At 72.8% G+C, this 43,456-nt stretch carries 34 protein-coding genes and 1 pseudogene (1 of these 35 cut by a window edge); 13 read left to right on the top strand and 22 right to left on the bottom strand.

The window, feature by feature from the left end; genetic code table 11:
* Positions 1 to 63: 63 nt before the first annotated feature.
* Together ACFWW8_RS21095 and ACFWW8_RS21090 are read right to left on the bottom strand one after the other, a co-directional pair.
* Complete coding sequence (locus ACFWW8_RS21095) at positions 64 to 2,706, bottom strand: ATP-dependent DNA helicase (RefSeq protein WP_386530461.1); 2,643 nt, start codon at positions 2,704 to 2,706, stop codon at positions 64 to 66.
* Between the two features lie 82 nt (positions 2,707 to 2,788).
* A complete protein-coding gene (locus tag ACFWW8_RS21090; protein ID WP_386530460.1) occupies positions 2,789 to 3,106 on the bottom strand; it encodes an ArsR/SmtB family transcription factor in 318 nt (105 codons plus the stop codon).
* 129 nt (positions 3,107 to 3,235) lie between these two features.
* Here ACFWW8_RS21090 and ACFWW8_RS21085 point away from each other — a divergent pair, with 129 nt between their 5' ends.
* Together ACFWW8_RS21085 and ACFWW8_RS21080 are read left to right on the top strand one after the other, a co-directional pair.
* On the top strand, positions 3,236 to 4,141 hold the full coding sequence (locus ACFWW8_RS21085; protein WP_386530459.1) for an alpha/beta fold hydrolase: 906 nt from the start codon (positions 3,236 to 3,238) through the stop codon (positions 4,139 to 4,141).
* Positions 4,142 to 4,328: 187 nt separating this feature from the next.
* Complete coding sequence (locus ACFWW8_RS21080; RefSeq protein WP_386530458.1) at positions 4,329 to 5,399, top strand: NlpC/P60 family protein; 1,071 nt, start codon at positions 4,329 to 4,331, stop codon at positions 5,397 to 5,399.
* A gap of 27 nt (positions 5,400 to 5,426) precedes the next feature.
* Here ACFWW8_RS21080 and ACFWW8_RS21075 read toward each other — a convergent pair whose 3' ends face one another.
* From ACFWW8_RS21075 to ACFWW8_RS21065, 3 genes are all read right to left on the bottom strand, one after another.
* A complete protein-coding gene (locus ACFWW8_RS21075) occupies positions 5,427 to 6,539 on the bottom strand; it encodes an alpha/beta hydrolase (protein WP_386530457.1) in 1,113 nt (370 codons plus the stop codon).
* Between the two features lie 116 nt (positions 6,540 to 6,655).
* Entirely contained in the window at positions 6,656 to 7,348 is a 693-nt protein-coding gene (locus tag ACFWW8_RS21070; RefSeq protein ID WP_386530456.1) for a LuxR C-terminal-related transcriptional regulator, read from the bottom strand.
* An 11-nt stretch (positions 7,349 to 7,359) separates the two neighbouring features.
* Complete coding sequence (locus tag ACFWW8_RS21065; RefSeq protein WP_386530455.1) at positions 7,360 to 8,661, bottom strand: PspC domain-containing protein; 1,302 nt, start codon at positions 8,659 to 8,661, stop codon at positions 7,360 to 7,362.
* 131 nt (positions 8,662 to 8,792) lie between these two features.
* Here ACFWW8_RS21065 and ACFWW8_RS21060 point away from each other — a divergent pair, with 131 nt between their 5' ends.
* Together ACFWW8_RS21060 and ACFWW8_RS21055 are read left to right on the top strand one after the other, a co-directional pair.
* Positions 8,793 to 10,097: a PspC domain-containing protein gene (locus tag ACFWW8_RS21060; RefSeq protein ID WP_386530454.1), complete on the top strand. Its 1,305-nt coding sequence runs from the start codon at positions 8,793 to 8,795 to the stop codon at positions 10,095 to 10,097.
* Positions 10,084 to 10,308, top strand: a complete 225-nt coding sequence (locus tag ACFWW8_RS21055; protein WP_386530453.1) for a hypothetical protein — start codon at positions 10,084 to 10,086, stop codon at positions 10,306 to 10,308. Before ACFWW8_RS21060 ends, ACFWW8_RS21055 begins: the two co-directional genes overlap by 14 nt.
* Here the strand turns inward: ACFWW8_RS21055 and ACFWW8_RS21050 are convergent.
* The 4 genes from ACFWW8_RS21050 to guaA all read right to left on the bottom strand — a co-directional run bounded on the left by ACFWW8_RS21050 (position 10,254) and on the right by guaA (position 14,740).
* Positions 10,254 to 10,766 carry a DoxX family protein gene (locus tag ACFWW8_RS21050; protein ID WP_386530452.1) on the bottom strand — a complete coding sequence of 171 codons (513 nt, stop codon included), beginning with the start codon at positions 10,764 to 10,766 and terminating at the stop codon, positions 10,254 to 10,256. The two genes, ACFWW8_RS21055 and ACFWW8_RS21050, sit on opposite strands and share 55 nt — an antisense overlap.
* Before the next feature lie 18 nt (positions 10,767 to 10,784).
* Positions 10,785 to 12,041 (bottom strand): hypothetical protein, encoded by a 1,257-nt coding sequence (locus ACFWW8_RS21045; protein WP_386530451.1) that lies wholly within the window; start codon positions 12,039 to 12,041, stop codon positions 10,785 to 10,787.
* A 102-nt stretch (positions 12,042 to 12,143) separates the two neighbouring features.
* A complete protein-coding gene (locus ACFWW8_RS21040; protein ID WP_386530450.1) occupies positions 12,144 to 12,995 on the bottom strand; it encodes a class II aldolase/adducin family protein in 852 nt (283 codons plus the stop codon).
* A 158-nt stretch (positions 12,996 to 13,153) separates the two neighbouring features.
* Positions 13,154 to 14,740 (bottom strand): glutamine-hydrolyzing GMP synthase, encoded by a 1,587-nt coding sequence (gene guaA / locus ACFWW8_RS21035; RefSeq protein ID WP_386530449.1) that lies wholly within the window; start codon positions 14,738 to 14,740, stop codon positions 13,154 to 13,156.
* Between the two features lie 296 nt (positions 14,741 to 15,036).
* On the opposite strand from guaA, the pseudogene ACFWW8_RS21030 reads away from it, so the two are divergent.
* A pseudogene (locus ACFWW8_RS21030) lies at positions 15,037 to 15,318 on the top strand (chorismate mutase); the annotation flags it as partial.
* Positions 15,319 to 15,979: 661 nt separating this feature from the next.
* On the opposite strand, the gene ACFWW8_RS21025 reads toward ACFWW8_RS21030, so the two are convergent.
* The 6 genes from ACFWW8_RS21025 to ACFWW8_RS21000 all read right to left on the bottom strand — a co-directional run bounded on the left by ACFWW8_RS21025 (position 15,980) and on the right by ACFWW8_RS21000 (position 28,940).
* Positions 15,980 to 17,779 carry a GMC oxidoreductase gene (locus ACFWW8_RS21025; protein WP_386530448.1) on the bottom strand — a complete coding sequence of 600 codons (1,800 nt, stop codon included), beginning with the start codon at positions 17,777 to 17,779 and terminating at the stop codon, positions 15,980 to 15,982.
* Between the two features lie 10 nt (positions 17,780 to 17,789).
* Positions 17,790 to 19,421: a succinic semialdehyde dehydrogenase gene (locus tag ACFWW8_RS21020; RefSeq protein WP_386530447.1), complete on the bottom strand. Its 1,632-nt coding sequence runs from the start codon at positions 19,419 to 19,421 to the stop codon at positions 17,790 to 17,792.
* 123 nt (positions 19,422 to 19,544) lie between these two features.
* Positions 19,545 to 21,221 carry a serine/threonine-protein kinase gene (locus ACFWW8_RS21015; protein WP_386530446.1) on the bottom strand — a complete coding sequence of 559 codons (1,677 nt, stop codon included), beginning with the start codon at positions 21,219 to 21,221 and terminating at the stop codon, positions 19,545 to 19,547.
* A gap of 125 nt (positions 21,222 to 21,346) precedes the next feature.
* Entirely contained in the window at positions 21,347 to 24,229 is a 2,883-nt protein-coding gene (locus tag ACFWW8_RS21010) for a protein kinase (protein ID WP_386530445.1), read from the bottom strand.
* Positions 24,230 to 24,306: 77 nt separating this feature from the next.
* Positions 24,307 to 27,057 (bottom strand): protein kinase, encoded by a 2,751-nt coding sequence (locus tag ACFWW8_RS21005; protein ID WP_386530444.1) that lies wholly within the window; start codon positions 27,055 to 27,057, stop codon positions 24,307 to 24,309.
* Positions 27,058 to 27,233: 176 nt separating this feature from the next.
* The gene (locus ACFWW8_RS21000; RefSeq protein ID WP_386530443.1) at positions 27,234 to 28,940 is read right to left on the bottom strand and encodes a glycerol-3-phosphate dehydrogenase/oxidase; all 1,707 of its coding nucleotides are present in this window, start codon (positions 28,938 to 28,940) and stop codon (positions 27,234 to 27,236) included.
* A gap of 257 nt (positions 28,941 to 29,197) precedes the next feature.
* Here ACFWW8_RS21000 and ACFWW8_RS20995 point away from each other — a divergent pair, with 257 nt between their 5' ends.
* Positions 29,198 to 30,427 carry a nucleotide sugar dehydrogenase gene (locus tag ACFWW8_RS20995; protein WP_386530442.1) on the top strand — a complete coding sequence of 410 codons (1,230 nt, stop codon included), beginning with the start codon at positions 29,198 to 29,200 and terminating at the stop codon, positions 30,425 to 30,427.
* Between the two features lie 115 nt (positions 30,428 to 30,542).
* Positions 30,543 to 31,016: a hypothetical protein gene (locus ACFWW8_RS20990; RefSeq protein ID WP_386530441.1), complete on the top strand. Its 474-nt coding sequence runs from the start codon at positions 30,543 to 30,545 to the stop codon at positions 31,014 to 31,016.
* Between the two features lie 76 nt (positions 31,017 to 31,092).
* Here ACFWW8_RS20990 and ACFWW8_RS20985 read toward each other — a convergent pair whose 3' ends face one another.
* The 4 genes from ACFWW8_RS20985 to ACFWW8_RS20970 all read right to left on the bottom strand — a co-directional run bounded on the left by ACFWW8_RS20985 (position 31,093) and on the right by ACFWW8_RS20970 (position 35,559).
* A complete protein-coding gene (locus ACFWW8_RS20985) occupies positions 31,093 to 32,217 on the bottom strand; it encodes a GuaB3 family IMP dehydrogenase-related protein (protein WP_386530440.1) in 1,125 nt (374 codons plus the stop codon).
* 165 nt (positions 32,218 to 32,382) lie between these two features.
* On the bottom strand, positions 32,383 to 33,888 hold the full coding sequence (gene guaB, locus ACFWW8_RS20980) for an IMP dehydrogenase (protein ID WP_386530439.1): 1,506 nt from the start codon (positions 33,886 to 33,888) through the stop codon (positions 32,383 to 32,385).
* Positions 33,889 to 34,005: 117 nt separating this feature from the next.
* Positions 34,006 to 34,635: a sigma-70 family RNA polymerase sigma factor gene (locus ACFWW8_RS20975; protein ID WP_267723152.1), complete on the bottom strand. Its 630-nt coding sequence runs from the start codon at positions 34,633 to 34,635 to the stop codon at positions 34,006 to 34,008.
* A 312-nt stretch (positions 34,636 to 34,947) separates the two neighbouring features.
* Complete coding sequence (locus ACFWW8_RS20970) at positions 34,948 to 35,559, bottom strand: response regulator transcription factor (RefSeq protein WP_003948568.1); 612 nt, start codon at positions 35,557 to 35,559, stop codon at positions 34,948 to 34,950.
* Between the two features lie 380 nt (positions 35,560 to 35,939).
* On the opposite strand from ACFWW8_RS20970, the gene ACFWW8_RS20965 reads away from it, so the two are divergent.
* Entirely contained in the window at positions 35,940 to 36,269 is a 330-nt protein-coding gene (locus ACFWW8_RS20965; protein ID WP_267839842.1) for a WhiB family transcriptional regulator, read from the top strand.
* Between the two features lie 112 nt (positions 36,270 to 36,381).
* On the opposite strand, the gene ACFWW8_RS20960 is transcribed toward ACFWW8_RS20965, so the two are convergent.
* Positions 36,382 to 37,281: a LysR family transcriptional regulator gene (locus tag ACFWW8_RS20960; protein WP_386530438.1), complete on the bottom strand. Its 900-nt coding sequence runs from the start codon at positions 37,279 to 37,281 to the stop codon at positions 36,382 to 36,384.
* Positions 37,282 to 37,369: 88 nt separating this feature from the next.
* On the opposite strand from ACFWW8_RS20960, the gene ACFWW8_RS20955 reads away from it, so the two are divergent.
* From ACFWW8_RS20955 to ACFWW8_RS20945, 3 genes are all read left to right on the top strand, one after another.
* A complete protein-coding gene (locus ACFWW8_RS20955) occupies positions 37,370 to 38,059 on the top strand; it encodes an MOSC domain-containing protein (RefSeq protein WP_386530468.1) in 690 nt (229 codons plus the stop codon).
* A 9-nt stretch (positions 38,060 to 38,068) separates the two neighbouring features.
* Entirely contained in the window at positions 38,069 to 38,842 is a 774-nt protein-coding gene (locus tag ACFWW8_RS20950) for an SDR family NAD(P)-dependent oxidoreductase (RefSeq protein WP_386530437.1), read from the top strand.
* Positions 38,843 to 38,944: 102 nt separating this feature from the next.
* A complete protein-coding gene (locus tag ACFWW8_RS20945) occupies positions 38,945 to 39,643 on the top strand; it encodes an ester cyclase (RefSeq protein ID WP_386530436.1) in 699 nt (232 codons plus the stop codon).
* A 111-nt stretch (positions 39,644 to 39,754) separates the two neighbouring features.
* Here ACFWW8_RS20945 and groL read toward each other — a convergent pair whose 3' ends face one another.
* Positions 39,755 to 41,383: a chaperonin GroEL gene (gene groL, locus ACFWW8_RS20940; RefSeq protein WP_386530435.1), complete on the bottom strand. Its 1,629-nt coding sequence runs from the start codon at positions 41,381 to 41,383 to the stop codon at positions 39,755 to 39,757.
* A 136-nt stretch (positions 41,384 to 41,519) separates the two neighbouring features.
* Positions 41,520 to 41,828, bottom strand: a complete 309-nt coding sequence (gene groES / locus ACFWW8_RS20935; protein ID WP_030230757.1) for a co-chaperone GroES — start codon at positions 41,826 to 41,828, stop codon at positions 41,520 to 41,522.
* A gap of 392 nt (positions 41,829 to 42,220) precedes the next feature.
* Between groES and ACFWW8_RS20930 the strand changes: the two genes are divergently transcribed.
* Both ACFWW8_RS20930 and ACFWW8_RS20925 read left to right on the top strand, forming a co-directional pair.
* Entirely contained in the window at positions 42,221 to 42,457 is a 237-nt protein-coding gene (locus ACFWW8_RS20930) for a hypothetical protein (protein WP_386530434.1), read from the top strand.
* Positions 42,445 to 43,456, top strand: partial view of an FtsW/RodA/SpoVE family cell cycle protein gene (locus ACFWW8_RS20925; protein WP_386530433.1) — the 5' portion only. Its footprint extends 416 nt past the window's final position; the window shows 1,012 of its 1,428 coding nt (coding positions 1-1,012); the start codon lies at positions 42,445 to 42,447; its stop codon lies off the right edge, out of view. Before ACFWW8_RS20930 ends, ACFWW8_RS20925 begins: the two co-directional genes overlap by 13 nt.

Below are 43,456 nucleotides of genomic sequence, written 5' to 3'. Positions count from 1 at the left end.
CTCCGGCAACTCCACCGGCCCCCACCTCCACTTCGAGGTACGGCCCGGCGGCGGGTCCGTGCCCTACAGCTTCTGCACCGGTGCGTAACGCAGCAGCAGCCGCTTCGGCTTGTCGTCCCCGAAGTCGATGGTGGCCTGCGCGTCCGCGCCCGCTCCCTTGACCTCCATGACGGTGCCGAGCCCGAACTGGTCGTGCGTGACCCGGTCCCCGACCACCAGCGCGACGACCGGCTTGTCCGTCGCCCGGCGCGTGGCGAAGCCGGAGGGGCCCGACTTCGTGCGCGACGAGGACAGGAACGACTCGGGGGAGGTCCCGAACGTGGCCTTGCCGCCGCCGGAGCCCGAACCGTAGCCCGATCCCGACCCGTAGCCGGAACTGCGCATCGGACCGGCCGGCTTCTGCGCGGCGCCGGTGCGCTTCCACGTCAGGTACTCGGCCGGGATCTCCTCCAGGAACCGCGACGGCGGGTTGTACGAGGGAGTCCCCCACGCGCTGCGCATCGAGGAACGCGTCAGGTACAGCCGCTCCCGGGCGCGCGTGATCCCGACGTACGCGAGGCGGCGCTCCTCCTCCAGTTCCTTGGTCTGGCCGAGCGCGCGCATGTGCGGGAAGACCCCGTCCTCCATGCCGGTCAGGAAGACCACCGGGAACTCCAGGCCCTTGGCGGTGTGCAGGGTCATCAGTGTGATGACGCCCGAGCCGTCCGTCTCCTCGTCCGGGATCTGGTCGGAGTCGGCGACGAGCGCGACCTGCTCCAGGAACTGGGCGAGGGTCCCGGGCCCGGCGTCCGCGGCCGCCGCATCGCCCGCCGCGTCCGCGTCGACAACGTCCGCGTCCGCGTCCGCGTCGACAACGTCGGCACCCGCACCGGCACCGCCCGCGTCAGCGGAGGCCCCGTCCGCCGCGGCCTCGGCCTCGGCCGCCGCGGCCTCGCGCGCCTGCTCGAACTCCAGCGCCACCGCCGCCAGCTCCTGCAGGTTCTCGATCCGCGTCTCGTCCTGCGGGTCGGTCGACGCCTGGAGCTCGGCCAGGTACCCCGTACGCTCCAGCACCGCCTCCAGCACCACCGCCGGGCCCGCGCCGGAGTCGACGATCGTCCGGAGCTCCTCCATCATCACGTTGAAACGCTTCACCGCGTTCGTCGAGCGCGCCGCCATGCCGAAGGCCTCGTCCACGCGCCGCAGCGCCTGCGGGAAGGTGATCTTCTCCCGCATCGCGAGCGCGTCGATCATCGCCTCGGCACGGTCGCCGATGCCGCGCTTGGGCACGTTCAGGATCCGGCGCAGCGGGACGTTGTCCTCGGGGTTCGCGAGGACGCGCAGGTACGCGAGGACGTCGCGCACCTCCTTGCGCTCGTAGAAGCGCACGCCGCCGACGACCTTGTAGGGCAGCCCGACCCGGATGAAGATCTCCTCGAACACGCGCGACTGCGCGTTCGTCCGGTAGAAGATCGCGACGTCGCCGGCCTTGGCGTCGCCCGCGTCCGTCAGCCGGTCGATCTCGTCCGCGACGAACTGCGCCTCGTCGTGCTCGGTGTCCGCGACGTAGCCGGTGATCACCGCGCCGGTGCCGGCCTCGGTCCACAGGTTCTTGGCGCGGCGGTTCTCGTTGCGCTCGATGACCGCGTTGGCCGCGGAGAGGATCGTCTGCGTGGAACGGTAGTTCTGCTCCAGCAGGATCGTCGTCGCGTCCTGGTAGTCCTCCTCGAACTGGAGGATGTTGCGGATGGTCGCGCCGCGGAAGGCGTAGATCGACTGGTCGGCGTCACCCACCACGCAGAGCTCGGCGGGCGGCAGGTCCGGGTAGCCGGTGCCGACCAGCTCGCGCACCAGCGTGTACTGGGCGTGGTTCGTGTCCTGGTACTCGTCGACGAGGACGTGCCGGAAGCGTCGCCGGTAGTGCTCGGCGACGTCCGGGAAGGCCTGGAGCAGGTGGACGGTGGTCATGATGATGTCGTCGAAGTCCAGCGCGTTGGCCTCACGCAGCCGCCCCTGGTACATCGCGTACGCCTGGGCCAGGGTCTTCTCGAAACCGTCTGCGGCCTGGTCGGCGAAGGCTTCCTCGTCGATCAGCTCGTTCTTCAGGTTGGAGACCTTGGCGTTGAAGGCCTTCGGCGGGAACTTCTTCGGGTCCAGGTCCAGGTCGCGGCAGACGAGCGCCATCAGCCGCTTGGAGTCGGCCGCGTCGTAGATCGAGAACGAGGACGTGAAGCCGAGGCGCTTGGACTCGCGGCGCAGGATGCGCACGCACGCGCTGTGGAAGGTGGACACCCACATGGCGTTGGCGCGGGGGCCGACGAGGCCCTCGACGCGCTCCTTCATCTCGCCGGCGGCCTTGTTGGTGAAGGTGATCGCCAGGATCTGCCCGGGGTGGACGTGTCGCGCCGACAGCAGGTGCCCGATGCGGTGGGTCAGCACCCGGGTCTTGCCGGAGCCCGCGCCGGCCACGATGAGCAGCGGGGAGCCCGCGTGCACGACGGCGGCCCTCTGCTCGGTGTTGAGGCCCTCGAGGAGCGTCGCCGGGTCGATGACGGGCCTGGGGGCGCCGTCCCGGTAGTACGCGTCCCCGGTCAGGGGCATGTCGAACCGGCCCCCGAAGAGGTCGTCCGCGCCCGCTTCCGGGGCGGCGTGCTCCTCTGGTGGCGGGGGGACCTCGTCGGAGGGGGTGAAGTCCGCCAGGAAACTGTCGTCAAAGAGGCTGCTCATCGCCCTCCGAGTCTAGGGGGCGGGACCGACAGCCGGTCCCGGGCCCGGGAAATCGCGGAATCCGGCCCGGGGTCGCCGCCCGCTACGCCCCTTCGTCCTTGAGGACGAGCTCCAGCAGCCCGGGGAACCGGGACTCCAGGTCGTCGCGGCGCAGCACGAGGAAGAGCTTGCGGCCGCGGGGCCGCTGGCAGATGACCCCGCTCTCGCGCAGCGCCTTGAGGTGGTGGGTGACGCTCGACCTGGGCAGGTCCGGCACGACCTCACCGCAGAAGGCCTCCTCGCCGGAGGCCAGCCTGCGGACGATCTCCAGCCGGACGGGGTGGCCGAGCGCCGCCAGCACGTCGACCAGTGCGATGCGGTCGGCGACGGGGTGGGCCGGTTCGGCGGCGGTGACAGCCATGGACCCACTGTACGGAGATCTCGTACGGATCGGCCACCACCCCTGTCGGACTGTTCGAAAATCTCGTACAGTCGCTCCGTCGTACGAAAACTTCGTACGGTCGATCCATCGAGGACACCAGGACGCCCCATGCCCGCGCACTCCCCCCTTCCGCTCGACGACGCCTCCCTCGCCGCCTCCCTCGACGGCGGGTTCACCAGCCACCTCGCCGAGGTCAACGGCACCCGCCTGCACTTCGTGGACAGCGGCCCCGAGAGCGCCGGAGAACCCCTCGTCCTCCTGGGTGGCTGGCCCCAGACGTGGTGGCAGTGGCACAAGGTGATGCCGGCCCTGGCCCGCCGCCACCGGGTGATCGCGGTGGACCTGCGCGGCATGGGCGGCTCCGACAAGCCCGTCGGCGGGTACGACAAGAAGACGATGGCCGCGGACGTCCACGCCCTCCTCGACCACCTGTCCATCGCGTCGGCGCACCTCGCCGGGCACGACATCGGCGCGATGGTCGCCTACGCCCACGCCGCCAACCACCCCGCGGCGACCCGCCGCGTCGCCCTCCTCGACGTGGCCCACCCGGACGAGGACTGGGCCCGGATGACCCTGCTCCCCCAGCCCGGGGTCATCCACCTGTGGTGGTTCGCCCTCAACCAGGTGCACGGCCTGCCCGAGCAGCTCCTCGCCGGCCGCTACCACCACCTCCTGGACTGGCTGTTCGCCCACGGCGCCGCCGACCCGGCAGCGATCGACGCGCGTTCCCGCGCGGTGTACGCCCGCGCGTACGACTCCCCGGACGCGATCCGGGCCGGAAACGACTGGTACCGGACCTTCGGGCAGGACATCGCCGACCTCGCCTCGTACGCCCCGGTGACCGGCCCGCTGCTCGCCCTCGGCGGCGAGCACAGCAACTACGAGCTGCTCACCCGCGCCGTCCCGGCGCTCGGCACCGATACCCGGGTCGTCCGCGTCGACGGCAGCGGCCACTACCTCCCGGAGGAGCAGCCGGAGGCCGTCGTCGCCGAGCTGACGCGATTCTTCGGCTGATCACACCGGGCGGACCGGCCGCGGTCAATATCCTCACCGCCGCCCTCCGGCGCCGATCCGCTCCGGTCCGGAGCGGCCGCATCCGGTCGCATCAGGCCACTTGTGCTCACCCGTCATCCGCCCGTTACCTCCGGGTCTAGCGTCCTCCTCCAGCAAGCACCCGACAGAGGAAGGACGTGAGGCCCGCGTGGCCAGTCACCGAAAGCCCAGGCAGCGCCCGTTCTCCGGCGGCACCGTACGGACCGCCGCCACCCTCGCCCTCGCGGGCGCTGCCACCGCCACCGCGTTCGAAGGCACCTCCCAGGCCGATCCCCGGCCCACCCCCGCCCAGGTCGAGGCGGAGGTGAACCGTCTCTACGAGGAGGCCGAGGCCGCCACCGAGCGGTACAACGGGGCGAAGGAGCAGGCCGACGAGGCCGAGCGCGCGCTGACCGGCCTGCGCGACGAGACCGCCCGCAGGACGGACCGGCTCAACACCGCCCGCGGCGCGCTCGGCACCCTGGCCGCCACCCAGTACCGCGGCGGCTCCCTGGGCACCGCCGTACGGCTCGCGTTGTCCGCCGACCCGAAGGAGTACCTGGCCCAGGCCGCCTTCATCGCCCGCGCCGGCGACCGCAACGCCGCCGGGATCACCGCCGTGCGCCGCGGGCTGGACGAGGTCGGGAAACTGCGGACCCAGGCCGCCGGGCGGGCCTCGGACCTGCGCACCAAGCGGGACGAACTCGCCGGGCACAAGGCCGAGATCGAGGCGAAGCTCGCCGCCGCCCGGCAGCAGCTGGCCAAGCTCACCGCCGAGGAGCGCGCGGCCTACGAGGCGCGCACGGCCGCCGCCCCCGCCCCCGCAGCCGCCGCTCCCGCAGCCGCGGCCGCCGCGCCCGCGCGGCGCGCCGCCCCGGCGCCGGGCGACGGTTCGCGCGCCGCCCGCGCCGTGGCCTTCGCGTACGGGGCGATCGGCAAGCCGTACGTCTGGGGCGCGACGGGCCCGGGGTCCTTCGACTGCTCGGGGCTGACCCAGGCGGCCTGGAAGTCGGCCGGGGTCGCGCTCCCCCGCACCACGTACACCCAGATCAACGCCGGCCGCCGCGTCTCCCGCGACCAGCTGGCCCCCGGCGACCTGGTGTTCTTCTACTCCGGCATCACGCACGTCGGCATGTACATCGGCAACGGTCAGATGATCCACGCGCCGCGGCCGGGCTCGACGGTCCGGGTCGCCCCGCTCGACTCGATGCCCTGGGCCGGCGCCTCGCGCCCCGCCTAGCCCCGCCCGGCGCTGTGCCCGTCCCCGTTACGGCGCCTTGACCTGCGTGGTCAGCCAGCCGAAGGTCTGCGGCAGCTGCTTGGACCAGGATTCGAGGTTGTGGCCGCCGGTCACCTTCTCCGCGTGCACCACGGTCGGGCTCTTCGCGGCGCCCTTGAGGTCCATGCCGGACAGGTAGCCGTCGTGCTGGGCCCCGGACATCCACAGGGAGACCGCGGGCGGCGCCGGCGCCGCCTTGAGCAGGTTCAGCAGGTTGTGGGTGCGGCGCAATTCCGGGTCCTGGGCGACCAGCGAGGACGGCTCCTGGCCCGGGTCGTTGTACCCGGACAGCGAGACGGCGGCGGCGTAGCGGTCGGGGTGGGCGATGGCCAGTTTGGCGGCGCAGTACGCGCCGGCCGAGTACCCGGCCACGCCCCAGGTGCGCGCCTCGTCGGAGGCCCGGAAGTTGTCGATGACCATCTTGCGGACGTCGACGCTGAACCAGCTGTCCGCGTTGACCTTGCCGGGGAGGTTGGCGCAGCCGGTGTCGCCGTTGCCGAGCAGCATGGCGCGCGGCGAGACGAGGATGAACGGCTGCACCGTGCCGTTCCTCATCAGCGGCTCCAGCACCTCGTGCGCCTTGAGTCCCTGGAACCAGGACTTGCCCGTCCCCGGGATGCCGGGGATCAGCTCGACCACCGGGAACTTCCTGCCCTTGTAGGCCGGGTCGTCGTACTGCGGCGGCAGCCACACCAGGACGTCGCCCTTGACCCCGGAGACCTTCCCGTCGAGCTCGGTCTTCTGGACCCGGCCGCCGAGGCCGTCCACCGGCTGGAACTGCTGGCGGACCTTCGGCGCCTGCTGCACCTCCTGCGCCTTCTTCCCGCCGAGCCCGTCCGGGCCGAGGTCGGGGGCGGCGGTGACGTAGGACCCGGTGCCGAGCAGGTCGCCCCACGAGGTGTAGAAGTTCATGTCCCGGTTGATGCCCACGAACACCAGCGCGACGGCGGTGGCCTGCGCGAAGACGAGCATCGTGCCGCGGGCGGCGACGCGCACGGCGGCGGGGCCGCGCACCCGGCTCCACACGGCCAGCGGCAGGACGACGGCGATCACGGTCAGCGCGACCGCCGCCGCGAAGAGGGGGGTCCCCGTCAGGCTCATCACGCCATCGAAGAGGGCGGCGCAGCGCCTTGCGGTTGCCCTCTCCCCCTGCGGCGTGGATCACATGCCCGGCCCGGACCACAGGCCCGGACCACCAGCCCGGACCGCCCCGCGGATCAGACCAGCCGGCGGGCCGTGGCCCAGCGGGTCAGCTCGTGCCGGTTGGACAGCTGGAGCTTCCTGAGCACCGCCGAGACGTGCGACTCGACCGTCTTCACCGAGATGAAGAGCTGCTTGGCGATCTCCTTGTACGCGTACCCGCGCGCGATCAGCCGCAGCACCTCGCGCTCCCGCTGCGTGAGCCGGTCCAGGTCCTCGTCCACCGGAGGCGCGTCCGTCGAGGCGAACGCGTCGAGCACGAAGCCCGCCAGCCGCGGCGAGAACACCGCGTCGCCCTCCTGCACGCGGAAGACCGAGTCCACCAGGTCGGTGCCGGTGATGGTCTTGGTGACGTAGCCGCGCGCGCCGCCCCGGATGACCCCGATGACGTCCTCGGCGGCGTCCGACACCGACAGCGCGAGGAAGCGCACCGGGTTCTCGACGGCGCCCATCAGCGGGGCGCAGCGCCGCAGTACCTCGACGCCCCCGCCGCCGGGCAGGTGCACGTCGAGCAGGACCACCTCGGGCCGGGTGGCGGTGATGACGGTGACGGCCTGGTCGACGTCGGCCGCCTCGCCGACGACCTCGACGCCGGTGCGGTCGGTCTCGCCGATCTCGGCCTGCACGCCGGTGCGGAACATCCGGTGGTCGTCGACGAGGACCACCCGGACCCGCCTGGTCGGTGCCGTGCCTGTGTTCTCGTCGGACATGCTGCCTCCGGTCATCCTGCGTTCGCCGCCCTCTCCATCTCCAGCTCGACCTCGGTGCCGCCGTCGGGAGCGGACCGCAGCCGAGCGGTCCCGCCGTTGCGCTGCATCCGGCCGATGATCGATTCTCGTACGCCCATGCGGTCGTCCGGTACCGCGTCGATGTCGAAGCCGGGCCCGCGGTCCCGTACGGACACGAACACCGTCTGCCCCTCCACCTCGGCGTAGACCTGCACCGGCCCGCCCTCGCCACCGTACTTGGCGGCGTTGACCATCGCCTCGCGCGCGGCCTGGACCTGCGCCGCCAGCCTCTCGTCCAGCGGGCAGTCGCCGACGACGACGACCTCGATGGGCACCCCGTGGTGGTCCTCCACCTCGGCGGCGGTCTTCTTCACGGCCTCCGCCAGCGTCGCCGGCTCCTCGGCCTCGTCCTTCCCGGTGCCCCCGGGCTTGTACAGCCAGTTCCGCAGCTCGCGCTCCTGGGCCCGGGCCAGGCGGCGCACCTCGCCGGCGTCCTCCGCGCCCCGCTGGATCAGCGTGAGGGTGTGCAGCACCGAGTCGTGGACGTGGGCGGCGACCTCGGCCCGCTCCTGGGCGCGGATGCGCATCAGCCGCTCCTCGGAGAGGTCCTGCGTCATCCGGATCAGCCAGGGTCCGGCGAGCAGGGCGACGCCGACGAGGACGGCGAGGGTGGCGGTGAGGACGTTGCCCAGCTGGGCGGCCGATCCCCGTACGACGATGAAGACGGTGAGGCCCACGCCGACGAGGACGACGCCGGCGAGCGCCCGGGCGGTCTGGAGCAGGCGGGCGTGCCGTCCGGCGGCGGCGTTCCAGTGGGCGCGGCGGGCGTTGTCGGCCTGGCGCCACACCAGGACCACGCCGGCGCCGACCAGCAGCGTCGGCCACACGTACCGGCCGGACTCGCCGCCGAGCTGGACCTTGGAGATGAAGATGCCCGCGCCGATGAACAGGGCGACCAGCGCGGTGATCTGGCCCCGGTCGGGCTTGCGCAGCCGGCGGGTGCCGTCGGCGCAGGTCTCCCACAGGGAGCCGTTCGCGGTCCGGCCGCCGACGCCGAGCGGTACGAACACCCAGAACGCGGCGTACAGCAGGACGCCGAGGCCGTCTCCGAACATGAAGAGGGCGAGGAACGCCAGCCGGACCCAGATCACGGGCAGTCCGAGGTGCCCGGCGAGCCCGCGCGCGACCCCGCCGAGCATCCGGCCGTCGGCGCTGCGGTAGAGCTTGCGCTGCGGTGCGGGCTCGGGCGGGGATTCCGATGCGTGCGGGGTGCGGGGTGCGGCGGCTGCGGGCATGTCACTGATGGTCACACGCGTGGAGGGGGCCGGGCATCAGGGCATCCCCCCAGTTCCGTCGGGGGGATATCAGGGTTGCGCCAGGGTCGGGCCGGGTGCCGCGGGACGCCGCGGCCCGTCACCATGGACGCATGACCGAAGTACACGACGCCCCGTCGGCGGCCCCCGGGTCCGCGCCGCCCCCGGCGGACCGGCCGCTCCTGCGCCGCGCCAGGCGCGACAAGGTCCTCGCGGGCGTGTGCGGGGGGCTGGGCCGGCACTTCGACCTGGACCCGGTGGTCTTCCGGATCTTCCTCGGCGTCCTCGCGGTCACCGGCGGCGTCGGCCTGATCTTCTACGGATTCGCCTGGCTGCTGCTCCCGCTGGAGGGCGAGGAGGAGAGCGAGGCGAAGAAGCTGCTGACCGGCCGGGTCGAGGGCGCCACCATGGCGGCGGTGTTCGCCGCCATGGTGGGCTGCGCGCTGTTCCTGTCGATGCTGGACAACGGCGAGATGGCGGTCTTCTCGATCCTGGTCATCCTGGTGCTGGGCGTCGCCTCGTACTGGTCGCAGCGGCGCCGGGTCGCCGCTCCCGAGACGGAGGCACCGGCCTCGCACCGGCCGGCCCACTCACCGGCCCCGCCGGAGACGAAGGCGCCGCCCGCCCCCGGCGGCCCGTCGTGGTGGCGGGACCCGCTGGTCAAGGACGGCACCACCGGCCCGGTCGGCGGGACCGGGTACCTGTGGGGGCCCGACGACGAGGTCGTCGACGCCCGGACCGGCGCCCCGGCGGCGCCGGCCGCGCGCTGCGTCCCGGTCCGCCCGCGCGGCGGCATCGGGGGCCGGGTGTTCGTGCTGGCCGTGCTGACCGGGGCCGGGGCCGCGTCCTCCGTATGGGAGGGCGGCACGATGACCCACGCCCTGCAGATCGCTCTGGCCTCTGCCCTGGCCGTGTTCGGCCTCGGGCTCGCGGTCAGCTCGTTCAAGGGGCGTACGGGCTTCGGCACCGTCCTCCTCGCCCTCGTCACCGCCGGGCTGCTGGCGGGCGCGTCGGCGCTGCCCGCCGAGATCGGCACGGACTGGCGCCGGGTCGACTGGCGGCCGGCCGCGGTGGCCGACGTACGGCCCTCGTACGAGGCGGGCACGGGGCTCGCCACGCTGGACCTGAGCCGCCTGGACGTGCCGAAGGGCACCACCGTGGCGGTCCGCGCCTCCCTGGACGCGGGCCGGCTGAAGGTGATCGTGCCGCGGGAGGTGACGGCCGTGGCGGACGTGTCGGTCCGGTTCGGCGACATCCACCTGCCGGGTGAGACCAGCCGGGACTTCCGTGTCCGACGCGGCGGCGAGACCCGGGGGGCGACGCTGCCCCCCTCCCCCGGCACCGAGGCCGGCGGGACGATCGAGCTGCACCTGGACACGGGTGTGGGACAGGTGGAGGTGGCCCGTGCGGCGTCATGAATTCCAGCCGGGGCGGCTCTTGGCGGGGCTCGTCCTGATCGCCGCGGGCGTGCTCCACCTGCTCGACGCGACCGGACGGGCCGATCTGCCGTGGTTCCTGGTGATCCCGATGGCCGCGGGCGGCCTGTCGGTGGCCGCCCTGGTCGGGATGGTGACCTACGCCGTGCGCAGGGACCGCCGTGAGCGGATCAGCGCGTCGAGCGACCAGTAGGGCGCTCCGGCGATGATCAGCGGGGTCCAGGCCATCAGGTAGACCAGGTCGTTGCCGTAGTAGTACGGGGACACCGCCCAGGAGACGGTGAGCCAGAGGCTGAGCGAGATCAGCGCTCCGCCGAGGGCCGCGATCCGCGTCAGCAGGCCGGCCAGGATCCCGAGGCCGACCAGGAGCTCCCCGAGGGCGATGACCGTCCCGAAGGCCACCGGGGACTCCAGCGCCATGTCCACCATGGCCGGGATCGCGGAGCTGTCGCGCACGCCGCGCATCTGGTCGCCGATGGAACCGTCGCCGGTGGCGGCGAGGAAGGCGGAATCGGTCAGCTTGTCCAGGCCGGCGTAGACGAAGGTCACGCCGAGGAAGATCCGCAGGGGCAGCAGCGCGTACCGGGCCGCGCGCTCCTTCAGCGGGGAGGGTTCCGACGGGGCGACGTCAAGTACATCGGTTCGATTCACGCGACATGTGTACCCCGATCACTCGGCCACGTCGATGGTGCAGCGGTTGGATTCCACTCCTGCGGCGGTCACCACCTGGACGTCCACGCGCCCCGGTTCCACTTCCGCCGGTACCGGCACCGTCAGCACGGCGTCCGTGGGGTTGGTGAACCCGCCCGCCACCGGGACCAGCGGCACGTGCACGTGCACCGCCCCGATCCGTACGACCAGCCGGGCCAGCATCTCCGGGGTCTGCGCCCCGGGCGGCACGAAGCCCACCCCGCGGATCTCGATGTCGTCGCCGGGGCGGACGGCGGCGTCCAGGTCCCCGGGCTCCCGTCTGCGCACCACCGACAGGACGAGCGGGCGGCTGCCCTCCGCGTACTTGGCCGCCAGGTAGACCGCGGCCGACAGGGCCACCAGCAGGGCCAGCGCCCACGGCATCCGGGGCAGCCGGTCCGGGAAGCGGGCCAGCGACACCGTCGCGTGGACCAGTACCACCGCCGAGACCAGGACGTACTGCGCGTCGGGGAAGGAGCCGCGCCCGGCGTCGTCGGTGAGCAGGTCCACCCCGCGCGGCCGGTCCGCGGGCAGCTTCTGCAGCCGCTGGCCCATGATGCGTACGGAGACCACCCGGCGGACCAGGACGGCCACCAGCGAGGTCAGCGCGACGACCGCCAGCAGCGGCAGCGCGCCCTCCAGGGCGAACCCCGCGTACAGGGCCTGCCGCTCGGGGCCGGGCACCGACGCCGCCAGCCGCAGCGCGGGCAGCAGCGTGGCGAACGCGGCCAGCACCACCCAGGCGCTCGGCACGGCCTTGGAGGTGGAGAGCCGGTTGTCCTCGCCGACGAGCGGCGCCAGCAGCCCGCCGCGCACGGACTGGGCGCGCGCCGCGAGCGTGAGCAGCCCGGCCAGCAGCAGGGCCGCCAGCAGCCCGGCGGTGCGCGCGGTGGACCATCCGGTGCCGAGCGCGGCGCCGACCTGGACCAGCAGCAGGACGCCGGCGGCGATCCATACGGCGAGCACGGCCCGCCGGGAGAACAGGTACAGCCAGGAGTTCCCGGCCTCCCGGCCCCGGTCGGCGACGGTGCGGGCCGACAGCGTCAGCTCGTCGGAGACCCACTGCCGGGACGCGCCGAGGGAGTGGGCGACGGCGGCCGGCACGCCGTGGCCGGCGGCGAACTCGTCCCGCTTCTCCAGGAACGCGGCGACGGCGCGCCGGTGGCCTTCCCGTGCGCACTCCTCACAGGCACAGGCGGTGGTGTGGGTACTTCGGGAGATCTCTTGGACAGCCACGTGCGTGCCGCCTCTCTGAACTACGGTGCAATGCCAGCGAATTGTGCACCACTGCGACAGTGCTCCGGATTGCGCACGATGTCAGAGCAGGTGATGAGCAGTTCATGATGTTGACGCCACCGGTCGCGGGGCCGTCTGGCGCAACGGCTGGTAGTTCGCCCAGGCGGCCAGATCGGACCCGAACCGCTCGCGCATGAGCACCGCCCCGCGGTGGTCGACGGGCACCGGCTTCCCGGCCGCCCGCGCGGTCAGCTGCACCTGCGCCGCCCGCTCGGCCGCGACGAACCACCAGACGGCGGCGTCGACCGTGTCACCGACCGTCAGCAGTCCGCGGTTGCGCAGGATCAGCGCCTTGTACGGTCCCAGCGCCCGACCGACGCGGTGCGGGTCCTCGGCCGCGGAGCACTCGTCGAGGAGCGCGTGGTCCCCGTAGAAGGCGCAGGCCTCCTGCGTGATCGGGGCGAGCAGTTCGCCGAGCGCGGCGAGCGCCCCGCCGTACGGGCCGCGGGTGCGGACGACGGCCACCGCCCCGGGGCGCTCCCGGTGCACGGCCGCGTGCACGGCGAAGGCCAGGCCGTTGACGCGGCGCCCGCCCTGGCGGACCCGTCCGTCCCCGTCGACCAGCAGCAGGTCGTCGGGGGTCAGCGTGGCGAAGGCCCGGCCGAAGGGGTTCACCCAGTAGCAGTCGTCGAACTCCGGGTCCCGCGCGCTGACGTGCCCGGCCACCCCGTCCTCGTACCCGAGGGCGCCCAGCAGCCGCAGCGCCTCGGCGAGGCGTTCCTTGCGGTGGGCGCGCTCGTCGGCGGGGTCCGCGTGCCCGGGCGGCATGTCGAAGCGCAGCCGGTCCACCGGCACCGGACCGGGCGGCGTGCCGGGCACCGGACCGGGCGGCGTGCCGGGCCGCGGGTCCGTCGCCGGGCCGGGCCGTACGTCCGCCGCCGTCTCGTCGGCCATCGCTCGCTCTCCTCGTCGGTCGTCCGCGCTCCGCCGGTCGTCGGCGCAAGGTACTGGCCGCCGCGCGAGGAGAACAGGGCCGCGCACCGGCGAAAAGGACGGCGCCGCCGCTCAGCCTGGCTGAGCGGCGGCGCCGTCGTACGCGGGTCAGGACCCGGTCACTCCCATTCGATGGTGCCCGGGGGCTTGCTCGTGCAGTCGAGGACCACGCGGTTCACGTCCGGCACCTCGTTGGTGATCCGGGTGGAGATCCGGGCGAGCACCTCGTACGGCATGCGCGTCCAGTCCGCGGTCATGGCGTCCTCGGAGGAGACGGGGCGCAGCACGATCGGGTGGCCGTAGGTGCGGCCGTCGCCCTGGACGCCGACGCTGCGGACGTCCGCGAGCAGGACGACCGGGCACTGCCAGATCTCGCGGTCCAGACCGGCGGCGGTGAGCTCGTGGCGGGCGATGGCGTCGGCCTCGCGCAGCAGGTCCAGGCGCTCCTTGGTGACCTCGCCGACGATGCGGATGCCGAGGCCGGGGCCGGGGAACGGCTGGCGCTGGACGATCTCGTCCGGCAGGCCCAGCTCCTGGCCGACCATCCGGACCTCGTCCTTGAACAGCTGGCGCAGCGGCTCGACGAGCTCGAACTCGATGTCGTCGGGGAGGCCGCCCACGTTGTGGTGGGACTTGATGTTCGCGGTGCCGGTGCCGCCGCCGGACTCGACGACGTCCGGGTACAGGGTGCCCTGCACCAGGAAGGCCACGTCCGCGCCGCCCTCGGCGATGATCTCGGCCTGCGCCTGCTCGAAGACGCGGATGAACTCCCGACCGATGATCTTGCGCTTGGTCTCCGGGTCGGAGACTCCGGCCAGCGCGTTCAGGAAGCGCTCCTGCGCGTCGACGACCTTCAGCTGGACGCCGGTGGCCGCGACGAAGTCCTTCTCGACCTGCTCGGTCTCGCCCTTGCGCATCAGGCCGTGGTCGACGTAGACGCAGGTGAGCTGCGACCCGATGGCCTTCTGCACGAGCGCCGCGGCGACCGCGGAGTCCACGCCGCCGGAGAGGCCGCAGATGGCGCGCTTGTCGCCGACCTGCTCGCGGATGGCGGCGACCTGCTCCTCGACGATGTTGCCGGTGGTCCAGGTGGGGGCGAGGCCCGCGCCTCGGTAGAGGAAGTGCTCCAGGATCTGCTGGCCGTGCGTGGAGTGCATGACCTCGGGGTGGTACTGGACCCCGTACAGCTTCTTCTCGTCGTTCTCGAAGGCCGCGACCGGGACGACGCCGGTCGACGCGGTGACGGTGAAGCCCTCGGGGGCGGCGGAGCACGCGTCGCCGTGGGACATCCAGACCGACTGGTTGTCGGGGGTGCCCTCGAAGAGGGTGGAGCCGGACTTGGAGACGGCCAGCGGGGTGCGGCCGTACTCGCGGGCGCCGGTGTTGTCGACCTGGCCGCCGAGGGTGACCGCCATCAGCTGGAAGCCGTAGCACATGCCGAAGACGGGGACGCCGGCCTCGAACAGGGCGCCGTCTATGGTGGGAGCGCCGTCCTCGTACACGGAGGAGGGGCCGCCGGAGAGGATGATCGCCTTGGGGTCCTTGGCCAGCATCTCGGCCACCGGCATCGTGCTGGGGACGATCTCGCTGTAGACCCGTGCCTCGCGGACGCGGCGGGCGATGAGCTGGGCGTACTGGGCGCCGAAGTCGACGACGAGAACCGTGTCCGGGGCGCTGTCGTGGGCGGCGGAGGGTGCTTCTGGCACGGGGCGGCCTTCCGGCGGAAGAAGTGGCTGTTTTGTCGATTCTAACGGGGGACCCGAGCCCCTCTTCGTCTCACCATCCGAACCGGCTTGGCCTGAAGGGGGACGGAAGGTCATAATCCGTTCCATGCGCGAGCAGCTGAGCTTCCTCTTTACCTATGGCACCGGTCGGTCCGGTCGCCATGGGTCCTCGTGATACTCGCTTGAGCCGCTGACTTCCCAGAGAGCGCCCCGGTCCGACAGGACCGGGGCGCTCCTGCGTTCCCGTTCCTGCCGGCCTCGTCCACCCCGCGCACCAGAGCCCCAGGAGATCCGCCATGACCACGACGACCACCACCCCCGAGCAGCTGATCGCCGACTCCCGCACCCGCATCGACGCCCTCGACGACCGCATCATCGGGCTGATCCAGGAGCGGATGGCCGTCTCCGCGGTCATCCAGGAGGCCCGGATCACCTCCGGAGGCCGCCGGGTGCACCTGTCCCGCGAGATGGAGGTGCTCTCGCACTGGAGCGCCGCACTCGGAAAGCCGGGCACCACCCTGGCGATGACCCTGCTGGAGCTGTGCCGGGGCCGGGTCTGACGCCCGCGGCCGCGGGCCGTGTCACGCCCGTTCGTCACCCGTCCGGACCGTGACCGGCCCCGCGGCCCTTCGTTGGTGAGGGTGGCCGCGCCAGCCAGGCGCGGGACCGCAGCACCACGCGTGGCTCCGCCGGAGCGATGAGACGCACGCCCCGTGGAGCGTGTGTCGTGGGACCTCGCTCCTCAGCGTGACCGGACGGCAGGGGACAGCAGCCCGGTCCGTGACAGGACGGCCGGTCGGGGGGACGCCCCGGGCCGGCCGTTCCGCGCGTACGGCCCCTCCCGGCGGGCACCTACCCGACGGCCCTCCCCGCAGACCCCTCCCCGCCGGTCCGCCCTTCACCCTGTGACGGACGACACGGACCGGGAGCGCTGGTTCCGGTACAACCATCCGTGCGGGCCACGTGTCACCACATGCGTGCGGGGACTGCGCTCGGAGGGGGAGTGCAGTCCCCGCCCGTACGTGCGTCGCCGCGCGTCCCGCCGGCCCCGCGTTCCCGCTAGGCCGTTTCTTTCGGATCAGGGCGGATCAGCCCGGGGTGTCCGGTGCCGTGCATCGCAAGGCCGAGGAGGGAGCCGACGTGGTGTGTCGGCGACCGACGAGAACGCCGCGAGGCGCGGTGCCGGGCAGCCCGGGCCCGCCATGATCCGAAAGACACGGCCTACGGCGCCTCCGGCTTCGCCGGCACCTCGGGGATTGCGAGGAACGGCAGCCGCAGCGCCCCGAAGGCCTCCTTCGGCACCGCCGGGCGGACCGGTTCCACCGCGGGGAGGCGGACGTACGCCGCTCCCTGCTCCGGGCGCGCGTCCTGCTCGCCCTTGTTCGGCCAGTACGACATCGCCCGCTCCGCCTGCGCCGTGATCGTCAGCGACGGGTTGACGCCGAGGTTGGCGGAGACGGCCGAGCCGTCCACCACCGAGATGCCCGGGTGTCCGTAGAGCCGGTGGTACGGGTCGACGACGCCCTCCTGCGCCGACGCCCCGATCGGGCAGCCGCCGAGGAAGTGCGCGGTGAGCGGGGTGCCCATCAGCTCGCCGATGTTGCTGCCCGCGAAGCCGTTGATCTCCTCCGCCAGCAGGGACGCGGCCCGGGTGGCCTCCGCGATCTGGACCGGGTTCGGGGCGCCGTGGCCCTGGCGGGCCGTGAGCAGGCCCTTGCCGATGCCGCCCGGCTTGCGGTAGGTCGTCAGGGAGTTGTCGAGCGACTGCATGACCAGTCCGATGATGGTCCGCTCGGACCAGCGCCGGTTGGACAGCGAGCGCGCCATCTGGAGGGGGTGCCGCGCCGTCCGGGCGAACCAGGCCCGGACCCGGTGCCGGGCGTACGGCACCTGGAGGATCGTCATGAACCCCATCGCGTTGGAGCCCTTGCCGTAGCGGACGGGCTCGATGTGCGTGTCGGCGTCGGGGTGGACCGAGGAGGTGATCGCCACGCCGTGGGTGAAGTCGGCGCGGCGGTCCGCGCCGTGCCGCCTGCGGTAGCGGCGGTCATCGGTCTGCGCGCCGACCAGGCCCTCGGAGTTGGTCCGGGTCAGCTCGCCGAGCCGCTCCGACAGGCGCGGCAGCTCCCCGCGGTCCTTCATGGTGTGCAGCAGGGTCTGGGTGCCGTACGTGCCCGCCGCCACGACCACGAACGCGGCGCGCAGCACCTTCGCCCGGCCGCTGCGCCGGCCGTCGGTGGGGACCGTGCGGACGCGGTAGCCGCCCTCGGGGTCCTCGGCGAGCGCGGTGACCGTGGTCATCGGGTGGATGACGGCGCCCGCACGCTCGGCGAGGTGCAGGTAGTTCTCGTTCAGCGTGTTCTTCGCGCCGTGCCGGCAGCCGGTCATGCACTCGCCGCACTCGGTGCAGGCGCTGCGGGCGGGTCCGGCGCCGCCGAAGTACGGGTCGGCGGCCTCCTCGCCGGGCCTGGCCCGGGCGCGGCTCGCGCCCTGCTCGCCGTTCTCGCCGTCCTTGCCGTCGCCGAAGAAGACGCCGACGGGGGCCATGTGGAAGGAGTCCCCGACGCCCATCTGCTCGGCGACGGCCTTCAGGTGGACGTCGGAGGCGGTCATGGTCGGGTTCAGGCGCACCCCGAGCATCCGCTTGGCCTGGTCGTAGTAGGGGGCGAGCTCGCTGCGCCAGTCGGTGATGGACGCCCACTGGCGGTCCTCGAAGAAGGCGGCGGGCGGCACGTAGAGGGTGTTGGCGTAGTTGAGCGAGCCGCCGCCCACTCCGGCGCCGGCCAGCACCATGACGTTGCCGAGCAGGTGGATGCGCTGGATCCCGTACAGCCCGAGGGCCGGGGCCCACAGGTAGTTGCGCAGGTCCCAGCTGTTCTTCGGCAGGCTCTCGCGGGTGAACCGGCGTCCTGCCTCCAGGACGCCGACCCGGTACCCCTTCTCGGTCAGGCGCAGGGCCGAGACCGACCCGCCGAACCCCGATCCGATGACGATGACGTCGTAGTCGTACGCGTGCGACACGGGTGGGCCCCTAACGCAGTCGGAGTGCCTTCATGACCTGGAGGCTGCGGGTCATGAACGCCGCGTACTTCTCGTCGTCCATGCCCAGCGAGGGCGCCATCGGCAGCAGCCGCTGGTGGGCGACGGTCTGGGCCTCGGTGTACTTGAGGATGCCCTCGGAGCCGTGGCGGCGGCCGAGGCCGGAGTCCTTCATGCCGCCCATCGGCGCCCGGGCGCTGCCGTAGGCGGGGGCGTAGCCCTCGTTGATGTTGACGGTGCCGGTGCGCAGGCGGGTGGCGACGGCGTGGCCGCGGCGGGCGTCCTTGGTCCAGACGCTGGAGTTGAGGCCGTAGGCGGTGGCGTTGGCCTGCGCGATGACCTCGTCCTCGTCGGTGAAGCGGTAGACGGAGACGACCGGGCCGAAGGTCTCCTCACCGCACACGGCCATGGGCGCCTCGACGCCGTCGAGGATGGTGGGCTCGTAGAAGAGGGGGCCGATGTCGGGGCGGGCGGTGCCGCCGGCGACGAGGACGGCGCCCTTGGCGACGGCCTCTTCCACGTGCCGCTGGACGGTCTCCAGCTGGCGCGTCCCGACCAGCGAGCCCATGTCGGCGCCGTAGGCCAGCGAGCTGCCCAGGCGCATGGCCTTCGTGCGGGCGGCGAAGCGCTCGACGAACGTGTCGGCGATCGAGGCGTGGACGTACAGCCGCTCGATGGAGATGCACAGCTGGCCGGCGGAGGAGAAGCAGGCGCGGACGGCGCCGGCGGCGGCCTTCTCCACGTCGGCGTCGTGCAGGACGAGCATGGCGTTCTTGCCGCCGAGTTCGAGGGAGACCCCGACGAGGCGGTCGGCCGCGCCCCGGGCGACCTCGCGGCCGGTACGGGTGGAGCCGGTGAAGGAGACGTAGTCGGCGTGCCGGACGACCTCCGGGCCGATGACGGGCCCCTCGCCGAGGACGATCTGGAAGACCTCGGCGGGCAGTCCGGCCTCGATGAGCAGGTCGCGGGCCCACAGGGCGGTGAGCGCGGTCTCCGTGTCGGGCTTCATGACGACCGCGTTGCCGGAGACGAAGGCGGGCAGCGCGTCGCCGACCGACAGCTCCAGGGGGTAGTTCCAGGGGGCGATCTGGCCGACGACGCCGCGGGGCTGGCGCAGCTCGGTGACCTTGGTGAGGGTGGGCATCGCACCGGTGTGGCCCTTGGGGCGCAGGTACGAGGGGGCCTTGCGGCCGTAGTGGCGGGCGGCGATGGCGACCGCCTGGACCTCCTCGTGGGCGTGCAGACGGGCCTTGCCGGTCTCCAGCTGGATGAGGTCGAGGACCTCGGCCTGCCGGGCGAGGACCAGGTCGTGGAAGCGCAGCAGCACCGCGGCCCGCTTGCGTACGGGGACGGCGGCCCAGGCGGGCTGCGCGGCGCGGGCCCGGTCGAAGGCCTCGACGACGTCCTCGGGGGTGGCCTCGGGGAGCTCGGCCAGCCGGTCCCCGGTGAAGGGGGTGTGGTTGGCGGTCCGGCCGGAGCCGATGATGCCGCGGGTCAGCCGGGCGACCAGGTCGGGGGTGACCACGTCGGCGGCGGTGCGGACGCCCGCCGGGGCCGGGGCGACCGGGTTGGTGGGCCGCGGTGCGGCGCGGAGGGGGGCGGCGGGGGCCTGCGAGTCCGTCATGGCGGTGAGCGTATTGCGCCCGCGAGCCTTTGGGTACCCGTGGGTAACCGGATTTTGTGTTTTCCGCCAGTGATCGCTGGCACGATCGGCGGGTTTGGCGGGATCACCGCCCGCGCGCCGGGGTCACTGCTTCTTCGCGGGCGGCTCCCAGCCGCTGAGCACGGTGTCGAACTGCTGGCGGGTCGTGCTCCACTCGGCGGCGGGGCTCGACACGTAAATCGCGTACTCGGTCTCGTCGGGCGCGATGTACATCTGCTCGATGGACCGGCGCGGGCCCGCGTGCGTCCCCTTCTCGGTGTACGTGAACTCCCAGAGCGCGGACCGGATGCTGTCCCGGAAGGTGTTCGGCTTCAGCAGCAGCCGCTTGTAATCCGTCCGCTTCTGCACCTGCTTCTCCAGGTCGAGCAGGTGGGCGTAGGCGTCCCGGTAGTCCGGGGTGGGGTCCACGGCGATCCGGATGAAGTGCTTCCCGTTGTCCGGGGTGTAGTCGATCTGGTTGCCGTCCATCTGGCGCGTCCAGCCCTCCGGGACGAAGAGGGTGAAGCCGGTGGGATCGGTGACCTTGTTCCAGCCCGCCGGAGGCCCGGCGGTTTCCTGCGCCCGCGGGTCGCCGCCCGGGTTCTGCTGGTCGGGGACGCTCGCGTTCTTGTCCCCGCCGCCGCCCTTGCCGGTGTCGTCGTCACCGGTCAACTTCAGCACCCCGAAGACACCGCCGCCGCCGAGCAGCGCCGCCACCAGCGCGACCGCCGCCGCGCGCCGGACGCGGCCCATGGCCCCGCCGCCGGGAGCGGCCCGGTCCGGGAGGGTGGCCGTCGCGGCGGAGCCGCCCGAGGGGTCCCGCGGGGGCCGGGGGGCGTGCGCGGCGTTGTGCGCCCCGTCCTCTTGGCGGTGGTCGGGGCGGTCCTGCGCCGGGGCCAGTTCCTCGCTGGTCACCGCGCGCGTGGGGACGTACGCCTGCGCCGCCTTCGGCTGCCGGCCCTCCATCGCCTCCAGCAGCATCCGCTCGGTCTCCGCGGCGGAGGGCCGCTCGGCCGGGTCCTTGCGCAGCAGGGCCGTGATGACCGGCCCCAGGGCGCCGGACTGGCGCTGCGGCGGCGGCTCGTCGTTGACCACGGCCTGGAGGCTGGAGATCGGCGAGGTGCGGCGGAACGGCGAGCGCGCCTCGACGGCCGTGTACAGGGTGGCGCCCAGCGACCACAGGTCGGACGACGGGTCGGGGGCCCCGCCGGTGACCCGCTCGGGTGCCAGGTAGTCGATGGAGCCGACGATCTCGCCGGTGCGCGTGATGGAGGAGTCGCCCTCGATGGCCGCGATCCCGAAGTCCGTGAGCAGCACCCGGCCGTCCTTGGCCAGCAGCACGTTGCCCGGCTTCACGTCCCGGTGCAGGACCCCGACCGCGTGCGCGGCGCGCAGCGCGCCCAGGACGTGCAGCCCGATCCGGGCCGCCTCGCCGGGCTCGATCCGGCCGGCCGCCTTGGCCGCCTCCGCCAGGGACGGCCCGTCGATGTACTCCATGACGATCCACGGCCGGTCGTCGTGCTCCAGCACGTCGTGCACGGTGACGACCGCGGGGTGCTGGATACGGGCCGCGGCCCGGGCCTCCTTCTGCGTCCGGGCGTGCAGGACCTCCCGGTCGGCCTGGGCCACGTACAGACCCGCCGTCAGCTCCTTGACCGCGACGGTCCTGTGGAGCAGCTCGTCATGAGCGCGCCACACCTTGCCCATGCCGCCGCGGCCGATCGGCTCGATGAGCCGGTACCGGCCCGCGAGCACGGTGCCCCCGCCTGTCTGCTGTTCCACGAAACCCCGCCGCTCTCCGCACTTCAGGACAGGTTACGGAGCGCACGGGCGCTGCCGGAACCGCCCGGGCGCCCAGAGACAGCACTGTGACGCAATCGCCGTACTGATCGGCCGTCAGGAATTCCTCAACCGCCCGCCCGGTAACTGGCCGTGGCCTTCTCGAAGACCTCGGTGACCTTCCCCGACTCGTCCTCCGGACCGGTGACGATGACCACGTGGTAACTGCCGCCGAGGGCGACGACGAAGTTCCGCGCGAAGACGTTGCGGCCGTTGCCGTCGATCCACGTGTACCGGGCGGTGACGCTGAGTTGCCGGCCCACCGTGGTCCGCTTGATGTCGCCGACGGAGGACCAGGTGGAGCTGCGGTACGGGTTGAGCTCCGGTTCCTTGTCCTTCTGGTACGCCTCCGGGTCCGGATTGCCCTGGACCTTGTCCCGGCCCGGCACGACGGTGAGGACGAACTGCCCCTGCGTGAAGCGCACCTGGCCGGCCTCGTTGATGCCGTTGCGGTCCCAGCCGTCGGGCACCGCGATCTGGAAGTGCTCCGGATCCTGCTGGACGGTGTAGCCGGGCGGCGCCGGCACGGTGGGCGCCGCCGACGGGGGCGGTGTCGTCGACTGGGGCGCCGGCTTCGACTCGGGCGTGCCGGCGGGCGTCTGCGAGGGACCCTGGCTCTGCTTCTGCGGGGCCTGGCCGGCGCCGGCCCGCCCGTCCTGCTCCCCGGCCCGGGGCATGAAGAGCATCGCGTACGCCACCGCCCCGGCGAGCAGGGCCAGCACCCCGACGAGCAGCGTCCGGCCGAGGGAGCGGGGCGCGCGCGGGCCCGCGGGATTGCGGTGCCTCCCGTGGAGTTCGCCGCGGCGGCGTACGACGGGCAGCCGCGCGGGGTCGGGTTCCGCCATCGGCAGGATCCCGAAACCGGCCTCGGGCTCGGGGGCGGACCGCACGAGGGAACGGAGCCAGCCGCGCAGCTCCTCGAAGTCGGGCCGCTCGGTGGGGTCCTGGCGCAGCAGCGACTCGACGATCGGGCGGAGCGCCCCGCACTCCTCCGCGAAGGCGGGTGGCTCCGCGCAGACCATCTCGACGAGTTCGGCGACGCTGTCCTCGGGGTACGGGGCGTGCCCCTGCACGGCGCGGTACAGCAGCGCGCCGAGGGCCCACAGGTCGGTGGCCGGGCCGACGGGGGCGGCCAGTTGCCAGTGTCCGTGCACGGGACCGGCCTGCTCGGGGGCCCAGCGCTCGGTGACGGCCCCGACGACGGCCATCCGCGTCTGCCGGGCCCGCTCGGCGTCCAGCCCGGTGCGCGGGCCGTCCCGGCCGGGCCGCGGCTCGGGACGGCCCGGAGCGGGCCGGCCCGGTGCTGACGGGCCAGGGCCGGCGGGCGGGGCCGGCTGCGGCCGGGCACCCCAGCTGCCCGCCGGGGCGGACCGGGGCGGCCTGGCCGGTTGGGCCGGCCCGGGGCGCCGTACGGCTGGACCCTGCCCGGGGGAGCCCGCCGCCGGCGACCCGCCCCCGGTCGGGGCGTCGGCCTGCCGGTACCCCTGCGGCAGCGCGAGCCGCGCGGGCAGCGACGCCCCGGGCGGCGCCTGCGGGGCGGTCGGCGCCCCCGGGGCCGGGTACGGCTCGGTGCGGTGCTCCGGGTACGGCTGCGGCTGCGACGGCGGTGCCGGGTACGGCTCGTGCCGCCCGGCCGCTCCCGGGTCGGCCGGGGCGTACGGCTCGGGACGGGCCGCCGGACGGGGTACGCCGCCGCCCGCCTCCGGCACCGGGTCCGCGGCGGAGGCCGGGTCCGCCGGCCGGGCCGGGCCCGGCGGGAGCGCCTGGTGGCGGGGGGTGGCCCCGTGCCAGGGGGCGCGGGTGCCGGTGGCGCCGCTCTCCGGGCCGCCGTACGGGTACGAGTACCCCTGCGGGAGGTTCGACCCCTCGGGCCGCGCCTCCTCGACGGCCTTGCGCTGCTCGGTGACCCGGGCGGCGGCGGCCTGCGCCCCGGCCCGGTAGGCGGCGATGGCTCCGGCGCGCGCGGCGGCCTTCAGCTCGGGCCGCTCGTCGGGGCGCTCCCCGGCGCGTTCGGGGGTGATGTGGTCGGTGTAGCGCGGCCCCGTGTCGTACCCGGGGGCGACGAGCGGCGCGTACGCGGCGGCGGGCGGACCCTGCCGCGCGGCGGGCGGCTCGGGCGCGTCCGGAGCGGCGTACGGGCCGGCCGCCGGGAAGGGGTCGGCGGAACCCGTGTCGGGACCGGCCGCCGGACCGGCGAACACCTCCAGCCCCGCGCCGGGCTGCCCGGCACCCCCACCGGGGTGCGGTCCGGCCGCCGGGCCCTGATGCGGCAGCGGCCACGGCAGCGGTCCCGGAGCCCCGGCGTCCGTGCCGGGAGCGGCGTACTGCCCCGGGGGCACGCTCTGGCCCCACCCCGCGTCGGAGCCGAACGCGGGCCGCGGGACCGGGTCGTACCCGCACAGGGCCTCCTCGGCAGCGCCCGCCGCGAGCCCGGTCAGCACGACCCGCCCGTCGTCGCAGACCAGCACGGTCCGCACGGTGATGTTGCGGTGCGTCCACCCGTGCGCGTGCAGCACCCGCAGCGCGGTCAGCACGTCCGACGCCACCTCGGCCGCCCGGTACGCGCTCAGCGGCTCGTCCGCTATCAGCGCGGCCAGCGGCCTGGCCGGGACCAGTTCGCTCACGATCCACAGCGAACCGCCCTCGGCGAACACGTCGAAGACCTGGTCCAGCCGGGGGTGGTCCGGGATCGCGGCCGCCGCCTGCGCCGCCTCGATGGCGCGCCGGACGGCCGGCAGTTCGGCCACCCCGCCGCGGCCCGGGGTCGGGGTGACCCGGTGGCCGTCGAGCAGCTCGGCGTCCACGACCTCGGGCAACGGCACCTGCCGTACGAGGACTTCCTGCCCGCTCCGCGTGTCGAAGGCCCGGGTCTCGACGAGCTCGAACTCGTCCGACGGCGGCAACGGCAGACGGTAGCGCTGGGCCAGGATCCGGCCCGCGTACTCCTCCACATCGCCTCCCCCGAGTGCGGCGGCCCCCCATGGACCCGCTGACACGATACGACGCGCAGGGCGCCCGCGTCCCGAGGTCAGCCGAGCGGCTGGAAGGTCTCGAAGGCCGTGGTGCGCATCTGCGTGCACTCCGGGGCGTCCCACTGGTCCGCGGGGCAGCTGATCATGATCGCGTAGCCGTGCTTCGCGTCCATCTTGAAGCCGCGGTTGAGGACCCGCACCTTGATGCCCTTCTGCTCGCGCTCGAACTCCCAGTCGGCGACGGTCGGGTAGCCCCGGTAGTCCACCGTGTCTATGCGGATCTGCCGGTAGTTGTCGCTGTTGGCCGCGGTCGACACCGCCAGGCCGAGCCACGCGGCCTTGGCGTCGTTGCCGGGGGTGGGGGTGAAGTCGACCTGGATGCGCGGGAAGCCGCCGTCACGGCTGTATATGGCGCCGGAGTTCTCGCCCGCCGTCGCCGTCCTGCGGAAGCCCTCGGGCATCGCCATCGAGAAGTGGAACCCGGGATCCGAGAGCGTGGTGTACCCGGCCGGCAGCGCGCCGGCACCGGGAGCGGACCCCTGGCCCTGGCCCTGCCCCTGCCCCTGCCCCTGGTCGGCGCCGGGCGTCTGCTGGCCCTGGCCCTGGTTCTGGCCTTGGCCCTGGCCCTGGTTCTGGCCCGGTTCGCCGGCGGTGTTGCCGCCCGGCTGGCTCGCGTTCGGCGAGGGGGCCGTTGACTGCTGCGGGGTACCGCCCGCGGAGGGGGTGCCGGACGCGGCCGGGGTGGGCCGGCCGCCCTTGCCCTCGTCCTTGCGTCCGTCCTTGTCGTCCCCGCTGACCAGGTAGGCGATCAGGGAGCCGAGCGCCGCCAGCACCACGACCACGGCGACGACCGCGAGGGCGAGGGTGCGCCGCGGCACGACGTCGGTGAGCGACGCGGCGACGGGCGACGCCTTGGGCTTGGGCCTGGTCTCGGGCGCGGGCCCGGGGGCTTCGGCGGCCGTGGCGGCCGTGGCGGCGGCCGCGACGACCGCGGCCTTCCGGGCGGACTTCAGCGCGGCGCGGGCCCGTTCGCGCTGTTCGCGGTCCCGCCGTTCGCGCTCCTTCTTCGCCGCCTTCTCAGCCGCCTTCTCCGCCTTCTCGGCGGCGACGTTGTCGGCGGCCTCCTTGGCGTCCGCGAGCGATATCTGCCGGGTCTCCTCCGCGGTCGGGGAGGCCACGGGAGCAGGCGCCGGCTCGGGGGCGTCGAGGACGGCGGTGAGCATCGCCCGCGCCCGGGTGTCGTCGAGCCGGTGGGCCGGGTCCTTGGCCAGCAGGCCGTAGATGACCTCGGTGAGCGGGCCCGCGTTCTTGGGCGGGTCGACCGGCTCGGTCATCACGGCGGTCAGGGTCGCGAGCGCGGACCCCTTGTCGTACGGGGGCACCCCCTCGACCGAGGCGTACAGCAGGCCGCCGAGCGACCACATGTCGGCGGGCGGGCCGGGCTTGTGGCCGCGCGCGCGCTCCGGGGAGATGTAGGAGGGGGCTCCGACGAGCATGCCGGTGGAGGTGACCGAGGGGTCCCCCTCGACCTGCGCGATGCCGAAGTCGGTGAGGACGACGCGCCCGCTGTTGCCGGCGATGAGCACGTTGGAGGGCTTCACGTCGCGGTGCAGGATGCCCTGGCGGTGCGCGGCCCGCAGCACGTCGAGCACGGCGAGGCCGACCTCGGCGGCGCGACGGGGCGTCAGCGGGCCGTGCTCCCGGACGAACTCGGCGAGGGAGGGGCCCTCGATGAGCTCCATGACGATCCACGGGCGGGCGTCCTCGTCGACGACGTCGTAGACCGTGACCGCGCCGCCGCTCCGGATCCGGGCGATCGCCTTGGCCTCGCGGAGGGTACGGGTGATGAGCCGGCGCTTCTCGTCCTCGTCGACCCCGGTGCTGAACCGGAGTTCCTTGACGGCGACCGTCCGGCCGAGGATCTCGTCCTCCGCCCGCCATACGGTGCCCATGCCGCCCTTGCCGAGCACGGTGCTCAGCCGGTACCGCCCGGCGAGCAGCCGTCCCTCGTCCTTGCCCTCGCTCGCGGACGGTTTGCCGGCACCGCTCCGGCCGACGGCCTTGGCGTCCTCGCCCCGGCCCGCCGGCTTCACCAGCTCGATCTCGGCGACGGGAGTGGCGTCGTCGATCGCGCGCCCGGCCTTCGTGCCCCCGGCCGCCGGCTTCGCGTCCTCGGCCCGACCGGCGGGCTCCGGGTCCTCAGCCGCGGCAACGGGCTTCGCAGTCCTCGCCCCGACCGCCGGTGCGGCATCCTCCACGGGCTTCGCCGCGTCAGGCCGCGCGTCCTCGGGCTCCCCCACCGCAGCGTCCCGGCCGCCGGACGACCCCGACGTAGCGGCATCGGCCTTCGCGGACCCGGACGTTCCCGTCCCGGCCTCCGCCGATCCGGACCCAGTGCCCTTCACCGGCTCGGCGTTCGTCGGCTCGGCGTTCGCCGGCACCTCGTCAGCGGCCGCGGCCTTCACGGGCGCGGGCTTCGCCGCCTCAGCAGCACCGGCCTTTGCCGGCGCGGGCTCGGCCTTGCCCGGCCCGGGCACGCGCTTCGCCGTCGCGGGCTCGGCGGAGGCCGGGCTCACCGGCCCGGACTTCACCGCGTCCGTCTCCGCGTCCCCGGCCTCGGCGGCGACCCCCGGCTTCGCGGCCGCGGCCCCGGCCGCGGACTCCGCACCCTCGGGCACCGCCGCAGGCGTACCGGCGGGCGACTCCCCGGACGGCCCACCGCCAGGTGAGTCGGCGGGTGCCTGCGCAGCCGGACCCGCATCGTCCAGCTCCGCCGCAGGCGACTCGGTGTGCTCCGGCTTCGACATGCGTCCCCTCTGCGATCGTGCCGCCCGCTCCGGCGGCGCCGGCGGAGCCGGTGACGCCGACGGACCCGGCAGCGTCCGGGGTCCGCGGTAACCCGCCCCGGCAGGCCCCTCATTGTTCCTCACTCCGCAACGGACGGACCCCCCGGGTCCGCGGTTCCCCCTTCCACATCCCGGAGTTACAACGGAACGATGTCGGGCGCCCCCAGCCGCGCCGCGTCCGCCGTCTGGTCGTCGGGCTGGCGCTGCGATTCCCGCTCCGCCTGAACCCGCTTCTCGTAGTGCTCCACTTCCTTCTCGACCTGCTGTTTGTCCCAGCCCAGCACCGGCGCCATCAACTCCGCGCATTCCCGCGCCGACCGCACCCCCCGGTCGAACGTCTCGATCGAGATCCGCGTCCGCCGCGTCAGCACGTCGTCCAGGTGCCGCGCCCCCTCGTGCGAGGCGGCGTACACGATCTCCGCCCGCAGGTAGTCGTCCGCCCCGGTCACCGGCTCGGCCAGCCCCGGCTCGGCGGCGATCAGATCCAGCAGTTCCTCCGTCAGCGAGCCGTACCGGTTCAACAGGTGTTCCACCCGCACCACGTGAAGACCCGTCCGGGCGGCGATCCGCGCCCGCCCGTTCCACAGGGCCCGGTAGCCCTCCGCCCCCACCAGCGGCACGTCCTCCGTCACGCACTCCGCCACCCGCTGGTCCAGCCCGTGCACGGCCTCGTCGACGGCGTCCTTCGCCATCACCCGGTACGTCGTGTACTTGCCGCCCGCCACGACCACCAGCCCCGGCAGCGGGTGCGCCACGGTGTGCTCCCGCGACAGCTTGCTCGTCGCGTCCGACTCGCCGGCCAGCAGCGGCCGCAGCCCCGCGTACACCCCCTGGACGTCGTCCCGCGTCAGCGGGACCGACAGCACCGAGTTCACGTGCTCCAGCAGGTAGTCGATGTCCGCGCTCGACGCCGCCGGGTGCGCCTTGTCCAGGTCCCACTCGGTGTCCGTGGTGCCCACGATCCAGTGGCGCCCCCACGGGATGACGAACAGCACCGACTTCTCGGTCCGCAGGATCAGCCCGGTGCTCGAATGGATCCGGTCCTTCGGAACGACCAGGTGGATGCCCTTCGAGGCCCGGACGTGGAACTGCCCGCGCTCCCCGATCAGTGCCTGGGTGTCGTCCGTCCACACCCCCGTCGCGTTCACGACCTGCTTCGCGCGGATCTCGTACTCCCCGTCGCCCTCGACGTCCTGCACCCGCGCGCCGACGACCCGCTCGCCCTCCCGGAGGAAGCCGACCACCCGCGCGCGGTTGGCGCAGTGCGCGCCGTAGGCCGTGGCGGTGCGGACCAGCGTGGCGACGTACCGCGCGTCGTCCATCTGGGCGTCGTAGTACTGCAGGGCCCCCACCAGCGCGTCCTTGCGCAGGGCGGGCGCCACCCGCAGCGCCTGTTTGCGCGACAGGTGCCGGTGGACGGGCAGGCCCCGGCCGTGCCCGCTGGAGACGGACATCGCGTCGTACAGGGCGACGCCGGAGCCGGCGTACAGCCGCTCCCAGCCCTTGTGCTGCAAGGGGTAGAGGAACGGCACCGGCTTCACCAGGTGCGGGGCGAGCCGCTCCAGCAGCAGGCCGCGCTCCTTGAGCGCCTCGCGCACCAGGGCGAAGTCCAGCATTTCCAGATACCTGAGGCCGCCGTGTATCAGTTTGCTCGACCGGCTGGACGTGCCCGAAGCCCAGTCCCGCGCCTCCACCAGACCCGTCGAGAGCCCTCTGGTCACCGCGTCGAGCGCGGTGCCGGCGCCCACCACGCCCGCGCCCACGACCAGCACGTCCAGTTCCCGCTCGGCCATTCGGGCGAGGGCCTCGGCGCGCTCCGCCGGCCCCAGTGTCGCTGTCCTCACGGCTGCCTCCCGTTGGTGCGGGTCTACCCCGCTTCGTGCGGGTGATCCCGCTCACACCACCCGTTCATGATTCTGACCGCCCCTACCCACATCAGCCACCGCCTGTGGACAACACACGAACGATCACCGCCGCAGAATGCGACATATCTGTCATATATACGCCTAGTCTGACATTGCGCCAGCTCCCCTCCGGCACCCCTGTCCACAGGGCTTGCGCACGCATCCCCCTCATGTCAGGGAAGGGACGGCACCCCCCAATGCCCGCAGATCTCGCCGTCATCGGACTCGGCCATCTCGGCCTCCCCCTCGCCCAGGCGGCCGTCGCCGCCGGGATCGAGACGGTCGGCTACGACAGCGGTCCGGTCACGGACTCCACCCTCACCGCCGCCGAGATCCGCCGCATGTCGGCGGCCGGCTTCCGGGTCACCACCAACCCCGCCGAGCTCGGCCGGGTCCGCACCGCCGTCGTCTGCGCTCCTACCCAGCTCGGCGCCGATCGTGCACTCGACCTCTCCGCGGTCGGCGAGGCCGGCCGCGCGCTGGCCGCCCGGCTGCGCGCGCACACCACCGTGATCCTCGAATCGGCCGTCCACCCGGGCGTCACCGAGGACTACCTCCGCCCGATCCTCGAAGAGGGATCCGGGCTGCGGGCCGGCCGGGACTTCCACCTCGCCTACTCCCCCAGCCGCCTCGACCCGGGCAACCGGACGCATGGCATCGCCAACACCCCCAAGGTGATCGGCGGCCTCACCCCCGCCTGCACCGAGTCCGCACACGCGTTCTACACCCGGCTCACCGAGAAGGTGGTCCGCGCCCGCGGCCTGCGCGAAGCGGAGACCGTACAGCTCCTGGAGACCAATTACCGGCACGTCAACATCGCCCTCATGAACGAGATGGCGGTGCTCTGCCATGACCTCGGCGTCGACCTCTGGGACGTCATCCGCTGCGCCGAGACCAAGCCGTACGGGTTCCAGGCCTTCCGCCCCGGCCCCGGGGTCGGCGGCCACGGCGTCCCCCTGGACCCCAACTACCTCCCCCACACCACCCGCACCCCCGGCCACCCCCTGCGCATGATCGGCCTGGCGCAGGAGATCAACAACCGGATGCCGCAGTACGTCATCCAGCGGTCCGCCACCCTGCTGAACGAGCACGGCAAGTCCGCCCGAGGCGCCCGCGTCCTCCTCCTCGGCGTCACCTACAAGCCCGACCTGGCCGATCAGGAGGGCTCCCCGGCCCGCGAGATCGCCAGCCGCCTCATCGACCTCGGCGCACTGATCAGCTATCACGACCCCTACATCGCGAGCTGGCGCGTCCGCGACCAGCCGGTCCCCCGCGCGGAATCGCTGTACGAGGCCGCCGCCAACGCCGACCTGACCATCCTGCTCCAGCACCACCGCACCTATGACCTGCAAGGTCTCGCGGTGAAGGCGCAGTTGCTGCTGGACACCCGCGGCGCCAGTCCGGCGGGCGCGGCCCACCGCCTCTGAGGCGCCGGGAAACCCCCGGTGGATGTCGGATACGGGTGCTAGCCTGCGGCGTCACTTATCTCGCACTTACGTCCCGTGGACACCCGTGCGTCCGATTTCCCTGGGGGGATTCCCAATGGCACAGAGCTTCCAGCCGCCCGCGCCCGATTCCTACACCGCGGCCCCCGCCCCCGCCCCGGCCCGGAGCGGCAACGTCGGCTTCGGAATCCTGGCCGCCGTCGTCGCGGCGCTGGTCGCGGCCGGCGCGTACGGCGGGATCATGAACGCCATCGACCGCCAGGTCGGCTACGCCGCGGTCGCCGTCGGCGCCCTCGTCGGCCTCGCCGCCGGCAAGATCGGCGGGAAGAACCCGGCCCTCCCCGTGGTCAGCGCGGTGCTGTCGGTCGGCGCCGTCTACCTCGGCCAGCTGTTCTTCATCGCGCTCGCGCTCTCCGAGTTCGCCCACATCGGACTCGGCGACGTGCTGAGCGACCCGGGCATCGGCGGCCTGAACGACATCTGGAAGGAATCGGCCGAGGCCATGGACTACCTGTTCCTCGCCATCGGCGGAGTCGTCGCCTTCGGTACCGCCCGGAAGGTCAGCGACTGATCCGCGCCCGCACACGCCGGAGGGCCGGCACCCCGCTCGGGGTGCCGGCCCTCCGGCGTTCGGACGTGATGCCCGGTCAGCGGCTGTGCTGGGAATCCGCGACCGTGACCTCGACCCGCTGGAACTCCTTGAGCTCGCTGTAGCCGGTGGTGGCCATCGAGCGGCGCAGCGCGCCGAAGATGTTCATCGAGCCGACCGGGGAGTGCGACGGCCCGGTGAGGATCTCCTCGGTGGTGCCGACGGTGCCCAGGTCCACCTTCTTGCCGCGCGGCACGTCCTCGTGGACGGCCTCCATGCCCCAGTGGTTGCCCTTGCCGGGCGCGTCGGTGGCACGGGCCAGCGGGGAGCCGATCATGACGGCGTCGGCGCCGCAGGCGACGGCCTTCGGGACGTCGCCCGACCAGCCCACGCCGCCGTCGGCGATGACGTGCACGTAGCGCCCGCCGGACTCGTCCATGTAGTCGCGGCGGGCCGCGGCCACGTCCGCGACGGCGGTGGCCATCGGGACCTGGATGCCGAGGACGTTGCGCGTCGTGTGCGCGGCGCCGCCGCCGAAGCCGACCAGGACGCCCGCGGCGCCGGTGCGCATCAGGTGCAGGGCCGCCGTGTAGGTGGCGCAGCCGCCCACGATGACGGGGACGTCGAGCTCGTAGATGAACTGCTTCAGGTTCAGCGGCTCGGCCGCGCCCGAGACGTGCTCGGCCGACACGGTGGTGCCGCGGATGACGAAGATGTCCACGCCCGCCTCGACGACGGCCTTGGAGAACTCGGCGGTGCGCTGCGGGGAGAGCGCGGCGGCGGTGACGACACCGGAGTCGCGCACCTCCTTGATGCGCTGGCGGATCAGGTCCGCCTGGATCGGGGCGGCGTAGATCTCCTGGAGACGGCGCGTGGCGGTCTCCTCGTCCAGCTCCGCGATCTCGTCGAGCAGCGGCTGCGGGTCCTCGTACCGGGTCCACAGGCCTTCGAGGTTCAGCACGCCGAGGCCGCCGAGCTCGCCGATGCGGATCGCGGTCTGCGGGGAGACGACCGAGTCCATGGGGGCGGCCAGGAAGGGGAGCTCGAAGCGGTACGCGTCGATCTGCCAGGCGATCGAGACCTCCTTCGGGTCCCGGGTACGCCGGCTCGGGACGATGGCGATGTCGTCGAACGCGTACGCCCTGCGGCCGCGCTTGCCGCGCCCGATCTCGATCTCAGTCACGTGTGGTGGCCTTTCCTGTGGGTCTGCCCGTCCAGTATCCCCGACGGGCGGAGGACTGCGTCTCGGTGACCGCTGTACGGACGTACCCGCGCGCGCACGGCGAAGGGGCGGGCCCGGCCGGCTGTGGAGAACGCCGTCCGGGACCCGCCCCTCACGTCATGCGGTTCAGCCCTTGCGGCTGTAGTTCGGTGCCTCCACCGTCATCTGGATGTCGTGCGGGTGGCTCTCCTTGAGGCCCGCCGAGGTGATCCGGACGAAGCGGCCGCGGTCCTGCAGCTCCGGAACCGTGCGGCCGCCGACGTAGAACATCGACTGGCGCAGGCCGCCGATGAGCTGGTGCACGACCGCGGAGAGCGGGCCGCGGTAGGGAACCTGGCCCTCGATGCCCTCGGGGATGAGCTTGTCGTCGCCGCCGACGCCCTCCTGGAAGTAGCGGTCCTTGGAGTAGGAGCGCTGGTCGCCGCGGGACTGCATCGCGCCGAGCGAGCCCATGCCGCGGTACGACTTGAACTGCTTGCCGTTGATGAAGAGCAGCTCGCCCGGGGACTCCTCGCAGCCCGCGAGCAGCGAGCCGAGCATGACCGTGTCGGCGCCGGCGACGAGCGCCTTGGCGATGTCGCCGGAGTACTGGAGGCCGCCGTCGCCGATGACCGGGACGCCCGCGGCCTTGGCGGCGAGCGCGGCCTCGTAGATGGCGGTGACCTGCGGGACGCCGATGCCGGCGACGACGCGGGTGGTGCAGATGGAGCCGGGGCCGACGCCGACCTTGATGCCGTCGCAGCCGGCGTCGATCAGCGCCTGGGCGCCGTCGCGGGTGGCGACGTTGCCGCCGATGACGTCGATGGCGCCGTTCGACTTGATCTTGGCGACCATGTCGCCGACCAGACGGGAATGGCCGTGGGCGGTGTCGACGACGATGAAGTCGGCGCCCGCCTCGATCAGGGCCTGGGCGCGCTCGTACGCGTCACCGGCGACACCGACGGCCGCGCCGACGAGCAGCCGGCCGTCCTTGTCCTTGGCGGCGTTCGGGTACTGCTCGGCCTTGACGAAGTCCTTGACCGTGATGAGGCCCTTGAGGATGCCCGCGTCGTCGACCAGCGGAAGCTTCTCGATCTTGTGGCGGCGCAGCAGCTCCATGGCGTCGACGCCGGAGATGCCGACCTTGCCGGTGACCAGCGGCATCGGGGTCATGACCTCGCGCACCTGGCGGCTGCGGTCCGACTCGAAGGCCATGTCGCGGTTGGTGACGATGCCGAGGAGCTTGCCCGCCGGGTCGGTGACCGGGACGCCGGAGATGCGGAACTTCGCGCACAGCTGGTCCGCCTCGCGCAGCGTCGCGTCCGGGTGCACCGTGATCGGGTCGGTGACCATGCCGGACTCGGAGCGCTTGACCAGATCGACCTGGTTGGCCTGGTCGGCGATGGAGAGGTTGCGGTGCAGCACGCCGACGCCGCCCTGGCGGGCCATCGCGATGGCCATGCGGGCCTCGGTGACCTTGTCCATGGCGGCGGAGAGCAGCGGAACGTTCACGCGGACGTTCCGCGAGATGAGGGAGGAGGTGTCGATCTCGTCCGGCGCCATGTCCGACGAGCCCGGCAGCAGCAGGACGTCATCGTAGGTAAGCCCGAGCGTGGCGAATTTGTCGGGCACTCCGTCGGCGTTGACAGTCATGACACCTTCCCAAATGGTCTTGCTCAGCGGGGATATCCATGCTAACGGGATCGCGGGGCGTCTCATTCCACGACCAAGGCCGAGCCGAAGTTCTGTCACTTCCTACGATGGACAGATCTACTGCTCGGCGAGTGCCCGCAGACGGCTGAGGGCACGGTGCTGGGCCACCCGCACCGCTCCGGGGGACATGCCGAGCATCTGGCCGGTCTCCTCGGCGGTCAGCCCGACGGCCACCCGCAGGACGAGGAGCTCGCGCTGGTTCTCCGGAAGGTTGGCCAGGAGCTTCTTGGCCCAGGCCGCGTCGCTGCTGAGCAGGGCGCGCTCCTCCGGACCCAGCGAGTCGTCCGGCCGCTCCGGCATCTCGTCGGAGGGCACGGCAGTGCTGCCCGGGTGGCGCATGGCGGCCCGCTGCAGATCGGCGACCTTGTGCGCGGCGATGGCGAAGACGAAGGCCTCGAAGGGCCGGCCGGTGTCGCGGTAGCGCGGCAGGGCCATCAGGACGGCGACGCAGACTTCCTGCGCCAGGTCCTCCACGAAGTGGCGGGCGTCACCCGGAAGGCGGGACAGCCGCGAGCGGCAGTAGCGGATGGCGAGGGGGTGCACGAAGGCGAGCAGGTCGTGCGTGGCCTGCTCGTCACCCTCCACCGCGCGGCGTACGAGCGCGCTGACGGCTCCGGCGTTGCCGCCTCGGGCGGCGCCGGTGGGGCCTGTGGGCTCGGGTGACCCCGGGGCCTCGTCGTCGCGCATCAATCCATGGTGCCTTGACGCCGGAGGATTCGCGGCACCATGGCCCTGGTTGTGCGTCGAAGCGTTATGAGCGGGTGCGCCGGAACTCATGCTCTGCGCCTCCCCTCCCGCTCGGCCGAATCGTCCCCGAGGACGGGGACCCCACATCTCCAAGAATGCGGCACACCCTCAAGGATGCGGCATCGCGCACGAAGCGACACGTCCCGCGGGCCGTGCTCCGCGAATTCCCGGGTGCGCCGCCCCGTCCGCCGGCGGCGGACGGGACCGCTCGGACGGTCCGCCGTCGGCGGACCGGTCCGGGTCCGGGGCGGGTCAGCGCACCAGGCCCCAGCGGAAGCCGAGTGCCACGGCGTGCGCCCGGTCGGACGCGCCGAGCTTCTTGAACAGCCGTCGGGCGTGGGTCTTGACCGTGTCCTCGGAGAGGAAGAGCTCGCGCCCGATCTCCGCGTTGGACCGGCCGTGGCTCATGCCCTCCAGCACCTGGATCTCACGCGCGGTGAGCGTGGGCGCGGCGCCCATCTCGGCCGAGCGGAGCCGGCGCGGGGCCAGTCGCCAGGTCGGGTCGGCGAGGGCCTGGGTGACCGTGGCCCGCAGTTCGGCGCGCGAGGCGTCCTTGTGCAGGTAGCCCCGGGCGCCGGCGGCGACCGCGAGGGCCACGCCGTCCAGGTCCTCGGCGACCGTCAGCATGATGATGCGGGCGCCGGGGTCGGCCGAGAGCAGCCGGCGAACCGTCTCCACACCGCCGAGCCCGGGCATCCGTACATCCATCAGAATGAGGTCGGAGCGGTCGGCACCCCAGCGGCGGAGGACTTCCTCGCCGTTGGCCGCCGTCGTCACACGCTCGACGCCGGGCACGGTGGCAACCGCACGACGGAGCGCCTCTCGGGCAAGCGGGGAGTCGTCGCAGACGAGGACGGATGTCATGACCGCCCTCCGCAGCTGCTGATGCGCGTCACCTTGAGCCTCCAGGCTGGTACGTATCGTCACCTGTGCGGTCGATGTCCCCGGACACCTGTCCGAGAACTTCTTGGTTCAACCGCCTTCACACTCTCAACGATGGTCACTCGAAAGAGTTACGGGTCGGACGGACACCTTCGGCACTCTACGTGAGGACGCGATCACATCGGAGGAGCCACGGGCTCCGTGTCGTCCATATGGAGCTATGCCCTATTTGGCGGCTTTCCTTCCGTTTGGCGCATGTCTGAGGCTAGATTCCCAATGAGTCATATTTACATCTACTCAGACAGTAGGTGTGGAGACATGGACCGTATCCGCCTCAGTACCGGCACCAAGAGGGACTACCAATGGCAGATTTCTCCCGCCTCCCCGGACCGAACGCCGACCTCTGGGACTGGCAGCTCCTCGCCGCCTGCCGCGGGGTCGACAGCTCCCTCTTCTTCCACCCGGAAGGCGAGCGGGGCGCGGCCAGGAGCGCGCGCGAGGCCTCGGCTAAAGAGGTCTGCATGAGATGCCCGGTGCGTTCGGAATGCGCCGCGCACGCACTCGCCGTCCGCGAGCCCTACGGGGTGTGGGGCGGCCTCACCGAGGACGAGCGCGAGGAGCTGATGGGCCGCGCCCGACACCGTCTGATCCCCGCGTCGACGGCGATCGGGCCGAACGCGCAGCAGCACTGACCGGAACCCGCGAAACGTCAGAAGGAACGTTTCTGTCACGCCTCCGCCGATGACCCGGCGGGGGCGCCGCCGGGGTGTCGCGCCCCGGCCGGGGGCGCCGCCGCGCCCGCGGTCAGCGCGCGCCGGCCCGGACCAGCTCGGCCAGGGTCGCGGCCACGGCCGGGACCCTGGCCAGGTCGGGCAGGGTCAGCGCCACGACCTCGCGCTCCACGGCCGGCTCCACCCGTACCGTGCTCACGCCCTTGGCCCGTACGGACTCCACCGCGAGCTCCGGCAGCACCGCCACGCCCAGGCCGGCGCCGACCAGGCCGACCACCGCCGGGTAGTCGTCGGTGGCGAAGTCGATGCGCGGGGTGAACCCCGCGTCCTCGCACACCTCCACCAGGTGGCGGCGGCAGCGCGGGCAGCCCGCGATCCAGGCCTCGTCGGCCAGCTCCGCCATGCCCACCCGCTCGGCCCCGGCCAGCCGGTGCCCCTCGGGGACCAGCCCGACGAGCCGGTCGGTCAGGAGCGGCCGGACCACGAGGTCCTCCCACTCCGCGGCGGCCGCCGGCGAGCCCCCGTACCGGAAGGCCAGCGCCACGTCGCAGTCGCCCTCGCGCAGCATCTCCACCGAGCGCGGCGGTTCGGCCTCCACGAGGGAGATGCGGGTCCCGGGGTGCTCGGCCCGCATCGCCGCGAGGGCGGTGGGCACCAGCGTGGAACTGCCGCTGGGGAAGGACACCAGCCGGACCCGGCCCGCGCGCAGCCCGGCGATGGCCGCGACCTCCTCCTCGGCGGCGGTCAGCCCGGCCAGGATCCCCGCGGCGTGCCGGACCAGGGCCTCGCCGGCCTGGGTGAGCCGCATCTCGCGGCCGGTGCGGATGAGCAGCGGGGTGCCCGCCGACTGCTCCAGCGCCTTCATCTGCTGGGACACGGCGGGCTGGGTGCAGCCCAGCTCACGGGCGGCGGCGGAAAAGGAGCCGGTCCCGGCGACGGCGCGCAGGACCCGGAGATGACGTGCCTCGATCACCCATCGAGCATAAGCCCTGCTTTGACCGCGGTGCGAATATCCGTACGACCCTTTGGGGCCGTTCGGCTAGCGTGTCCGCATGGTCTCCATGCATCTGATCTCCGTGAACGTCGGCCGGGCCACGGCCGTCGAGTACGCCGACACCGGGACGACCGGCATCGGCAAGCGCCCCGTTCCGGGGCCGGTCCGCGTGTCCGCCCCGGGGCCGAAGGCGACCGGCGCCGGCAGCGGCCTGGAGGGCGACGTCGTGTGCGACCGGCGCCACCACGGCGGCGACCACCAGGCCGTGTACGCGTACGCCCGCGAGGACCTGGACTGGTGGGAGGCCGAGCTGGGGCGCGAGCTGCCGCCCGGCCTGTTCGGCGAGAACCTGACCACCAGCGGGGTGGACCTGAGCGGAGCGGTGCTCGGCGAGCGCTGGGAGGTCGGCCCGGAACTGGTCCTGGAGGTCTCCTCCACCCGCATCCCGTGCCGGACCTTCCAGGGTGTGCTGGGCGAATCCGGCTGGGTCAAGCGGTTCACCCGGGAGAACCGTCCGGGCGCGTACCTGCGGGTGGTCCGCGAGGGCCGGATCTCCCCCGGCGACCGGATCGTGATCACCCACCGCCCGGAGCACGAGGTGACCTCGTCGTTCCTGTTCCGCGCCTGGACCACCGAGCGGGCGCTGCTGCCGCGGGTCCTGGCCGCGGGCGAGGCCCTGGCGCCCGACGTGCGCGAGACCGCGCTGGCGTACGCGGCCGGGCACGGGGCGCGCCGGGCCGTCGGCCGGGGCCGCTAGGTTGCGCCTATGACGACTGCGTTGATTACGGGATCCACGGCGGGCATCGGCGCCGCCTTCGCCCGGCGGCTCGCCGCCCAGGGGCACAACCTCGTCCTGGTGGCACGGGACACGAAGCGGCTCGGCGCCCAGGCGACCGAGCTGCACGACCGGCACGGCATCGAGGCCGAGGTGCTGGCCGCCGACCTCGCCACGGAGGAGGGGATCGCGGCGGTCGAGCAGCGCCTGGCCGACCGCACGCACCCCGTCGACCTGCTGGTGAACAACGCCGGCTTCGGCAACAAGGGCCGCTACCTCGACGTCCCCATGGCGGACGAACTGACCATGCTGAAGGTGCACGTCGAGGCGGTCCTGCGGCTGACCTCGGCGGCGGCCGGGCCGATGCGCTCGCGCGGCCGCGGCGGGGTCATCAACGTGGCCTCGGTGGCCGCGTTCCTGCCGCGCGGCACGTACGGGGCGAGCAAGGCCTGGGTCGTGCAGTTCACCCAGGGGGCGGCGAAGGACATGGCGGGTTCCGGGGTGCGCCTGATGGCCCTGTGTCCCGGCTTCGTGCGGACGGAGTTCCACCAGCGGGCCGGCATGGGCACGGACAACATCCCGGGCTGGCTGTGGCTGGACGCCGACAAGCTGGTGACCGCCGCCCTGGCCGACCTGGCCCGGGGCAAGACGGTGTCGATCCCGGACCCGCGGTACAAGGCGCTGATGGGCGTGGTGAAGCTGACGCCGCGCGGGCTGCTGGGCGGGATGTCCTCGCGCACGGGTCGCAAGTACGGGCCCCAGTAGTGCGCGGAGCTCCGGCTCCCCCGGTGACCGGCGAGTAAACCCGCCATATGGGTGAAATCTCCCTAAACTGGACGTGTCCCATCCACCTCGGGAGGCGACACGATGACATTCGTACAGGTAATCGATTACGAGACCCGTCGGTTCGACGAGATGAACACGCTCCTCGACCGCTACACGGAGCAGACCAGCGGCAGGCGCACGGTCACCCACACGATGATCGGCCGGGACCGGGAGGCCGGGACGCACTACGTCGACCTCGTCGAGTTCCCCTCGTACGAGGAGGCGATGAAGAACTCCCGGCTCCCGGAGACCGACCTGATGTTCCAGGAGATGGTGGCCCTCTGCGAGGGCATGCCGACGTTCATGAACCTGGACGTGGTCCGCGAGGAGCACCTCGACAAGCTGGTCGCGCGGCGGGTGTTCGAGGACATCGTCTGCAAGGGCGACCTCGACGCCGTCGACGCGTGCTTCGCGGCCGACTACACCGACCACGACGTCATGGAGACCCCGGGCGGGAGCGACGGGCGCGACGGCATGCGGCGGACCATCGGCATGTGGCGGGACGCCTTCGACTTCTCCTTCGACCTGACGCGGCAGATCGCCGAGGGCGACTGCGTCACCACCCTGTGGGACTGGAAGGGCACCCAGAAGGGCGAGTTCATGGGGGTCGCGCCGACCGGGAAGAGCGTGGCCATGTCGGGCTGCACCACCTTCCGGATGGAGGACGGCATGATCGCCGAGGGCTGGTGGTACTACGACGCCCCCGGCCTGATGCGGCAGATGGGCGTGATGCCCGGCTAGCCGCCCCGCCCCGGGCCCCGGCCCGCGCCCCGGCACGGGGAAGCCCCGGTCACCCCCGCTTGGCAGCGGTGACCGGGGCTTTCTCGTGGAACGTGGAGCGTGGTGCTGCGATCAGTGGCTGTGGCCGTGACCGTGGCCGTGACCCGCGTCGCCCTCGTCCTCGGCCGGCTTCTCGACGACCAGGGTCTCGGTCGTGAGCAGCAGGGAGGCGATGGAGGCGGCGTTCTCCAGCGCGGAGCGGGTGACCTTCACCGGGTCGATGACGCCGGCCTTGACCAGGTCGCCGTACTCGCCGGTGGCGGCGTTGAAGCCCTGGCCCTTGTCGAGCTCCGCCACCTTCGCGGTGATGACGTAGCCCTCGAGGCCGGCGTTCTCCGCGATCCAGCGCAGCGGCTCGACGGCGGCGCGGCGCACGACCGCGACACCGGTGGCCTCGTCGCCGGTCAGGCCGAGGTTGCCCTCCAGGACCTTGACCGCGTGGACGAGAGCGGAGCCACCGCCGGAGACGATGCCCTCCTCGACCGCGGCGCGGGTCGCCGAGATGGCGTCCTCGAGGCGGTGCTTCTTCTCCTTGAGCTCCACCTCGGTGGCGGCGCCGACCTTGATGACGCAGACGCCGCCGGCGAGCTTCGCCAGGCGCTCCTGCAGCTTCTCGCGGTCCCAGTCGGAGTCCGTGGACTCGATCTCGGCCTTGATCTGGTTGACACGGCCGACGACTTCCTCGTGGCTGCCGCCACCGTCGACGATGGTCGTGTCGTCCTTGGAGATCGTGACGCGGCGGGCGGTGCCCAGTACGTCCAGACCGGCCTGGTCGAGCTTGAGGCCGACCTCCTCCGCGATGACGGTGGCACCGGTGAGGGTGGCGACGTCCTGGAGCATGGCCTTGCGACGGTCACCGAAGCCGGGGGCCTTGACGGCGACCGCGTTGAAGGTGCCGCGGATCTTGTTGACGACGAGGGTGGAGAGCGCCTCGCCCTCGACGTCCTCGGCGATGATCAGCAGGGGCTTGGAGGCGCCGGCCTGGATGACCTTCTCCAGCAGCGGCAGGAGGTCCTGGATCGAGGAGATCTTGCCCTGGTGGATCAGGATGTACGGGTCATCGAGGATGGCCTCCATACGCTCCTGGTCGGAGACCATGTACGGCGAGAGGTAGCCCTTGTCGAAGGCCATGCCCTCGGTGAACTCCAGCTCCAGGCCGAAGGTGTTGGACTCCTCGACGGTGATGACACCGTCCTTGCCGACCTTGTCCATCGCCTCGGCGATGAGCTCGCCGACCTGCTGGTCCTGCGCGGAGAGCGCGGCCACGGCGGCGATGTCGGACTTGTCCTCGATCGGACGGGCGGTCGCGAGGAGCTCCTCGGAGACGGCCTTGACCGCGGCGTCGATGCCCTTCTTCAGGGCGGCCGGGGACGCGCCCGCGGCGACGTTGCGCAGACCCTCGCGGACCAGCGCCTGAGCCAGCACGGTGGCGGTGGTGGTGCCGTCGCCCGCGATGTCGTTGGTCTTGGTCGCCACCTCCTTCACGAGCTGCGCGCCCAGGTTCTCGTACGGGTCGTCCAGCTCGACTTCGCGAGCGATGGTGACACCGTCGTTGGTGATGGTGGGGGCGCCGAACTTCTTGTCGATGACGACGTTGCGGCCACGGGGGCCGATCGTCACCTTGACCGTGTCGGCAAGCTTGTTGACGCCGCGCTCGAGGGCGCGACGGGCGTCCTCGTCGAACTTCAGGATCTTCGGCATGGGAGCGGTTCAGTCCTCTCGTTGCGATCCTCGGCCGCTCACCGCGACCTCCACCGCCTAGAACGAACTGCGCCCCTCGCCGCCCGGCATCAGCAGGGTGACCAGGGGCGCAGCTCAAACAAAATCTGGAAGCGAATTACTTCTCGACGATCGCGAGCACGTCGCGAGCCGAGAGGACGAGGTATTCCTCGCCGCTGTACTTCACTTCGGTGCCGCCGTACTTGCTGTACAGCACGATGTCGCCGACGGAGACGTCCAGCGGGAGACGCTGGCCGTCCTCGAAGCGACCCGGGCCAACCGCGAGGACGACGCCCTCCTGGGGCTTCTCCTTCGCGGTGTCCGGGATGACCAGGCCAGAGGCCGTGGTCTGCTCGGCGTCGAGCGGCTGGACCACAATGCGGTCCTCGAGCGGCTTGATGGCAACCTTGGAGCTGGCGGTCGTCACGATCCGACCTCCCCCTTCGGAGATGCGGGGTTAACTGTCTGAGGTGGCGACCAGGTCGATCCGTCGTCGCGGGTGCCGGACCTGCCTGTCGCTGTGTTGGCACTCACCAGGGGCGAGTGCCAGGTGCGACACTATTCCGGCGATTAGCACTCGGTCAAGCGGAGTGCCAATTCTCGCCGCCGGGTGTGGCGCGGGACGGGCCCCGGAAGGGGCGAAATCCCGGCCCCCAGGGCCTTCCTGACCCTTTTTCCTCTCACCGCGAACGGGCCGTGGTGACCGGCGCGGGGTGGGACCTGCGCTCGTTCGCGCAGCAGGCGAAGAACCCGTCCGGCGGAAGGCCGCCCTCCACGACACTCCCCGTCGAGCGGTTCGGAAGGAACCGCGGGGAGGACGTGAACGTCGTAGATGATATGAAGATAAAACGCCTCATTGCAGAGCAGATCGGACCCAAGGCCGCTGCCGCCCCCGGCGCGCCGGACACCGCTCCCTCCGCACCGGGCACGCCCGCGGCGTCCGGCGGCGCGTCCGGCGAGGCGTCACCCCCGGCGTCCCGCGACGGGGCACCGCCCTCGGCGCCCGCCCCCTCGGCCTCCCCCCAGGACGGCGGCGGCATCCCGTGCGTGGACTGAAGCCGCTGACGCCGGCGGGCTCCCGCCGGCGCACCGAGGCCCTGCTCCTGGTGTTCGTCGTCATCCTCGCCGTCCTCGGCCACGCCGGCGCGGGCCTCGGCATGAACGGCGAGCTGCCACCCAACCTGGCCGGTTTCACGGTCAGCATGACGCTGCTCTCGCTCGTGGGGCACCTGGGCGTGCGCCGCTTCGCGGCCTACGCCGATCCGCTGGTCTTCCCGCTGGCCATGCTCCTGACCGGGCTGGGGCTGGTGCTCCTGCACCGCCTCGACCAGGGGTACATCGAGCGGTACGGCGCGGACGCCAACGCGCCGGGTCAGCTGATGTGGACGGTGGTCGGGGTCGCCGCCTGCCTGGGGGTGCTGGCCCTGCTGCGGGACCACCGGCTGCTCCAGCGGTTCATCTACATCACGATGGCGGTCGCGCTGGTGCTGCTGATCGCGCCGGCGTTCTTCGGCGCGGACACCTACGGTGCGAAGCGCTGGATCATCCTCTTCGGCTTCTCGCTCCAGCCCGGCGAGTTCGTGAAGATCATGATCGCGGTCTTCTTCGCCGGCTACCTGGTCGTCCACCGCGACTCGCTGGCCCTGACGGGCCGCAAGGTCCTGGGCGTGCGGCTGCCCCCGATGCGCCAGCTCGGTCCGATCGTCACCGTCTGGATCGTCTCGATGCTGGTGCTCGTCTTCGAGCGGGACCTCGGCACCTCGCTGATCTTCTTCGGCGTGTTCGTGGTGATGCTGTACGTCGCCACCGAGCGCACCGGCTGGATCGTGTGCGGCCTCGTCATGGCCTCGCTCGGGGCGTTCGTGGTGGGCTCGACCGAACCGCACGTCAAGGCGCGCGTCGCCGCCTGGTTGGAGCCCCTGTCGTACTACTGGGCGAACCGGCCGACCGGGGTCACCTCCGATCAGTCCGCGCAGGCGCTGTTCAGCTTCGGCACGGGCGGCATCTCCGGGACGGGCCTCGGGCTGGGGCATCCGGAGCTGATCAAGTTCGCGG

The sequence above is a fragment of the Streptomyces sp. NPDC058701 genome (genome assembly GCF_042715295.1).
Classification (GTDB): Bacteria; Actinomycetota; Actinomycetes; order Streptomycetales; family Streptomycetaceae; genus Streptomyces.
This window is presented reverse-complemented; position numbering and strand designations above follow the sequence as displayed.

Coding starts and splice junctions, on each gene's coding strand:
- ACFWW8_RS21095 (WP_386530461.1), bottom strand. CDS start 2,706: ATGAGCAGCCTCTTTGACGACAGTTTCCTGGCGGACTTCACCCCCTCC.
- ACFWW8_RS21090 (WP_386530460.1), bottom strand. CDS start 3,106: ATGGCTGTCACCGCCGCCGAACCGGCCCACCCCGTCGCCGACCGCATC.
- ACFWW8_RS21085 (WP_386530459.1), top strand. CDS start 3,236: ATGCCCGCGCACTCCCCCCTTCCGCTCGACGACGCCTCCCTCGCCGCC.
- ACFWW8_RS21075 (WP_386530457.1), bottom strand. CDS start 6,539: ATGAGCCTGACGGGGACCCCCCTCTTCGCGGCGGCGGTCGCGCTGACC.
- ACFWW8_RS21070 (WP_386530456.1), bottom strand. CDS start 7,348: ATGTCCGACGAGAACACAGGCACGGCACCGACCAGGCGGGTCCGGGTG.
- ACFWW8_RS21065 (WP_386530455.1), bottom strand. CDS start 8,661: ATGCCCGCAGCCGCCGCACCCCGCACCCCGCACGCATCGGAATCCCCG.
- ACFWW8_RS21060 (WP_386530454.1), top strand. CDS start 8,793: ATGACCGAAGTACACGACGCCCCGTCGGCGGCCCCCGGGTCCGCGCCG.
- ACFWW8_RS21040 (WP_386530450.1), bottom strand. CDS start 12,995: ATGGCCGACGAGACGGCGGCGGACGTACGGCCCGGCCCGGCGACGGAC.
- ACFWW8_RS21020 (WP_386530447.1), bottom strand. CDS start 19,421: ATGACGGACTCGCAGGCCCCCGCCGCCCCCCTCCGCGCCGCACCGCGG.
- ACFWW8_RS21005 (WP_386530444.1), bottom strand. CDS start 27,057: ATGTCGAAGCCGGAGCACACCGAGTCGCCTGCGGCGGAGCTGGACGAT.
- ACFWW8_RS20995 (WP_386530442.1), top strand. CDS start 29,198: ATGCCCGCAGATCTCGCCGTCATCGGACTCGGCCATCTCGGCCTCCCC.
- ACFWW8_RS20990 (WP_386530441.1), top strand. CDS start 30,543: ATGGCACAGAGCTTCCAGCCGCCCGCGCCCGATTCCTACACCGCGGCC.
- guaB (WP_386530439.1), bottom strand. CDS start 33,888: ATGACTGTCAACGCCGACGGAGTGCCCGACAAATTCGCCACGCTCGGG.
- ACFWW8_RS20975 (WP_267723152.1), bottom strand. CDS start 34,635: ATGCGCGACGACGAGGCCCCGGGGTCACCCGAGCCCACAGGCCCCACC.
- ACFWW8_RS20970 (WP_003948568.1), bottom strand. CDS start 35,559: ATGACATCCGTCCTCGTCTGCGACGACTCCCCGCTTGCCCGAGAGGCG.
- ACFWW8_RS20965 (WP_267839842.1), top strand. CDS start 35,940: ATGGCAGATTTCTCCCGCCTCCCCGGACCGAACGCCGACCTCTGGGAC.
- ACFWW8_RS20955 (WP_386530468.1), top strand. CDS start 37,370: ATGCATCTGATCTCCGTGAACGTCGGCCGGGCCACGGCCGTCGAGTAC.
- ACFWW8_RS20950 (WP_386530437.1), top strand. CDS start 38,069: ATGACGACTGCGTTGATTACGGGATCCACGGCGGGCATCGGCGCCGCC.
- ACFWW8_RS20945 (WP_386530436.1), top strand. CDS start 38,945: ATGACATTCGTACAGGTAATCGATTACGAGACCCGTCGGTTCGACGAG.
- groL (WP_386530435.1), bottom strand. CDS start 41,383: ATGCCGAAGATCCTGAAGTTCGACGAGGACGCCCGTCGCGCCCTCGAG.